The organism is Micromonospora sp. LHW51205 (assembly GCF_003315815.1).
GTDB lineage: Bacteria > Actinomycetota > Actinomycetes > Mycobacteriales > Micromonosporaceae > Micromonospora > Micromonospora chalcea.
Window position 1 is genome coordinate 1 of the sequence record NZ_QMEZ01000011.1, and the last position, 57,373, is coordinate 57,373.

The 57,373-nt window shown below is 73.3% G+C and carries 49 protein-coding genes (1 of these 49 cut by a window edge); 31 read left to right on the forward strand and 18 right to left on the reverse strand.

Annotated elements, in window-relative coordinates; genetic code table 11:
* The first annotated feature begins 140 nt into the window (after positions 1–140).
* From DQE82_RS28025 to DQE82_RS28035, 3 genes are all read left to right on the forward strand, one after another.
* Complete coding sequence (locus DQE82_RS28025; RefSeq protein WP_113974670.1) at positions 141–1,145, forward strand: ABC transporter permease; 1,005 nt, start codon at positions 141–143, stop codon at positions 1,143–1,145.
* A gap of 13 nt (positions 1,146–1,158) precedes the next feature.
* Positions 1,159–2,145, forward strand: coding sequence for an ABC transporter permease (locus DQE82_RS28030; RefSeq protein WP_043328426.1), 987 nt, complete (start codon positions 1,159–1,161; stop codon positions 2,143–2,145).
* A gap of 107 nt (positions 2,146–2,252) precedes the next feature.
* The gene (locus tag DQE82_RS28035) at positions 2,253–3,998 is read left to right on the forward strand and encodes an ABC transporter substrate-binding protein (protein ID WP_113974671.1); all 1,746 of its coding nucleotides are present in this window, start codon (positions 2,253–2,255) and stop codon (positions 3,996–3,998) included.
* An 84-nt stretch (positions 3,999–4,082) separates the two neighbouring features.
* On the opposite strand, the gene DQE82_RS28040 is transcribed toward DQE82_RS28035, so the two are convergent.
* On the reverse strand, positions 4,083–6,227 hold the full coding sequence (locus DQE82_RS28040) for a prolyl oligopeptidase family serine peptidase (protein ID WP_043328429.1): 2,145 nt from the start codon (positions 6,225–6,227) through the stop codon (positions 4,083–4,085).
* Positions 6,228–6,312: 85 nt separating this feature from the next.
* Here DQE82_RS28040 and mshB point away from each other — a divergent pair, with 85 nt between their 5' ends.
* From mshB to DQE82_RS28055, 3 genes are all read left to right on the forward strand, one after another.
* Positions 6,313–7,236 carry an N-acetyl-1-D-myo-inositol-2-amino-2-deoxy-alpha-D-glucopyranoside deacetylase gene (gene mshB, locus DQE82_RS28045; protein ID WP_176722736.1) on the forward strand — a complete coding sequence of 308 codons (924 nt, stop codon included), beginning with the start codon at positions 6,313–6,315 and terminating at the stop codon, positions 7,234–7,236.
* The gene (locus DQE82_RS28050; protein ID WP_043328433.1) at positions 7,233–7,727 is read left to right on the forward strand and encodes a hypothetical protein; all 495 of its coding nucleotides are present in this window, start codon (positions 7,233–7,235) and stop codon (positions 7,725–7,727) included. The genes mshB and DQE82_RS28050 overlap by 4 nt, the downstream gene beginning before the upstream one ends.
* Before the next feature lie 85 nt (positions 7,728–7,812).
* Positions 7,813–8,277 carry a hypothetical protein gene (locus tag DQE82_RS28055; protein WP_104115157.1) on the forward strand — a complete coding sequence of 155 codons (465 nt, stop codon included), beginning with the start codon at positions 7,813–7,815 and terminating at the stop codon, positions 8,275–8,277.
* A 12-nt stretch (positions 8,278–8,289) separates the two neighbouring features.
* Here DQE82_RS28055 and DQE82_RS28060 read toward each other — a convergent pair whose 3' ends face one another.
* Positions 8,290–9,324, reverse strand: coding sequence for a GNAT family N-acetyltransferase (locus tag DQE82_RS28060; protein WP_064447914.1), 1,035 nt, complete (start codon positions 9,322–9,324; stop codon positions 8,290–8,292).
* 78 nt (positions 9,325–9,402) lie between these two features.
* Here DQE82_RS28060 and fdxA point away from each other — a divergent pair, with 78 nt between their 5' ends.
* The 5 genes from fdxA to DQE82_RS28085 are packed head-to-tail and all read left to right on the forward strand — an operon-like array spanning position 9,403 to position 13,150.
* Positions 9,403–9,729: a ferredoxin gene (gene fdxA / locus DQE82_RS28065; RefSeq protein WP_007464872.1), complete on the forward strand. Its 327-nt coding sequence runs from the start codon at positions 9,403–9,405 to the stop codon at positions 9,727–9,729.
* Entirely contained in the window at positions 9,726–10,835 is a 1,110-nt protein-coding gene (gene dapC / locus DQE82_RS28070) for a succinyldiaminopimelate transaminase (protein WP_113974725.1), read from the forward strand. The genes fdxA and dapC overlap by 4 nt, the downstream gene beginning before the upstream one ends.
* 1 nt (position 10,836) lies before the next feature.
* A complete protein-coding gene (locus DQE82_RS28075; RefSeq protein WP_064447913.1) occupies positions 10,837–11,853 on the forward strand; it encodes a prephenate dehydrogenase/arogenate dehydrogenase family protein in 1,017 nt (338 codons plus the stop codon).
* 5 nt (positions 11,854–11,858) lie between these two features.
* Positions 11,859–12,503: an SIMPL domain-containing protein gene (locus tag DQE82_RS28080; protein WP_043328438.1), complete on the forward strand. Its 645-nt coding sequence runs from the start codon at positions 11,859–11,861 to the stop codon at positions 12,501–12,503.
* Positions 12,503–13,150 carry a nucleoside/nucleotide kinase family protein gene (locus DQE82_RS28085; RefSeq protein ID WP_043328439.1) on the forward strand — a complete coding sequence of 216 codons (648 nt, stop codon included), beginning with the start codon at positions 12,503–12,505 and terminating at the stop codon, positions 13,148–13,150. The genes DQE82_RS28080 and DQE82_RS28085 overlap by 1 nt, the downstream gene beginning before the upstream one ends.
* A 42-nt stretch (positions 13,151–13,192) precedes the next feature.
* On the opposite strand, the gene DQE82_RS28090 is transcribed toward DQE82_RS28085, so the two are convergent.
* The gene (locus DQE82_RS28090; RefSeq protein ID WP_113974672.1) at positions 13,193–15,778 is read right to left on the reverse strand and encodes a hypothetical protein; all 2,586 of its coding nucleotides are present in this window, start codon (positions 15,776–15,778) and stop codon (positions 13,193–13,195) included.
* A gap of 83 nt (positions 15,779–15,861) precedes the next feature.
* Positions 15,862–16,428, reverse strand: coding sequence for a sugar O-acetyltransferase (locus tag DQE82_RS28095; protein ID WP_113974673.1), 567 nt, complete (start codon positions 16,426–16,428; stop codon positions 15,862–15,864).
* A 140-nt stretch (positions 16,429–16,568) separates the two neighbouring features.
* Here DQE82_RS28095 and DQE82_RS28100 point away from each other — a divergent pair, with 140 nt between their 5' ends.
* The gene (locus tag DQE82_RS28100; RefSeq protein WP_113974674.1) at positions 16,569–19,907 is read left to right on the forward strand and encodes a S8 family serine peptidase; all 3,339 of its coding nucleotides are present in this window, start codon (positions 16,569–16,571) and stop codon (positions 19,905–19,907) included.
* A 51-nt stretch (positions 19,908–19,958) separates the two neighbouring features.
* On the opposite strand, the gene dapD is transcribed toward DQE82_RS28100, so the two are convergent.
* On the reverse strand, positions 19,959–20,918 hold the full coding sequence (gene dapD, locus DQE82_RS28105) for a 2,3,4,5-tetrahydropyridine-2,6-dicarboxylate N-succinyltransferase (protein WP_043330947.1): 960 nt from the start codon (positions 20,916–20,918) through the stop codon (positions 19,959–19,961).
* Positions 20,919–21,023: 105 nt separating this feature from the next.
* Between dapD and dapE the strand changes: the two genes are divergently transcribed.
* Positions 21,024–22,097: a succinyl-diaminopimelate desuccinylase gene (gene dapE, locus DQE82_RS28110; protein ID WP_104115152.1), complete on the forward strand. Its 1,074-nt coding sequence runs from the start codon at positions 21,024–21,026 to the stop codon at positions 22,095–22,097.
* Positions 22,098–22,143: 46 nt separating this feature from the next.
* Here dapE and DQE82_RS30925 read toward each other — a convergent pair whose 3' ends face one another.
* Positions 22,144–22,305: a hypothetical protein gene (locus DQE82_RS30925; RefSeq protein ID WP_166457212.1), complete on the reverse strand. Its 162-nt coding sequence runs from the start codon at positions 22,303–22,305 to the stop codon at positions 22,144–22,146.
* Between the two features lie 154 nt (positions 22,306–22,459).
* Between DQE82_RS30925 and DQE82_RS28115 the strand changes: the two genes are divergently transcribed.
* The 7 genes from DQE82_RS28115 to DQE82_RS28145 all read left to right on the forward strand — a co-directional run bounded on the left by DQE82_RS28115 (position 22,460) and on the right by DQE82_RS28145 (position 33,295).
* Positions 22,460–23,341, forward strand: a complete 882-nt coding sequence (locus DQE82_RS28115) for a TIGR00730 family Rossman fold protein (protein WP_113974675.1) — start codon at positions 22,460–22,462, stop codon at positions 23,339–23,341.
* 2 nt (positions 23,342–23,343) lie between these two features.
* Positions 23,344–23,889 carry a TIGR00730 family Rossman fold protein gene (locus DQE82_RS28120; protein WP_043328444.1) on the forward strand — a complete coding sequence of 182 codons (546 nt, stop codon included), beginning with the start codon at positions 23,344–23,346 and terminating at the stop codon, positions 23,887–23,889.
* Positions 23,890–24,130: 241 nt separating this feature from the next.
* On the forward strand, positions 24,131–27,706 hold the full coding sequence (locus DQE82_RS28125) for an ATP-dependent DNA helicase (protein ID WP_113974726.1): 3,576 nt from the start codon (positions 24,131–24,133) through the stop codon (positions 27,704–27,706).
* The gene (locus tag DQE82_RS28130; RefSeq protein WP_113974676.1) at positions 27,703–31,107 is read left to right on the forward strand and encodes an ATP-dependent helicase; all 3,405 of its coding nucleotides are present in this window, start codon (positions 27,703–27,705) and stop codon (positions 31,105–31,107) included. The genes DQE82_RS28125 and DQE82_RS28130 overlap by 4 nt, the downstream gene beginning before the upstream one ends.
* 204 nt (positions 31,108–31,311) lie before the next feature.
* A complete protein-coding gene (locus tag DQE82_RS28135) occupies positions 31,312–31,515 on the forward strand; it encodes a cold-shock protein (protein WP_013288421.1) in 204 nt (67 codons plus the stop codon).
* 178 nt (positions 31,516–31,693) lie between these two features.
* The gene (locus tag DQE82_RS28140; RefSeq protein ID WP_113974677.1) at positions 31,694–32,947 is read left to right on the forward strand and encodes a DEAD/DEAH box helicase; all 1,254 of its coding nucleotides are present in this window, start codon (positions 31,694–31,696) and stop codon (positions 32,945–32,947) included.
* 162 nt (positions 32,948–33,109) lie between these two features.
* Positions 33,110–33,295, forward strand: a complete 186-nt coding sequence (locus tag DQE82_RS28145) for a hypothetical protein (RefSeq protein WP_043328445.1) — start codon at positions 33,110–33,112, stop codon at positions 33,293–33,295.
* Between the two features lie 150 nt (positions 33,296–33,445).
* On the opposite strand, the gene DQE82_RS28150 is transcribed toward DQE82_RS28145, so the two are convergent.
* Genes DQE82_RS28150 through DQE82_RS28165 form a run of 4 tightly spaced genes read right to left on the reverse strand, consistent with a single transcriptional unit; the run spans position 33,446 to position 36,605 of the window.
* Entirely contained in the window at positions 33,446–33,889 is a 444-nt protein-coding gene (locus tag DQE82_RS28150; protein WP_069087336.1) for an Rrf2 family transcriptional regulator, read from the reverse strand.
* Between the two features lie 4 nt (positions 33,890–33,893).
* Positions 33,894–34,778 (reverse strand): ABC transporter permease, encoded by an 885-nt coding sequence (locus tag DQE82_RS28155; protein ID WP_030503657.1) that lies wholly within the window; start codon positions 34,776–34,778, stop codon positions 33,894–33,896.
* Positions 34,768–35,547: an ABC transporter ATP-binding protein gene (locus DQE82_RS28160; protein ID WP_030503658.1), complete on the reverse strand. Its 780-nt coding sequence runs from the start codon at positions 35,545–35,547 to the stop codon at positions 34,768–34,770. Before DQE82_RS28160 ends, DQE82_RS28155 begins: the two co-directional genes overlap by 11 nt.
* Positions 35,544–36,605 (reverse strand): ABC transporter substrate-binding protein, encoded by a 1,062-nt coding sequence (locus DQE82_RS28165; protein ID WP_064447905.1) that lies wholly within the window; start codon positions 36,603–36,605, stop codon positions 35,544–35,546. Before DQE82_RS28165 ends, DQE82_RS28160 begins: the two co-directional genes overlap by 4 nt.
* A 148-nt stretch (positions 36,606–36,753) precedes the next feature.
* Between DQE82_RS28165 and DQE82_RS28170 the strand changes: the two genes are divergently transcribed.
* From DQE82_RS28170 to nudC, 3 genes are read left to right on the forward strand one after another with little or no spacing between them, the layout of a single operon-like run.
* The gene (locus DQE82_RS28170; RefSeq protein ID WP_064447904.1) at positions 36,754–38,064 is read left to right on the forward strand and encodes a pitrilysin family protein; all 1,311 of its coding nucleotides are present in this window, start codon (positions 36,754–36,756) and stop codon (positions 38,062–38,064) included.
* The gene (locus DQE82_RS28175; RefSeq protein ID WP_043328450.1) at positions 38,061–39,404 is read left to right on the forward strand and encodes a pitrilysin family protein; all 1,344 of its coding nucleotides are present in this window, start codon (positions 38,061–38,063) and stop codon (positions 39,402–39,404) included. The genes DQE82_RS28170 and DQE82_RS28175 overlap by 4 nt, the downstream gene beginning before the upstream one ends.
* Positions 39,401–40,348 (forward strand): NAD(+) diphosphatase, encoded by a 948-nt coding sequence (gene nudC, locus DQE82_RS28180; RefSeq protein ID WP_064447903.1) that lies wholly within the window; start codon positions 39,401–39,403, stop codon positions 40,346–40,348. Before DQE82_RS28175 ends, nudC begins: the two co-directional genes overlap by 4 nt.
* A 195-nt stretch (positions 40,349–40,543) precedes the next feature.
* On the opposite strand, the gene DQE82_RS28185 is transcribed toward nudC, so the two are convergent.
* The 3 genes from DQE82_RS28185 to DQE82_RS28195 all read right to left on the reverse strand — a co-directional run bounded on the left by DQE82_RS28185 (position 40,544) and on the right by DQE82_RS28195 (position 42,302).
* Positions 40,544–40,813: a hypothetical protein gene (locus DQE82_RS28185; RefSeq protein WP_064447902.1), complete on the reverse strand. Its 270-nt coding sequence runs from the start codon at positions 40,811–40,813 to the stop codon at positions 40,544–40,546.
* A gap of 197 nt (positions 40,814–41,010) precedes the next feature.
* Positions 41,011–41,250 carry a DUF397 domain-containing protein gene (locus DQE82_RS28190; RefSeq protein ID WP_069087338.1) on the reverse strand — a complete coding sequence of 80 codons (240 nt, stop codon included), beginning with the start codon at positions 41,248–41,250 and terminating at the stop codon, positions 41,011–41,013.
* Between the two features lie 71 nt (positions 41,251–41,321).
* Entirely contained in the window at positions 41,322–42,302 is a 981-nt protein-coding gene (locus DQE82_RS28195; protein WP_030503665.1) for a helix-turn-helix transcriptional regulator, read from the reverse strand.
* A gap of 205 nt (positions 42,303–42,507) precedes the next feature.
* On the opposite strand from DQE82_RS28195, the gene DQE82_RS28200 reads away from it, so the two are divergent.
* A complete protein-coding gene (locus tag DQE82_RS28200; RefSeq protein ID WP_113974678.1) occupies positions 42,508–43,761 on the forward strand; it encodes an MFS transporter in 1,254 nt (417 codons plus the stop codon).
* A gap of 57 nt (positions 43,762–43,818) precedes the next feature.
* Here DQE82_RS28200 and DQE82_RS28205 read toward each other — a convergent pair whose 3' ends face one another.
* On the reverse strand, positions 43,819–44,061 hold the full coding sequence (locus tag DQE82_RS28205; RefSeq protein WP_043328458.1) for a mycoredoxin: 243 nt from the start codon (positions 44,059–44,061) through the stop codon (positions 43,819–43,821).
* 91 nt (positions 44,062–44,152) lie between these two features.
* Here DQE82_RS28205 and DQE82_RS28210 point away from each other — a divergent pair, with 91 nt between their 5' ends.
* From DQE82_RS28210 to DQE82_RS28220, 3 genes are all read left to right on the forward strand, one after another.
* Positions 44,153–46,276 (forward strand): ATP-dependent DNA helicase UvrD2, encoded by a 2,124-nt coding sequence (locus DQE82_RS28210; RefSeq protein ID WP_043328460.1) that lies wholly within the window; start codon positions 44,153–44,155, stop codon positions 46,274–46,276.
* A 129-nt stretch (positions 46,277–46,405) separates the two neighbouring features.
* Positions 46,406–46,660: a hypothetical protein gene (locus DQE82_RS28215; protein ID WP_113974679.1), complete on the forward strand. Its 255-nt coding sequence runs from the start codon at positions 46,406–46,408 to the stop codon at positions 46,658–46,660.
* Positions 46,661–46,791: 131 nt separating this feature from the next.
* Complete coding sequence (locus DQE82_RS28220) at positions 46,792–47,157, forward strand: WhiB family transcriptional regulator (RefSeq protein WP_030503670.1); 366 nt, start codon at positions 46,792–46,794, stop codon at positions 47,155–47,157.
* 317 nt (positions 47,158–47,474) lie between these two features.
* On the opposite strand, the gene DQE82_RS28225 is transcribed toward DQE82_RS28220, so the two are convergent.
* From DQE82_RS28225 to DQE82_RS31265, 3 genes are all read right to left on the reverse strand, one after another.
* Positions 47,475–48,821 carry an AarF/ABC1/UbiB kinase family protein gene (locus tag DQE82_RS28225; protein WP_113974680.1) on the reverse strand — a complete coding sequence of 449 codons (1,347 nt, stop codon included), beginning with the start codon at positions 48,819–48,821 and terminating at the stop codon, positions 47,475–47,477.
* Positions 48,822–48,831: 10 nt separating this feature from the next.
* Positions 48,832–49,833, reverse strand: coding sequence for a hypothetical protein (locus DQE82_RS28230; protein WP_147265176.1), 1,002 nt, complete (start codon positions 49,831–49,833; stop codon positions 48,832–48,834).
* A gap of 169 nt (positions 49,834–50,002) precedes the next feature.
* Positions 50,003–50,170: a DUF5679 domain-containing protein gene (locus tag DQE82_RS31265; RefSeq protein ID WP_007464795.1), complete on the reverse strand. Its 168-nt coding sequence runs from the start codon at positions 50,168–50,170 to the stop codon at positions 50,003–50,005.
* Positions 50,171–50,641: 471 nt separating this feature from the next.
* On the opposite strand from DQE82_RS31265, the gene DQE82_RS28235 reads away from it, so the two are divergent.
* Positions 50,642–51,163: a M48 family metallopeptidase gene (locus DQE82_RS28235; protein ID WP_043328464.1), complete on the forward strand. Its 522-nt coding sequence runs from the start codon at positions 50,642–50,644 to the stop codon at positions 51,161–51,163.
* A 115-nt stretch (positions 51,164–51,278) separates the two neighbouring features.
* Positions 51,279–51,899, forward strand: a complete 621-nt coding sequence (locus DQE82_RS28240) for a hypothetical protein (protein ID WP_113974682.1) — start codon at positions 51,279–51,281, stop codon at positions 51,897–51,899.
* Between the two features lie 187 nt (positions 51,900–52,086).
* Here the strand turns inward: DQE82_RS28240 and DQE82_RS28245 are convergent, their stop codons facing one another.
* Complete coding sequence (locus tag DQE82_RS28245; RefSeq protein WP_082931089.1) at positions 52,087–53,358, reverse strand: zinc-dependent metalloprotease; 1,272 nt, start codon at positions 53,356–53,358, stop codon at positions 52,087–52,089.
* Between the two features lie 115 nt (positions 53,359–53,473).
* Here DQE82_RS28245 and DQE82_RS28250 point away from each other — a divergent pair, with 115 nt between their 5' ends.
* Entirely contained in the window at positions 53,474–54,487 is a 1,014-nt protein-coding gene (locus DQE82_RS28250) for a PDZ domain-containing protein (protein WP_176722737.1), read from the forward strand.
* A gap of 127 nt (positions 54,488–54,614) precedes the next feature.
* Positions 54,615–57,373, forward strand: partial view of a UPF0182 family protein gene (locus DQE82_RS28255; RefSeq protein WP_233514814.1) — the 5' portion only. Its footprint extends 244 nt past the window's final position; 2,759 of the gene's 3,003 nt are visible here — the first part of the coding sequence; it begins with the start codon at positions 54,615–54,617; its stop codon lies off the right edge, out of view.

Genomic DNA, 57,373 nt, shown 5'->3' on the forward strand with positions numbered 1-57,373 from the left:
TGCTGGAAAGCCACCGACCACTGCGCCACCGAAGAACCGGCGCTGACCACCCGGGACGACGGCGGGCAGCTCACCGCCTGCCACTACCCGGAGAGCGGACCGGTCGGCGTGCCGACCGGCGAACCCGTGGAGGTGTCGAAATGAGCCTGTCGCCGGTCGAGGGCGCGGCGCTCGCCGAGATCGAGTCCTCCGATCAGGAGCCGGACGAGAAGAAGCGGCCGGTCGGCCGCTCACCGGGCCAGCTCGTCTGGGCCCGGCTGCGGCGCGACCGTACCGCAATGGTCAGCGGTGTCGTGCTGGCCCTGTTCATCCTGGCGGCGGTGGCCGCGCCGCTGATCCAGCGGCTGTACGGCGTGTCGCCGAACCAGCAGTTCGGTGACCTGCTGGACGCCACCGGCATGCCGCTGGGCTACGTGGGCGGCGTCAGCGGTGACCACTGGTTCGGGCTGGAACCGGGCCTGGGCCGGGACATCTTCATCCGGATGATCTACGGCATCCGGACGTCGCTGCTGATCGCGCTCGGCGCCGCGCTGGTCACCACGACCATCGGCGTGGTGCTCGGGATCGTCGCCGGCTTCCTGGGCGGCGTGGTCGACTCGGTGATCAGCTGGATCACCGACGTCGCGCTGGCGTTGCCGTTCCTCATCTTCGCGCTGGCCGTGGTGCCGACGTTCTCGCTGCGCTTCTACGGCCCCCGGGACGCGGTGCCGACGTGGTTCGCGGTGACCACGCTGATCGTGGTCTTCGCCGCGTTCGGCTGGACCGGCACGGCCCGGCTCGTCCGGGGCCAGGTGGTGTCGCTGCGCGAACGGGAGTTCGTGGAGGCGGCGCGGGCCAGCGGCGCCGGGCTCGGGCACATGCTGTTCCGGCAGTTGCTGCCGAACATCTGGGCCCCGATCCTGGTGGCGTTCTCGCTCGCCGTGCCGTCGTACGTCACGGGCGAAGCGGCGCTGTCCTTCCTCGGCGTCGGGCTGCCCGAGTCGGTGCCGAGCTTCGGCCGGATGATCTACCGCAGCATCGACTACCTGCAGACCGACCCGGCGTACGTCTTCTTCCCCGGCATCACCATCTTCGCGCTCGTGCTGGCGTTCAACCTCTTCGGCGACGCGCTGCGCGACGCGCTCGACCCGAAGTCGTCACGGTAGGGGGTTTGACGACATGGTGCGGTTTCTGCTGAAGCGGCTGCTGCTCGCGGTCTCGGTGCTGCTCGCGGTGAGCATCGTCAGTTTCCTCATGTTCTTCGCGCTGCCCCGCGACCCGGTGACCGGCATGTGCCCGAAGAACTGCAACGCCGAGCGGCTGGAGCGGGTACGCACGGAGCTGGGGCTCAACGACCCGAAGCCGACGCAGTACGTCAACTACATGAAGGGCATCTTCGTCGGCCGTGACCTGGGCAGCGCGCAGGGCGGCAAGTGCGAGGCGCCCTGCCTCGGCTACTCGTACGTCAACAGCGAGGCGGTGACCGACACGTTCGCCCGGGTGCTGCCGGTGACGCTGAACATCGTGCTCCCGGCGGCGGTGCTCTGGCTGGCGCTCGGCGTGGGGCTCGGGATGATCTCCGCGCTGCGGCGGGGGTCGCTGCTCGACCGCATCTCGATCGGGTTGACGCTGACGTTCGCCTCGCTGCAGCTCTACTTCGTCGGCGCCGTGCTGCTGCTGGTCTTCGTGTACTCGCTGAAGATCCTGCCGACACCCCGCTACGTGCCGTTCCTGGAGAACCCGATCGAATGGGCGCGCGGCCTGGTGCTGGCGTGGGTGACGCTCGCGCTGCTCTTCTCCGCGATCTACGCGCGGCTGTCCCGGGCGCAGATGCTGGAGACGCTCTCCGAGGACTTCGTGCGGACCGCGCGGGCCAAGGGCGTGGCGAAACGCAATGTGTACGGACGGCACGCGCTGCGCGCCGCGATCACGCCGATCGTGACGATCGCCGGGCTCGACGTGGGCGCGGCACTGGGCGGCACCGTCATCACCGAGACGACGTTCGGCATCCAGGGGCTGGGGCGTACGGCGGTGGAGGCGGTACGCCAGGGTGACCTGCCGACCATCATGGCCACCGTCCTGGTGTCGGCGCTGTTCGTGGTGGTGGCGAACATCGTGGTCGACCTGCTGTACGCGTTCATCGATCCACGGGTGCGTCTCGGCTGATCCGGGCGTCGCCGGTGGTCGATCGTTGCGCCCCCGTTATCTGCTCGAAATTTACCGCGAGTGAAAGCTAAGCGAAGCTTTCCTTCATCGGACCCGAGGAGTTGAGTATGCGAGCAAGACTCGCCACCGCCGTGGGCGGTGCGATGGCACTGGTGGTCGCCCTCAGTGCGTGCAGCAAGAACACCGGCGACAACGGCGACACCGCGGACACGAACAAGCCCCGCAGCGGCGCCATCGCGACCGACCCGAAGGACTCGCTCGGCCCGGCGGCCGACGTGCCCGGCGCGGCCAAGGGCGGAACCTTCTACATCCTGCGCGAGAGCAAGATCTCCCACCTGGACCCGCAGCGGGTCTACTCGTTCGCCGGCCTGATGGGCAGCCAGCTCTACGCCCGGTTCCTCACCACCTTCAAGGACGACGGCAAGGGCAACGTCACGCTGGTCGGCGACCTCGCCGAGACGCCCGGCAAGAACGTGAACAACGACTGCAAGGTCTGGGAGTTCACGATCAAGGAGGGCGTCAAGTTCGAGGACGGCCGCCCGATCACCTCCAAGGAGATCGCGTACGGCATCGCCCGCTCGTTCGACCCCGACCTGACCGGCGGCCCCACCTACCTGCAGGAGTGGCTGGCCGACAGCCCGCAGTACGACACCAAGTGGGACTTCAAGAAGAACAAGACCTCGCTGCCGCCCGGCCTGACCACGCCGGACCCGCGCACGCTGCGCTTCGAGTTCAACAAGCCCCGCTGCGACCTGCCGTTCGCGGTGTCGCTGCCGGCCACCGCGCCGCTGCCGCCGGACAAGGACACCGGCGTCAACCTGGACAACATGCCGTTCTCGTCCGGGCCGTACCGGTTCACCAAGATCCAGCCCGGCGTGGAGATGGTGCTGGAGCGCAACACGAACTGGGATCCGGCCACCGACCCGGTGCGGCACGCGTACCCGGACAAGTTCGTCTGGTCGCTCGGCTCGGACAACACCACCCAGACCAACCGCGTCCTCGCCGGCACCGGCAACGACGCGGCGGCGGTCGCCACCGGTGGCGTGCCGCCCGAGCTGATCGCGAAGGTGACCGGCGACCCGGCGCTCAAGGCGCGGATGATCGTCGCGGCGACGCCCAACGCCTACCGGCTGAGCATCAACACCACCCGGGTCACCGACCTGTCCGTGCGGCAGGCGATCAACTACGCGATCGACCGCAGCAGCATCACCAAGAACCTCGGCGGCCCGTACGGCGCGGTGCCGCTGACCACGCTGCTGCCCCCGACCACGCTCGGGTACAAGAAGTTCGACGCGTACCCGGCCGGTGAGAGCGGCGACCCGGCGAAGGCGAAGGAGACGCTGGGCGGCAAGTCGGTGAACCTGGTGCTCGGCACCTCGGACGACACCGCCTCGCAGGAGACCGCCACCCAGGTCAAGAACGCGCTGGAGAAGGCCGGCTTCACGGTCACCGTCAAGCCGATCCCCGAGGACGGCTACCTCGACTTCGTGAAGAAGAAGAGCAACCCGTGGGACCTGTGGGTCGACTCGTGGGCGGCCGACTGGCCCAGCGGCGCCTCGATCCTGCCGGTGCTCTTCGACGGCCGCAGCCTCAAGGCCGAGGGCAACAGCAACACGTCCCAGCTCAACAACGAGGCGATCAACGCCGAGTTCGACCGGGTGCTGGCCCTCGACCCGGCCAAGCAGGCCGAGGAGTGGAGCAAGCTGGACGAGAAGCTGATGAAGGAGTCCGCGCCGGCGGTGCCGCTCTACAACGAGGTGGTCTCCGTGGCGCACGGCGAGAAGGCCGGCGGCATCTTCATCGGCAGCATCTTCGGCTGGCCCAGCTTCGTCAACGCGTACGTCAAGCAGTAGCTCTGCAAGGAAGGGCCCCTTCTTAACGCGCGGCGTTAATAGGGGGCCCTTCCTCTACCGCAGGCGTTAACAGGGGGCCCTTCCTTACAAGTAGCGGCGGAGGAAGTCCAGCTCCAGCCGGAGCAGGCGCTCGGACACCCCGCCCGCGGCCAGGTGGCTCGCCCCGGTCAGCGGCAGCACCGCGTGCGGGCGGCCCGTCGCCAGCAGCGCCGCGGACAGCCGCAGCGTGTGCGCGGCCAGCACGTTGTCGTCGGCCAGGCCGTGCACCAGCAGCATCGGCCGGGCCTGCGCCGGGTCGCCGAGCGGCTCGGCGGCCAGCTCGACCAGCGAGTGGTGGGCGTAGACGTCCATGCCGTCGTCGGGCATGCCGAGGTAGCGCTCGCTGTACGCGGTGTCGTACAGCGCCCAGTCGGTGACCGGCGCGCCGACGATCGCGCACTTGAACAACTCCGGGTGGCGCAGCACCGCGAGCCCGGCCAGCCAGCCGCCGAACGACCAGCCGCGCACCGCCACCCGTTCCAGGTCCAGGTCGGGGTGCTTGTCGGCGAGCGCGGTGAGCGCGTCCACCTGGTCGGTGAGGATCACGTCGGCGACCCGGCGGTGGATCGCCTTCTCGAACGAAGGCGCGATGCCGGGGGTGCCCCGGTTGTCGATGGTGACCACCGCGAAGCCCTGCTCGGCCCACCACTGCCGCTCCAGCCAGACGCTGCGGGCCGCCACCACCTCCTGGTGGCCGGGGCCGCCGTAGATGTCCAGCAGCACCGGCAGCCGGGTGCCCTTGACGTGCTCGGCCGGGTAGAGCACCGCGCTTGGTAGCCGCCGGTCGGTGACCCGGACCATCGTCGGCCGCGGCGCGTACGAGCAGGTGGCGGCCAGCGAGCGCAGCTCACCCACCTCGCGGTCGCCGTGCCAGACCCGCCAGCGCACGCCGGGGTGCTCCAGCGACGCGATGCCCACCGCCAGCGTGGAGCCGCCGATCGAGGCGGTGTGCCAGCCGGGGTCGCTGCCCATCCGGCGGGCGTCCATGCCGCCGCCGATGGTGGTCCGCACCCGGTAGAGGTGGCGCTGGCTCGGCTCACCCTCACTCGCCTCGACCAGCAGGTCCGCGGTCGTGCCCGGGCCGTTCGGCAGCCGCCCGACCACCCGCCGCACGTACAGCGAGGGCGGGGTGAGCAGCGTGCCGTCGGCGAACAGGCAGCGTGCGTCGTACCCGTCGTGGGCCAGCTCGCCGCCGACCAGCACCCGCCCGTCGGGCAGGTGGGCGGGGGTGCCGGGGATCGGTTCCACCCAGCGCGGGTCGGCCAGCTCGGCGTGCACCTGCGTCTCCCCGGTGCGCGGGTCCACCGCCAGCACCAGGCCGTGCTGCTGCGAGCGGCGCAGCACGGTGATCAGCGGCCCGCCGTCGGACCAGTCCGCCGAGCTCAGGTAGGGGTAGGTCTCCCGGTCCCAGTGCACGTCGACCCAGCCGCCGTCGAGGTCGAGCAGGTGCAGGCTGACCTCCGCGTTCGGGCCACCCGCGACGGGGTACGCCAGCGACGTCGGCGGGCTCGCCGGGTCGGCCGGGTCGTGCAGGTACCAGCGTTCCAGCCGGGACTCGTCGACCCGGGCGGCCAGCACGCTGCGCCCGTCCGGCGCCCACCAGTAGCCGCGGTAGCGGTCGAACTCCTCGGCGGCGATGTGCTCGGCCAGCCCCCAGGTCACGCCGCTGTCCTCACCGGCGAGCAGGTTGTCGGTACCGTCCGGCTCCACCACCCGCAGCTGGCCCCGGCGTACGCCCTCGGCGGCGTCGGTGACGTAGGCCAGCCGCTCGCCGGTCGGGTCGGGCCGGGGGTCGATCACCGGCCCGCCGGTGGCCACCTCGACCACGTCGCCGTGCACCAGGTCGGCCCGGAACAGCCGCCCGGCCAGCGCGAACGCGGCCACCCGGCCGGCCGCGTCCAGGGCGTACGAGCCGATGCCGCCGGAGCTGAGCCGCAGCCGCTCGCGCAGCGCCCGCTCACCCGGGGACAGGCGGGCCGGATCGGCGTCCGCGCCCAGCAGCACCGCCGGGTCGGCGACCAGGCGTTCCTCGCCGCTGTCGATGTCGAGCAGCCAGAGCGCGTCGGCCGGGTCCTCCGGTCCCGCGGAGCGCAGGAAGACGACCCGGGCGCCGTCGCCGGAGACGGTGACGGCGCGCGGCGCCCCGTGGCTGAACCGACGGGTACGGGCGGCCAGCTCGGGAAAGTCCACGCCTGCAGCGTAGGCGCGCGCCGGAGGTGATGTGGCCGACCTGAGCGGACGCATCACCGTCGAGCGGGCAGGACCGCCGGTTAGAGTGACGGGCGTGACGACGCTGCCCGACCGACGCCTTCTGCTGGTCCACGCGCATCCCGACGACGAGTCGATCGGCACCGGCGCGACGATGGCGCACTACGCCGCCACCGGCGCCCACGTCACGCTCGTCACCTGCACGCTGGGCGAGGAGGGCGAGATCCACGTCCCGGCGCTGGCCCAGCTCTGCGCGGCCGAGGCGGACCAGCTCGGCGGCTACCGGATCGGCGAGCTGGCCGACGCCTGCGCCGCGCTCGGCGTCACCGACCACCGGTTCCTCGGCGGCGCGGGCCGCTACCGCGACTCGGGCATGATGGGCATGGCCACCAACGAGCACCCGCGGGCGTTCTGGCAGGCCGACCTGGACGTCGCCGCCGGGCACCTGCTGGAGGTCATCCGCGAGGTCCGTCCCCAGGTGCTCGTCACGTACGACCCGAACGGCTTCTACGGCCACCCGGACCACATCCAGGCGCACCGGGTGGCGATGCGCGGCGTGGAGCTGGCCGCGGCCGAGGGGATCGCCCCGGCGAAGGTCTACTGGACGGCCATGCCGCGCAGCGTGCTCGACGCCGGGCTGGAGACGTTCACCGAGTCCTCGGACAACCCGTTCGCCGGCATCGAGAGCGCCGACGAGCTGCCGTTCGGCACGCCGGACGCGGAGATCGCCGCCCGGATCGACGGCACCGAGCAGCACGCCGCCAAGGAGGCGGCGATGCGGGCCCACGCCACCCAGATCCCGGCCAACTCGTGGCTCTACTCGATCGCCGGCAACTTCGGCGGCGAGTTCATGGGCGTCGAGTACTTCACGCTCGCGGTGGGCGAGAAGGGGCCCGGCCATGGCCCGTACGGCTGGGAGGACGACCTCTTCGCCGGGATCGCCCCGGACGCCGCGGATCGGTCCCCGGTCGCGGCGGCCGGTGTCCGGTGACGCTGCCGGCCGTACCCGTGTCGACAGTTGCCGAGCCGCCACCGGAGGCCGCGCCGCCGAGCCGGGCGGAGCGGACGCTCGACCGCGCGCTGCGGGTGACCGGCGGCGTGCTGACGGTCTGGGGCGGCGTGCTGCTCGCGCTGCTCGAACTGATCTTCTCGACCTGGGCCTGGGAGCTGGTGCAGGGCCGTTCCGGCGCGGCGCAGGCGCTGGTCGGGGTGGGCGCGGTGGTCGTCGGCGTGCCGGTGGTGGTGGCGGCGACGGTGCTGCTGGGCTCGTTCGGGCACCGGTCGACGGGGGGCCGCTGGGCGGTCGTGCTGGCCGCGCTGCCGTGGTTCGTGGTGATCGTGGCGGGCGGTGTCCGGACCGTCGAGGGTGATCTCGCGCTGGTCGGCGACAACGTGCTCGGGCTGGCGCTGATCGTGGCCGGCGCGGTCACGTTCGCGGTGGTCGGTTTCCGGCACCTGGTGACGCCGCCCCCTGTCCGGTGAGGTGCTGACGCCACACAGGCGACGGTGGTAGACATTCCTGCCAGAGGCCCGCCGAGGGAGCGGGCGGTACGGCGGGAGGCGTGCGATGGGTCAGCGGTGGCGTGCGGTCGGAGTGCTGGCGGCCGCGTTGTTCGCGGTGAACGTGGTGGCCCGGCTGGTCACCAGATTCGCGTTCCCGGACGACGACGCCGCGTCCGACCGGGTGTCGCTGGTGATGTTCCTGGTGATCGGGCTGATCCTGGCGGGCGTCGCGTTCCGGTGGGGGGCCGACCGTCCGCTCGGCCGCCTGGCCGGTGACCTGGCCGCCGCGGTGGGGGTGGCGCTGGCGCTCACCGTGTTCGTCGGTCCGCTGGTGGTCGGAGAGAACCCGTTCGGCGGTGGCGCCGGTCTCTTCTTCGCCCAGATCTGGCTCTATCTCGCCGCCACCGCCGCCGGTGTGCTGGTCGGCTACCTGATCCTCACCGCGCTCGGCCGGGACTACCGGTCCCGGCAGCTCAAGCGGTACGCCGAGATGAAGCGGTCCCGGCCGCGCCGGGTCGTCCGGCGCTGACCCTCCGGCCGTTCAGGCGGCCGGGGCGACCCGGGTCAGGTAGGTGTGGTGGGTGGTGAACCCGAGCCGGCGGTAGAGCTCGACCGCGCCGGTGTTGCTCTGCTCCACCTGGAGGAACGCCCGCGTGGCGCCCTCGGCCGCGCCCCAGCGGGCCAGGGCGCGGACGACCGCGACGGCGAATCCGCGCCGACGCGCCTCGGGCAGCACTTCGAGCAGGCTGACGCCGAGCCAGCGGCCTTCGCCGGTCACCGTGCCCCGGCCGACCGCGAGCAGCCGGCCGTCGATCCGCAGCTCCGCGAAGCGGACCCGGTCGACGGCCGTGAGCACGTGCCGCGCGGCGTCCGGCAGGCCTCCCTTGCGACCGGCGGCGATCGCCAGCCAGTCGTCGGCGGGCGCGCCGGCCAGCGTCACCGGCGGCGTGCCGTCCGGACCGGCGAGCGGCGGCGGGCCGTCCGGGCCGGCGGTCGGCGTGTCGGCATCCGGCGGCGTGTCGGCGAGCCCGGCGTCCGGCGGCGCGGCCAGGGCGCGCAGCGGCACGGTCTGCACCAGCACCGGGGGCCGGGCCGTCCAGCCGCGCGCGTCCAGTTCGGCGCCGACCGGGGCGGCCAGCGGCAGCGGGGTGTTCACCAGGGCGGTGCCGCCCCGCTCGGCGTACCAGCGCTGCACCGCGTCCAGCGCGGCGGGCAGGGGCCGGTCCGGGTCGCCGACCGGCAGCGCGCTGTTGGCCCGGCCGGTCCAGCCGTCGGCCCAGCGCAGCCGCCAGTCGCCGAGCCGTCCGCGTACCGGTGCGGGCCACGCCTCGTCGGCGGCCAGCTCCAGCGCGACCACGGCGGCGGCGGTGGGGCGGCGGGCCGGCGGCACCCGCTTGGCCCGGTGCACCTCGGCGACCGGTACGCGCAGCGGGCCGGCGTCGGTGGCGAGGGTGATGTGGGTCTCGCTCAGCTCGACGAGTTCGCCGAGCGCGTCGGAGAACAGCGTGCGGCCCTCACGAATCCCCACAATCCGGCGGACCACGATCCGGTGTCCCACGTCCTGCTGTCGGAGCACGATCGACCCCCTCCCCGGCGAGATACTAGGCTCTTACCGTTGCGGGTGATCGCGACGAGTCTGCGGAGGAGAAGACCGGTGACCTACATCATCGCCGAGCCGTGCGTGGATGTGCTCGACAAGGCATGCATCGAGGAGTGCCCGGTCGACTGCATCTACGAGGGCAACCGGATGCTCTACATCCACCCCGACGAGTGCGTCGACTGTGGTGCCTGCGAGCCGGTCTGCCCGGTAGAAGCGATCTTCTACGAGGACGACGTCCCGGAGCAGTGGAAGGACTACACCGGGGCCAACTACGAGTTCTTCGAGGACCTGGGCTCGCCCGGTGGCGCCTCGAAGATCGGCAAGGTGGAGAAGGACGCCACCTTCGTCGCCGCGCAGCCGCCGCGCGGCGAGGGCCACTGAACCGGCGCTCGCCGGTCTCGGCACGGCTGCCCGACTTCACCTGGGACACCCTGGACGCCGCGGCCGCCACGGCCGCGGCGCATCCGGACGGTCTCATCAATCTGTCGATGGGCACGCCGGTCGACCCGGTGCCACAGCTGATCCGGCAGGCGCTGGCCGACGCGTCGAACGCGCCGGGCTACCCGCTGACCGCCGGCACCGCAGCGCTGCGGGACGCGATCGCGGCGTGGGTCGCCCGGGCCTGCGGCGCGGGCGTCGACGGGCTGGGCGTGCTGCCCACGATCGGTTCCAAGGAGCTGGTGGCGTGGCTGCCCACGCTGCTCGGGCTCGGCCCCGGTGACGTGGTGGTGGTGCCGTCGGTGGCCTACCCGACGTACGAGGACGGGGCGCGGCTGGTCGGCGCGACCACCGTACGCACCGACTCGCTGACCGCGCTCGGCCCGGATCCCCGGGTCCGGCTGGTCTGGGTCAACTCGCCGGGCAACCCGACCGGCCGGGTGCTGCCCGCCGCCCACCTGCGCAAGGTGGTCGAGTGGGCGCGCGAGCGCGGGGCCGTGGTGGCCAGCGACGAGTGCTACCTGCCGCTGGGCTGGGACGCCGAGCCCGTCTCGGTGCTCTCGCCCGAGGTGTGCGGCGGCTCGTACGACGGCGTGCTGGCGGTGCACTCGCTGTCCAAGCGCTCGAACCTGGCCGGGTACCGGGCCGGTTTCGTCGCCGGTGACCCGGCGCTGGTGGCCGAGCTGCTCAAGATCCGCAAGCACGCGGGTCTGATCGTGCCCGCGCCGGTGCAGGCCGCGATGGTGGCCGCGCTCGGCGACCAGGAGCACGCCGACGCCCAGCGGGAGCGCTACCGCGTCCGGCGGGAGAAGCTGCGTGCGGCGTTCACCGGGGCCGGCTTCACGGTCGAGCACTCGGAGGCCGGCCTCTACCTCTGGCTGACCCGCGACGAGGACTGCTGGGACACGGTGGACTGGCTGGCCCGCCGGGGCATCCTGGTCGCGGCCGGGATCTTCTACGGCCCGGCCGGCGCCCGGCACGTCCGGGTGGCGCTCACCGAGTCCGACGAGCGTGTCGACGCGGTGGCCGGGCGGCTCACCGGGTCCTGACATGGCGGGCGAGCTGGCACGGGCGGCGGTGGTCGGCACCGGGCTGATCGGCGGTTCGCTGCTGCTCCGGTTGCGCGACGCCGGGCTCGACGTGACCGGCTGGGACCCGGACCCGGAGACCCGCGGGCGGGTACGCGAGCGGGGCGTCGTGGTGGCCGACACGGTCGAGGACGCGGTGGCCGGCCGGGACGTGGTGTTCCTCTGCGGCCCCCTGCCGACGTTGCCGGCGACGTTGGCCCGGGTCGCCGCCGTCACCGACGACAGGTGCGTGCTCACCGACGTCGGCAGCGTCAAGGCCGAGGTGAGCACCGTCGCCACCGTGCAGGGGCTCGGGCACCGGTTCGTGCCGGGCCACCCGATGGCCGGGGCCGACCGGGCCGGACCGGACGCGGCCGAGCCGGGCCTGCTCGACGGCGCCGCCTGGGTGCTCTGCCCGGGGCCGACCGGGCTGGACGCCTTCCGGCGGCTGGCCTCGCTGCTCGTGGACGTCTTCCACGCCCGGGTGGTGCCGATGTCCGCCCCGGAGCACGACGGAGCGGCGGCGCTCGCCTCGCACGTGCCGCACGTGCTCGCCGGGGCGCTGGCCGGCACCGTGCACCGGTCGGCGCTGCGGGACGCGGTTCTGACGCTCGCGGCTGGGAGCTTCTCCGACGGCACCCGGGTCGCCGGCGGGCCGCCCGAACGGACCGCGAACATGCTGCTCGGGAACCGCGACCGCGTCCTCGCCGAGCTGGACGCGCTCGGCGTCTTCCTGGGCGAGCTGACCGAGGCGCTGCGCGCCGGCGACGCCGACGCGCTGGCCGAGCGCCTCGCCGAGGGGCGGCAGACCCGGTCCACGCTGCGGGCGCGCGAGTTCACCGCGCACCGGCGGGAGTTCCCGTGCGCCGCCGACCACGTCGGCGAGCTGGCGTACCTGCGGGAGTTGGGCGCCGCGGGCGGTCACCTGACCGGGGTACGCGAGGCGGGCGGCGCGGTCACCTACACGGGGCACCTGCCGGCCACGCCGCCGTTAGGCTGAGCGGCATGGCGGACGCACCGGTCGTGGCGGTACGCGGTGAGGCGTACCGGGAGGTGGCGCCCGAGCTGGCGCGGTTCACGGTGACGGCGACGGCCCGGGACCGGGATCGCGAGACCACGCTGACCCGGCTGGCCGAACGGGCCGCCGCGGTGCGGGCGCTGCTCGACGCGGCCGAGCCGGCGGTGGAGCGGCGGGAGACCGGCCAGGTGCACGTCTGGCCGGTGACGAGGCGTTCCGGCGACCGCGTCGTGGCATACCAGGGCAGCGTGAGCACCACTGTCACGACGAGCGACTTCACCGCGCTGGGCGAGCTGATGCTCCGCCTGGCCGACCAGGAGCAGGTCGAGGTGGCCGGCCCGGTGTGGTCGCTGCGGCCGGACAGCCCGGCCTACCGGGAGGCGCGGCAGGCGGCGATCGCGGACGCGCTGGTCCGGGCCCGGGAGTACGCCGAGGCGCTCGGCGCCCGGGTGACGGCGCTGCGGGAGCTGTCCGACACCGGGCTGAGCGCGTCCCCGCCGATGATGGTCAAGGCGGCGTACGCGCGCTCCGGCGAGCAGCCGGAGCTGGAGTTGGAGCTGGACCCGGCGCCGCAGCCGGTGCAGGCGGCGGTCGAGGCGCGGTTCACCATCAGCGAGCCGGTGCTGGACTGATGCCGGCGGCGGAGGTGCTCGGGCTCGACGACCTGGTCGCCCGGGCGCGCGCGCTGGCCGAGGCCGGCCCGCGTCAGCTGCTCGGCATCGCCGGGGCACCCGGTGCGGGCAAGTCCACCCTGGCGGAAGGGATCGTGGCCGCGCTCGGCCCGGTCGCCCGGCTGGTCCCGATGGACGGCTTCCACCTGGCCGGGACGGCGTTGGAGCGGCTCGGCCGGTCGGGGCGCAAGGGCGCGCCGGACACGTTCGACGTCAACGGGTTCGCCTCGATGCTGCGCCGGTTGCGCCGGCTGGAGCCGACGTCGGTGTGGGCGCCGGAGTTCCGCCGTGACCTGGAGGAGCCGGTCGCCGGGGCGATCGAGGTCCCGCCCGAGGTGCGCCTGGTGGTCACCGAGGGCAACTACCTCCTGCTGCGGGACGACCCGTGGGAGGAGGTGCGGACGCTCCTGCACGAGGCATGGTTCCTCGACCTGGACGCGGAGGTGCGGGTGCGCCGCCTCACCGCGCGGCACGAGGCGTACGGGAAGTCGCCGGAGCAGGCCCGGGCCTGGGCGCTGGGCAGCGACGAGGAGAACGCCCGGCTGGTCGCGGGCACGGCCGTGCACGCCGACCTGGTGGTCCGCCTGGCCGACCCGCCGCCGGCGTGACGCCGGGCGCTGCCGCAGACCCGCCGCCGCACCGGCGCACGGTCAGCCGGCCCGTTGCCGGGGCGACGGCACGGTGCGGCGCAGCAACCGGGCCACCACGGCGCGCTCGCGGGTGAACTCCGCCGCCTCCGGGTAGCCGCTGTGGCTGCGGATGGGCGGGTCGGCCACCTCGCCGCCGGTCGGGTGCAGCGCCTCCGGGTCCGCCACCGGCACGTCCCGCTGCCCGGCGCTGACCTGCCAGCCGAGCGGATCCGTGTCCCGCCAGAAGTTCGTCCAGGCCACGTGGCCGCCGGGCCAGGTGAGCGCGCCGGCCAGCGTACGCAGCCGCTCCGGGCCGAAGTAGGACGGGAAGACCCGCCCGTAGAGCCGGGTGAGCTGGCAGCCGTAGGAGAAGAACCAGGTACGCAGCCGCCACCGGCGGGGCAGTTGCAGAAGCACTGCGGCGCAGATGACGGTGCCCTGGCTGTGCCCGGAGAGGATGACGCCGTCCATCCGGTCGCTGTGGTGCGGCGGTAGCGCCAGCAGGCCCGCGACCCGGGTCTGGAGTTCCGGTACGGCGCGCTCGGCGTAGCTGGGCGGGGCGAGCGGGTGCGCGGCCCGGGGCCAGAACGTGCACACGTCCCAGATCACGCCGACCGAGCGGCGTACCGAGTCGGTGCGGTAGACCAGCAGCCCGAGCGCCGCCATCACCACCGGCAGCCAGCCGAGGATGGCGTCTCCCCGTTCGGCGGTCCAGTGGATGGCGGTCTGCCAGCCGGAGGGGGACAGCGGGCTCGGCCGTTCGCCGGAGAGCGCGGCGGCGCAGCAGAGCGTGACCAGGACCGCGCAGAACGCGGCGTAGCAGCCCATCAGCCGGACCGCGTGCTCGCCGACCAGCCGGTGCAGCGCCCGGTACGTGCTGACGTCGCGGCAGCGTCGCCGGTCGTGCGCGGACAGGCCGGGGGCGGCGGTGAGCCGGGCGTACTCCACCCGGCGCAGGCGGTGCAGCAGGACCGCGACCCGGACCAGCAGCCCGATCAGCGCGAGCAGGCCGACCGCGCAGGCCAGCCCGGCCCAGAAGACGGCGAGCGGAGGTATCACCCGGCTCGGGCCGCTCGGCTCGGCCGACGCGTCCAGCCGGTCGCTGACCCAGTAGAGCAGTCCGGCGCAGTAGGCCGCCGCCATCATCCAGCCGAAACCGGCGATGACCGCCGGGGCGCAGCCCCGCCAGGCCAGATCGGTGTACGCGCCGAGCGGCTGGGTCGGCACCGCCGGGCGCAGGCGGGGCAGGAGCAGTCCGATGCCGGCCAGCACACCGGCCGGGCCGACGAGCATCCAGGTGCGCAGCGCGTCCGGCGCGTCGGGCAGGCCGGGCAGCCCGCGTTCGATCCAGGTCGCGCCCAGCGGCAGCAGCAGCGCCCCGGCGGCCGGACCGGCCAGTGCCCGCCGGCCGGAGCGGTTCGCCGCGGCGATGGCCACCAGCAGCAGCACCTGGTAGGCGACGAGCCAGGCGATGGCGGTGTCGTACCCGGGCAGTGACCGGTCGGCATGGCAGCCGGCGATCTCCGGCTGCGCCGCGCACCCGAGCGGCGGCCGGTACGCCGACAGCGGCTGGCCGGCCGGGCCCTCGGGCAGCAGCAGCAGGACGAACGTGCCGACCAGACCGAGCGCGGTGAGCGCCGCGACGGCGATGCTCCACCGGCCGAGCGGGGTGGCGCCCTGGCGCCGGCTCAACCAGGGCCGGGCCACCGCGATCACGGCGATCGCCACCACGGCGGCGAGCAGCGCGACGGTCGGCCAGGCGACAGTGGCCCGCAGGCCGCGCGGCGGATCCATGATGAGAACCGCGGTGACGGGTACGGCGGCGGCGGTGACCGCGCCCGTGCACAGGTGCAGCACGGCGGCGCGGCGCAGTTGCCCTTCCCCGTTCCAGAACGTCGGATCCTGGAGCGGGTTCTGCGGCGGCTCGCGCGGCTCCGGTGGTTCGACCGGCTCACCGTCTTCCCGGACGGGCGCATGGTGGTGCGGGTCGGCGGGCATCTGCGCCTCGTACTGGTAGGTGCGGAAGGCGACGAGTCCGATCGCGGCCAGCACGAGCAGCGGCAGCAGCAGTCCGAGCGCGAGCGCCCGGGTGCCCTGCCGCCACCAGGAGTCGCCGAGGAACTGCCACGGCCCGGGGAGCCGGCCGAGGCAGTCCGCCTCCACGCACTGCCAGCCGATCAGGTCCACGCCGACGCCGGTCACGGTCATGACGAGCGTGCAGGTCAGGCTCAGGCAGAACAGGCGGATGAGCCAGGCGGTGATGCCGGACCGGCTGGCCCAGCGCTCCTGGTCCGGGTCGGGCGGGATGCCCGCGCGGGCGTGCAGCGCGACGTTCGCCAGGGCGAAAGGGAGCAGCAGCGTCCACAGCGCCCGTTCCACGTCCCGCCGGGTCCGCGCGCCGGAGGTCAACTGCCCCCAGCTGTACGCCTCGACGGTGATCGGGTCGTCCCGGCCGGCTGTGGTGGACCGGTAGAAGCCGGTCACCTGACCGCCGGCGACGAGTGCTGGTTGCCCACCGTCACCGTTCGCGCCTGCTTTCAGGCCGAGCAGCTGATCCGGCGGGGTGTTCGACACCCCGTGCACCCGTAGTTCGAGGACCCGCTCCATAGTGCCTCCCGGTGAACGCCCTACTACTCAGAGTGCACGCCGGGGCTGGAGTCCGCATCCGCTGGAGCGGTTGTTCCCGCAGCTCAGGATGGCTGAGTCAGGCTTCTGATCGGACGAGCGGGGTTACCCACCGCCACCACATTGGCCGGCAGGTCGCGGGTCACGACAGCGCCGGCGCCGACCACCGTGTTCTCGCCGATGGTCACCCCGGCCAGGACGATCACTCCGCCGCCGAGCCAGACGTTGTCACCGATGGTGATCGGCTGTGCGGATTCCCACTTGGCCCGGCGCGCCTCCGGTTCGACCGGGTGGGTGGCGGTGAGCAACTGCACGTTCGGTCCGATCTGGACGTCCGCGCCGATGGTGATGCGGGCGACGTCGAGAAGGACCGCGTTGAAGTTGACGAACGTGCGCGGGCCGATGTGCGTCTGGTGTCCGTAGTCGCAGTGCAGTGGCGGCCGGACCCAGGCGTCCTCGCCGAGTGAGCCGAGCAGTTCGCGCAGCGCGGCGAGGCGGCCCGCCGGATCGTCGGCGGAGCTGCGGTTGAAGCGTTCGCCGAGCCGGGCCGCGCGCTCCAGGTCCGCGATGATCGCGGGATCGTCGGCGATGTACTGCTCGCCGGCCAGCATCCGGTCCTTCATGGAGGTCATCGCTCGATCGTCCCGGCCGGTTCGGGAGCGTGGTGGCGGTTCCGTCGGATCGGCGACTTCCCGATGCATACGCGGTATGCAATGCTGATACCCGCATCGATGTGTCCCTCATCGATGAAACGTTCGACGAAGGAGGAAGGTTGCTCCGGAATCGCAGAAAACTGGGCGCGCTGGGCATGGCCCTGGCGCTGGCGCTCGGTCTGCCGGTGCCCGCGCGGGCTGCCGCGCCCACCGGCCCGACCGCGCCCACCGGCCCGTCCGAACAGGCCGGCAACCGCACGGCCACCGTCACCCTGATCACCGGGGACCGGGTCACCGTCACCGGCGGCCACGCCGCGGTACGCCCCGGCGCCGGGCGTACCGGCATCGAGTTCCTGGTCCGCCGCGAGCGCGACCGCCTCACCGTGCTGCCGCAGGACGCGCTCCCGCTGGTCCGCGCCGGCAAACTCGACCGGCGGCTGTTCGACGTCACCGGGCTGATCGAGGCCGGCTACGACGACGCGCGGCGCGACACCGTACCGCTGCTCGTGACGTACCGGCCGGGGGTGGCCCGGCGCGCGGCGGCTCCGCTCGCCGGCGCCCGGGTGACCCGCGACCTGCCGGCGATCACCGGCGCGGCGGTCGTCGCGTCCAAGAGCGACACCGGCGCGCTCTGGAACGCGGTCAGCGCCGACAGTTCCGGTGCCCGGCTCGACGCGGCGGGGGGCGTCGAGCGGATCTGGCTCGACGGCCGGCGGCGGGTGACGCTCGACCACAGCGTGCCGCAGATCGGCGCGCCGACCGCCTGGGCCGCCGGATACACCGGCAAGGGCGTCCGGGTCGCGGTGCTCGACACCGGCGTCGACCTCACCCACCCGGACCTGGCGGGCAAGGTCGCCGAGTCGCGCAACTTCACCGAGGAGACCAACCCGGACGACATCGTCGGGCACGGAACCCACGTGGCCTCGACCATCGCCGGCAGCGGGGCCGCCTCCGGCGGGAAGTACCGGGGCGTCGCGCCGGACGCCACGCTGCTGTCCGGGAAGGTCTGCGAGGTCTACGGCTGCACCGAGTCGGCCATCCTGGCCGGCATGCAGTGGGCCGCCGCCGAACAGCACGCCACTGTGGTCAACATGAGTCTCGGCGGCGGCGACACGCCGGAGGTGGACCCGCTGGAGGAGGCGGTGGGGACGCTCACCGAGCAGCACGGGACGCTCTTCGTGATCGCCGCCGGCAACGACGGCGCCGACGGCTCGGTCGGGTCGCCGGCCAGCGCCGACGCCGCGCTGGCGGTCGGCGCCGTGGACCGCGACGACGCGCTCGCCGACTTCTCCAGCCGTGGCCCCCGGGTCGGCGACGGAGCGATCAAGCCGGACATCACCGCGCCCGGCGTGGAGATCGTGGCCGCCCGGGCCGCACACGGCGAGATCGGCGACCCGGTGGGCGACAAGTACGCCGCACTGTCCGGCACGTCGATGGCCACGCCGCACGTGGCCGGCGCGGTCGCGCTCCTCGCCCAGCAGCACCCCGGCTGGACGCCCGCCAGCTACAAAGCGACGTTGATGGCCTCGGCGAAGCCGCACCCGGAGCAGACCGCGTACCAGCAGGGCGCGGGCCGGGTCGACCTCGCCCGCGCGATCACCCAGCAGGTGACCAGCGACCCGCCGTCCGTCTCGTTCGGCGTGGCGACCTGGCCGCACACCGACGACCAGCCGATCAGCCGGACCGTCACCTACCGCAACGGCGGGACCGCCCCGGTCACGCTGGACCTGAGCACCGAGTTCACCGGGCCGGGCGGACGGTCCGCACCGGCCGGCATGCTCACCCTCAGCGCCTCCCGGCTCACCGTCCCGGCGGGCGGCAGCGCCCAGGTGACGGTGGTCGTGGACACCCGGCTCGGCGGCGCCGACGGCTACTGGACCGGCCGCCTGGTCGCCCGCGCCGGCGACGCGGTGGCGGTGACCCCGCTCGCGGTCGACCGCGAGGTGGAGAGCTACGACCTGACGGTGACGCACCGCAACCGCTCCGGCGCTCTGACCGGTGACTACTTCACCAGCCTGCTCGGGCTCGACGACGCCAGCTACCGCGACGTGTACGACGCCGACGGCGAGGCCCGGCTGCGGGTGCCAAAGGGCCGGTACGGCGTGCAGAGCCTGATCTTCGCAGCCGGCGACGAGGGCTGGTCGGAGGTCTCCTTCCTCGCCCAGCCGGAGCTGGTGGTGACCGGCAACCAGCGGCTCGTGCTGGACGCGCGGGCGGCGAAGCCGGTCCGTACCACGGTGCCGCAGCGCGGCGCGGCACCGCTGCTGATCGACCTCACCGCGGCCTGGAAGCTCGACGACTTCCAAGCCAGCTTCGGGCTCTGGGCCGACAAGTTCGACGGTCTCTACTCGGCCCAGGTCGGCCGCAACGTCTCCGCCGACCTCTTCGTCGGCGCGGTCGCCAGCCAGTGGACCGAAGCGAAGGCGCCCGAGCGCAGCCCGTACTTCTACGGCCTGAACGAGCAGTTCCCGGGCCGGTTCCCGACCGGTTTCGTCAGGCACTACCGGCCCGCCGACTTCGCCACCGTCACGAGCCGGTTCGCCGTCGGCTACACCGGGATGGACAACGAACGGGTCGTGTTCCCGGAGTCCGACTACGACATCGGCGGCTCGGCGATCGTCCTGCCGGTCCAGGTGCCCGGCAAGCGGATCGAGCACCTCTCCACCGCCAAGACCCGCTGGAGCGCCGAGCTGGACTTCGGTGAGCGGGGCGAGGACGGCTGGCTGGAGGCGCGGGCGGTGCTGCAGTCCGTGCCCACCCGCTACCGGGCCGGGCGCACCTACACCGAGGAATGGAACAAGGGCCCCTTCGGCCCGTCGTTCCCGCAGCCGCGCTGGCCGGAGGAGAGCATCACCCGCATCGGCGACAGCATCGTGGTCGCGCTGCCGGTGCACAGCGACGCGGCCGGGCACCCGGGCGGTTCGCTGAACGACACCGAGCACACGCGGCTGTTCCGCAACGGCAAGCTGGTCGGCGAGTCGCCCTACCCGGGGTACGGCGAGTTCACGGTGCCGCCGGGCGCGGCGAACTACCGGCTGGAGACCGTGGCGAAGCGCGGCTTCACCGACCTGAGCACCGAGGTCTCGGCGAGCTGGACGTTCCGCTCCAAGCGGGTTCCGGGTGACGTGCCGGCCCGGCTGCCGGCCATGGCGGTCCGGTTCACCCCGCCGCTGGCGGTGGACAGCTCGGCACCGGCGGGCCGGACGTTCACCGTGCCGGTGGCGGTGCAGCGCCAGCCCGGCGCGCCGTCCGGCCGGGTCGTCGCGCTCACCGTCGACGTCTCCTACGACGGCGGGAAGACCTGGCGCAAGGCGACAGTGAAGAAGCAGGGCGGGGCGTGGACGGCCACCGTCCGGCACCCGGCCGGCCCGGGGTACGCGTCGCTGCGGGCCACCGCCCGTGACGACGCCGGCAACACCGTGACCCAGCGGATCATCCAGGCGTACCGCCTGCGGTGAGCCGGCCGTCCGGGTCCGCGCGGTGGGCGCGGACCCGGACGGGGGTACGGCTCAGTCGTTGGCGTGCAGCGCGGCGTTCAGTTTGATGCCCTGGCCGGTGCGGGGCTTCGCCTCCAGCGCGCCGGTCACCGAGTTGCGCCAGAACAGCAGCCCGTCGACGCCGGACAGCTCGCGGGCCTTGACCGTCCGGCCGTCCGGAAGGGTGATCTTCGAGGCGGCGGTGATGTAGCAGCCGGCCTCCACCACGCAGTCGTCGCCGAGCGTGATGCCGACACCGGCGTTCGCGCCGATCAGGCTGCGCTCACCGATGCGCACCCTCTCCGTGCCGCCGCCGGAGAGCGTGCCCATGATCGAGGCGCCGCCGCCGACGTCGGAGCCGTCGCCGACCACCACGCCCTGCACGATGCGGCCCTCGACCATCGAGGTGCCCAGCGTGCCCGCGTTGAAGTTGACGAAGCCCTCGTGCATCACGGTGGTGCCGGAGGACAGGTACGCGCCCAGCCGGACCCGGTCCGCGTCGGCGATCCGCACCCCGGACGGCACCACGTAGTCGGTCATCCGGGGGAACTTGTCGACCCCGTACACGGCCAGGTGGCGGCCCGCCGCCCGCTCGATGACACGCAGTTCGTCCACCCGCTCCGGCGGGCACGGCCCGGCCGACGTCCAGGCCACGTTCGCCAGCTTGCCGAAGATGCCGTCGAGGTTCAGCTCGTTCGGCCGCACCAGGCGGTGGGAGAGCAGGTGCAACCGAAGGTACGCGTCGGCCGCGTCCTTGATCGGGTCGTCCAGCGAACCGATCACCGTGGTCACCTCGACCGTGCGTAGACCGGGCAGCGCACGCGCGCCGATCGCGCCCGGCGGCAGGTCGAGCACGTCGGCCTGGTCCTCGCCGGGCACCAGCGGCAGCTCGCCCAGACCCAGCTTGCCGGTCGGGTACCAGGTGTCGAGCACCTGGTCCTCGGCGGTGACGGTGGCCAGGCCGATGCCCCAGGCAGATGGTGCGGACGTCACGATGTCACCCTTCTCCTCCGGCAACGGCGTCCGCCGCTGCTCGCGGCCGCGGGCCTCGCCGAACGTGTTCCCTGGCCCGCCGAGGTTGACGGTACCGTGCGAGACATGCAGAACCCGTTGACCCCCGAGGTCCTGGCCGATCCGGTGGCGCTGACCCGCGCCCTGGTCGACATCGAGTCGGTCTCCCTCAACGAGAAGGCGATCGCCGACTGCGTCGAGGAGGTGCTGCGCCGTGTGCCGCACCTGACCACGTACCGGCACCAGAACACCGTCATGGCCCGTACCGACCTGGGCCGGGCCCAGCGCGTGGTGCTCGCCGGCCACCTGGACACCGTCCCGCTCAACGGCAACTTCCCCTCGACCATGCGCGGCGACCTGATGTACGGCTGCGGCACCTCCGACATGAAGTCCGGCGTGGCGTTCGCCCTGCACCTGGCGGTCACGCTGCCCGACCCGCGCTACGACGTCACGTACTTCTTCTACGAGGCCGAGGAGATCGAGTCGAAGTACAACGGCCTCACCCTGGTCGCGCAGACCCACCCGGAGTGGCTGGAGGCCGACTTCGCGGTGCTGCTGGAGCCGACGTACGGCATCGTCGAGGCGGGCTGCCAGGGCACCATGCGGGCGGTGATCACCACGCACGGGGAGCGGGCCCACGCGGCGCGTTCCTGGCACGGGGTGAACGCCATCCACGGCGCGAGCGAGGTGCTGCGGCGGCTGACCACGTACGAGGCGCGCCGGGTGACGATCGAGGGCTGCGACTACCGCGAGGGCCTCAACGCGGTACGGATCACCGGCGGGGTGGCCGGCAACGTCATCCCCGACCGGTGCGAGATCGAGATCAACTACCGGTACGCCCCGGACCGCGACCCGGCGGGCGCCGAGGCGCACCTGCGCGAGGTCTTCGCCGGCTTCGACCTGGCGGTCACCGACGCGGCGGCCGGCGCGCCACCCGGGCTGGACAACCCGGCGGCGCAGGAGTTCCTGACGGCGGTGGGCGCCGCCCCGATCGGCAAGCTGGGCTGGACGGACGTGGCGCGGTTCGCGGCCATGGGCATCCCGGCGCTGAACTTCGGGCCCGGCGACCCGAACCTGGCGCACCACAAGGACGAGCACGTCGAACTGACCAAGATCCGGGACGGCGCGGCCACCCTGCACCGCTGGCTGGCCCCGGCCTGACGCGCCGCGATCCGGGGCCCGCACCCGCCTGGCGGGCCCCGGATCGTCAGACGCTGGTCGTCAGGGGCGCGTCCGCCTCGCCGGTCTCGCCGGTGAGGTCGGTGCGGTGGGTCTCCATCATCCGGGCGCGGCGGCGCTCGGCCACCACGTCGCGGATCCGCCGCTGCATCTGACGGCGAATCCGGATCATCTCGCTGTTACTGATCAACGCTGGCTCCTCCCCCGAAGGCGCGTCGCCCGGGGTATACCGGGTATGTGAATAGTAAGACGTACGAGCCAGCGATTTAGTTGCCCGTATCCCAGATTTTCTTCGGCTCCCGGGCCAGCGCGTCCCGCCGGATCCGCTCCATTACGGTGACCACATGGGCGAGAGCAGCGGGAAGTCGGCTGGGCAGGGGCAGCGGGGGGAGACGCGTCGGGCGGAACGGCACCGCGGTGCGGTGACGCTGCGCAACCGGGCGATTCCGACGAGTACCGCTGATCAGCGACTGCTCGACTCCCGGGGACGCAGCGACTGGAAGACCAAGGACGCCTGGCGGGCCCTGCGGATCCTGTCCGAGTTCGTCGAGGGCTTCGACACCCTCGCCGACCTGCCCCCGGCGGTGAGCGTCTTCGGCTCCGCCCGCAGCAAGCCGGACAGCCCGGAGTGCCGGATGGCCGAGGAAGTGGGCGCGGCACTGGCCCGGGCCGGCTACGCGGTGATCACCGGGGGCGGCCCCGGCGTGATGGAGGCCGCCAACCGTGGCGCCGGCGAAGCCGGCGGCCTCTCCGTCGGGCTCGGCATCGAGCTGCCGTTCGAGCAGGGCCTCAACGACTGGGTCGACCTGGCCATCGACTTCCGCTACTTCTTCGCCCGCAAGACCATGTTCGTCAAGTACGCCCAGGCGTTCGTGGTGCTGCCCGGCGGCTTCGGCACCCTGGACGAGCTGTTCGAGGCGCTCACCCTGGTGCAGACCGGCAAGGTGACCCGGTTCCCGGTGGTGCTGATGGGCACCGACTACTGGCGCGGACTGCTCGACTGGCTGCGTACGACGATGGCCGCCGAGGGCAAGATCGGCCCGGCCGACCTCGACCTGATCCGGCTCACCGACGACGTCAACGAAGCGGTCCGGCACATCGTGGAGGCCGAGGCGGTGCTCTCCGCCGAGCAGGAGGCGGTACGCGAGGAGGCGGTCGCCCGGGTCGCCGCCGACCAGCGCGCCGCCGCCGAGGCCGCCCCCGAGGGCCCGGCCGGACGGAGCTGAACGTGGCGAACGTCTGTGTCTTCTGCGCGTCCTCCCGTACCCTCGACGACCGCTGGCTCGCGCTGGCCACCGAGACCGGCGAGGAACTCGCCCGGCGCGGTCACACGCTGGTCAGCGGCGGCGGCTGCGTCGGCATGATGGGCGCCGTGGTGGAGGGCGCGCGGGCGGCCGGCGGCCGCACCATCGGCGTCATCCCGCAGTCCCTGGTCGACCTGGAGGTCGCCGACCTGGACTCCGACGAGCTGCTGGTGACCGACAGCCTGGCCGACCGCAAGACGCTGATGGACGAGAAGTCCGACGCGTTCGTGGCGCTGCCCGGCGGCCTGGGCACGTTGGACGAGCTGTTCGAGGTGTGGACCACAGCCACCCTGGCCCTGCACGCCAAGCCGATGGTGATCGTGGACGTGGACGGCTTCTACCGGCCGCTGCTCGACTGGATCCGCGGGCTCGGCGAGCAGCGCTTCCTCAAGCCGGCCGCGCTGGACCTGCTGATGGTCGCCGACAGCGTGCCCGCCGCGCTCGACCTGATCGACGCCCGCCTCACCTGACGCGCGCCCGGCCACCCGTGCTTGTTCACCACCGTCTCGGCGTGCTTGATCGACACCACTTCGGGGAGGTGGTGGTGTCCGGGCGCGCGTGATGCGGCCACTTCGCCGAGGTGGCGTGAACGCATGGAGCCGGGCGTGGGGCGGAGCCGGCAATGGTGCGCGCCGCGGGCAAGGTGAGCTGGTGACGGGCGGGACGACTGTCGGTTTCCGGGTGTCGTACCGGCGTGGTGGGATGTCGGTGATGCAGGCGTACCGGTTGGTGCGCCGGCCCGGCGGCGCGGGGGCGGGGGTCACCCACGACGCCGGGGCGGGGCAGGGGGTGGGTCGGTCCGGTGGGCCGGCCGAGGCGGAGCCGCGATCCGGGGGGTCGGCGGGCGATGCCGCGCACCCACAGACCGCCACGCCGCACGACAGCGCTTCGCCGCAGACCGGGACCGGGGTGTCGTCACCGTCGGCCGCTTCGGCGGGGACCGGGGCCGGGGCGGGCACGAACGTCTCGCGCCGGGTCGATCCGGTGCAGGCCGAGGTGGTCGCGCACACCGACGGGCCGATGCTCGTCGTGGGTGGTCCCGGCACCGGCAAGACGTCCACGCTCGTCGAGGCGGTCGCCGCCCGGGTGGCCGAGGGCGTCGACCCGGAGCGGATCCTGGTGCTCACCTTCGGCCGGCGGGGCGCCACCGAGCTGCGCCACCGGATCGAGGCGCGTATCGCCGGGGACGGACACCGCGTGGTCCGCGAGCCGCTGGTGCGCACGTTCCCGGCGTACGCCTTCGGGCTGCTGCGTCGTGCCGCTGCCGAACGCGGCGAGCCCTCGCCCCGGCTGCTCACCGGCCCGGAGCAGGATCTGATCATCCGCGAGCTGCTCGACGTGGTGGGGGAGGAGCCCGGCGACGACCCGGTCGGCTGGCCGGAGGATCTGCGCCCCGCGCTGCGTACCCGGGCGTTCGCCCAGCAGCTGCGCGACCTGCTGATGCGGGCCGCGGAGCGCGGCGTCGGGCCGGTGGAGCTGGCCCGGCTGGGCGAGAAGCTGGGCCGCGCCGACTGGCCGGCCGCCGCGCGTTTCCTGCGCGAGTACGTCGCCGTGCTCGCCCTGCGCGACGTGAGCAACAGGGGCTCGGTCGCGTACGACCCGGCGGAGCTGGTGCGGGCCGCCACCGGCATGCTGCTCGACGATCCCGAGCTGCTCGCCGCCGAGCGCCGCCGCCTGGCCCACGTGTACGTCGACGAGCTGGCCGACACCGACCCGGCGCAGCTCGACCTGCTCGCCGTGGTGGCCGGAGGCGGGCGGTCCCTGGTGGCGTTCGCCGACCCGGACTCGTCCACGTACGCCTTCCGGGGCGCCGACCCGGCCGGCGTCGCCACGTTCCCGCACCGCTTCCGCACCGCCTCCGGCGCGCCGGCGGCCCAGGTCACGCTCACCACCTCCTACCGGGCCGGGCCGGAACTGCTCGCGGCCACCGCCCGGCTGGCCCGGCGGCTGCGCGGCCCGGCGGCGCACCGGCGGCTGCGCCCGCTGCCCGATGCGCCGGCCGGAACGGTGGAGGTACGGACGTTCCGCTCCGCCACCAGCGAGTCGGCCTGGCTGGCGCACGCGTTGCGCGAGGCGCACCTGCTCGACGGCGTGCCGTGGTCCCGGATGGCGGTGCTGGTCCGCTCCACCGGCCGGCAACTGCCGTCGCTGCGGCGCGCGCTGCACACGGCCGGGGTGCCGACCGTCGTGCACGGCGAGGACCTTCCGCTGCACCTCCAGCCGGCGGTCGCCCCGCTGCTGCTCCTGCTGCGCTGTGCGCTCGAACCGGACCGGCTGGACGAGGAGGCCGCTGTCGCGCTGCTGCACTCGCCGCTGGGCGGGGCCGACCCGCTGGCCGAGCGGCGGCTGCGTCAAGGGCTGCGGGCGCTGGCGCTGGCCGGCGGCGACCGCCGTCCCTCCGGCGACCTGCTGGTGGAGGCGCTGCGCGACCCGGCCGAGCTGTCCACCATCGAGCGCCGCTGGGCGGCCCCCGCGCAGGCCGTGGCGCACCTGCTGGAGACCGCCCGGCAGGCCGCCGCCACCCCGGGCGCGACGGTCGAGGACGTGCTCTGGGCGGTGTGGCGGGAGAGCGGGCTGGCCGAACGCTGGGCCGGGGCGATCACCAGGGGGCGGGCGGCCACCGGCGAGCACGAGACCGCCCAGCGGTGGCGGGCCGAGGCCGCCGACCGGGACCTGGACGCCGTACTCGTGCTGTTCGACGCGGCGGCCCGGTTCACCGACCGGCTGCCCGGCGCGCGTACCGAGGTGTTCCTCGACCACGTTCTCGGGCAGGAACTGCCCGCCGACACGCTCGCCGCCGCCGCCGACCGGGGCGACGCGGTACGCCTGCTCACCGCGCACGCCGCGAAGGGCCTGGAATGGGATCTGGTCGCGGTGGCCGGGGTGCAGGAGGGCGTCTGGCCGGACCTGCGCCTGCGCGGCAGCCTGCTCGGCTCGGAGCGCCTGGTCGACGTGCTGGCCGGTCGCGCCGACGGGGCCGGCCTGCGGGCCAGCCTGGTCGGGCAGACGTCGGCGTTGCTGGACGAGGAGCGGCGGCTGTTCCACGTGGCGATCAGCCGGGCGCGGCGGCGGCTGTTGGTCACCGCTGTCGCGTCCGCCGCCGTCGGCGGGGACGACCACGAGGAGCAGCCGAGCCGCTTCCTGCACGAAATCGCAGCCGCCGACCCACCCGCCACCGGCGCAGGCGGCACCGCCCCGACCGGCCAGGTCACGCGCGGGCAAACCGCGGACGGGCCGGTGCCGCACGGGGACGAGCATCCGCAGGACGGGCCGCCCGCCGTACTCCCGGTCACGCTGCCGCCACGCGGTCTCACCCTGTCCGCGCTGGTGGCCGAGCTGCGTACCGCTGTCACCGACCCGGCGGCGCCGATCACCCGGCGGCACGCGGCGGCGGGTGAGCTGGCGCGGCTGGCCGCCGCCGGGGTGCCCGGCGCGCACCCGGACGACTGGTGGGGGCTGCGCGGCCTCTCCGACGACCGGCCGCTGGTCGACGAGGGCGAGCCGGTGCGGGTCACCCCGTCGGCGATGGAGAGCGCGTTGCGGTGCAGCCTGCGCTGGCTGCTGGAACGGCACGGCGGCAGCGGGCCGGCGAGCGCCGCGCAGGGCGTCGGCAACCTGGTGCACGCCGCCGCGATGCTCGCCGAGGACGCCAGCGTCGACCGGGAGGCGTTGCTGGAGTACGTGGCCGCGCGGTTCGACGCGATCGAGCTGGCCGCCCGGTGGATGGCCGGTCCGGAGCGGCAGCGCGCCGAGGCGATGGTGGACAAGCTGCTGCGCTGGCTGGCCGGCAACCCGCGCCGGCTGCTGGCGATCGAGCACGAGTTCGCGGTCCGCCTCGACGATCCGTCCCGCCCGATCGAGCTGACCGGCCGGGTCGACCGGCTGGAGGTCGACGCCGAGGGGCGGCTCGTGGTGATCGACCTGAAGACCGGCAAGTCGACGGCGGTCACCGAGCGGGAGGTGGCCGAGCATCCGCAGCTCGGCGCGTACCAGGCGGCGGTGGAGGCGGGCGGGTTCGCCGAGTTCGGCGAGGAACCGGGCGGGGCCGCGCTGGTGCAGCTCGGCACCGGAGCGCGGGACGCCAAGGAGCAGACCCAGGCCGCGGCCGGGGAGGGGCCGGAGGCCGGGTGGGCCACCGCGCTGGTGCGCCGTACCGCCGACACGATGGCCGCCTCGACGTTCGCCGCGGTGGCCAACTCCAAGTGCCGGGTCTGCCCGGTACGCACCAGCTGCCCGGTCTCCGGCCAGGGCCGCCAGGTGGTCGAGCCGCCCCCGGAGAACTCATGAGCGTTCAGCCGGCGCTGTTCGGCGCCTCCGCCACGCCCACGCCGCGCGCGGCCGACGCCGGGCCCCGCTACACGCCCGTCGAGCTGGCCCGGCTGCTGCGGCTGCCCGCGCCCACCCGGGAACAGGCCGCGATCATCGCCGCGCCGGTGGAACCGCTGCTGGTGGTCGCGGGCGCCGGCTCCGGCAAGACCGAGACGATGGCCGCGCGGGTGGTGTGGCTGGTCGCCAACTCCTACGTACGCCCCGAGCACATCCTCGGCCTCACCTTCACCCGCAAGGCGGCCGGCGAGCTGGCCCACCGGGTCCGCACGCGGCTCGACCAGCTCATCCGGCGGCTCGGCCGGCAGGGGCGGGACCCGCACGACGACCCGCTGGCGGGCGAGCCGACCGTGTCCACGTACCACTCGTACGCCGGGCGGATCGTCACCGAGCACGGGCTGCGCGCCGGGTACGAGCCGACCACCCGGCTGCTCACCGAGGCGTCCCGCTGGCAGCTCGTCGACATGCTGGTGCGCAACTACGACGGGGACATGTCCGAGGTGGACCGGATGCCGTCCACCATCACCGACGCGGTCCTGGCGCTCGCCGGTGAGCTGGACGAGCACCTGGTCGACCCGGACGAGCTGGCCGGCTGGACCGGCCGGTTCTTCGCCGAGGTGCAGTCGCGTCCCGGCCGGGTCTACGCCGACGTGCGCAAGGCGCTCCAGCTCCAGCGGACCCGGCTGAAGCTGCTGCCGCTGGTGCGCGCGTACGCCCGGCGCAAGGACGACTTCGAGGCGATGGACTTCGCCGACCAGCTCGCCCGCGCGGCCCGGGTGGCCCGCGACCACCCCGGCGTCGGCGTGATCGAGCGGGACCGGTTCCGGGTGGTGCTGCTGGACGAGTACCAGGACACCAGCCACGCCCAGGTGGTGCTGCTCAACGCGCTGTTCGGCGGCGGCCACCCGGTCACCGCCGTGGGTGACCCGTGCCAGTCCATCTACGGCTGGCGCGGGGCCAGCGCCGGCACGCTCGACCGGTTCCCGGCCGAGTTCGCCCGTACCGACGGCAGCCCCGCCGACGTGCTCAGCCTGACCACGAGCTGGCGCAACCGTCCGGAGATCCTCGGCGTGGCGAACGCGCTGTCGGTGCCGCTGCGGGCGGCCGGCGCACGGGTGCCGGAGCTGCACGCCGCGCTGAGCGTCCGCGATCCGATCCCGCACCGCACGCCGGGCGGGCAGGCCGCCGGCACCGTGCACTGCGCGCTGCTGGAGACGTACGCCGACGAGGCCGACTGGATCGCGGACAGCGTGCTGGCGGCCTGGCGGGGTGCGGCCGGGATGCCCGGCGCGCTGCCCGAGCACATCCCGGCCGACCGCCGCCCGACCACCGCGGTGCTGGTGCGGCTGCGCAGCCAGATCCCGGCGATCGAGGCGGCGTTGCGCGCTCGTGGACTGCCTGTCGACGTGGTCGGGCTGGGCGGGCTGCTGGACACCCCGGAGGTACGGGACGTGGTGTGCACGCTGCGCGTGCTCGCCGACCCGACCGACGGGGCGGCGTTGCTGCGACTGCTCACCGGCGCGCGCTGGCGGATCGGCCCGCGTGACCTGGTCGCCCTGCACCGCCGCGCTCGCGCGATCGCCCGCAGCCGCCGGGAGCTGACCGGCGACGAGGGCCCGGAGATCACCGTGGACGTGCTGGACGAGGCGACGCTCGTGGAGGCGCTGGCGGACCTGGGGCCGGCGCAGGCGTACTCGGCCGAGGGCTACGCGCGGCTGCGCTCGTACGGGATGGAACTGGCGCTGCTGCGCTACCGCCTGGACCAGTCGCTGCCGGAACTGATCGCGGACATCGAGCGGACCATCGGCCTCGACGTCGAGGTGGCGGTCCGGGCCGGCCGGGACGGCGCGGGCGACGCCGGGCTGGCCCGCGCGCACCTGGACGCGCTCGGCGACGTGGCGGCCCGGTTCAGCGGCGAGACGCCCGGCGCGACGCTCGCCGGTTTCCTCGCCTACCTGGCCGCCGCCGAGGACGAGGAGCGCGGGCTGGCGCCCGGCGAGGTCGAGGTGGTGGCCGGCGCGGTGCAGGTGCTGACCTCGCACGCCGCGAAGGGCCTGGAGTGGGACGTGGTGGCGGTGGCCGGGATGACCCGGGGCGTCTGGCCGGGGCCGGTGCGCAACTCCGACCACTGGCTGGGCGGGCTCGGCGTGCTGCCGTTCCCGCTGCGCGGCGACGCGGACGGACTGCCCGAGCTGGCCCTGCCGGAGGCGGAGGACCAGCGCGGGGTGGCCCGGGCGCTGACCGAGTTCACCGACGACTGGCGGGCGCACGACGAGCGGGAGGAGCGCCGGCTGGCGTACGTGGCGGTGACCCGCCCCCGCCGCCTGCTGCTCTGCTCCGGCTACTGGTGGGGGGAGGGGACCAAACGGTTCCGCGGCCCGTCGGTGTTCCTGCGGGAGGTGCACGACGCCTGCCTGGCCGACCCGGACGGCCATGTGGTCGACGCCTGGACGCCCGAGCCGGCCGGGGACGCGGTGAACCCGACCACCGAGACGGTGCTGCGGGCCGAGTGGCCGGCCGACCCGCTGGGCGCCCGCCGGCCGGCGCTCACCGAGGCGGCGGCGCTGGTCCGCCGGTACCTCGCCGACCCGGAGGTGGCCCGGCGCGAGGCGGCGCTGCTCGCCACCACGGGCGCGGCGGAGGACGCCGAGGTGGCGCGCTGGCGGCGCGAGGCCGAGCTGCTGCTCGCCGAGCGGGCGGAGCTGGCCCGGCAGGCTGAGGCGGCCGAGGTCGAACTGCCGGGCCAGATGTCGGTGACGCAGCTCGTGGCGTTGCGCCGCGACCCGGAGGCGCTGGCCCGTACGCTGCGCCGCCCGATGCCCACCGAACCGACGCCGTACGCCCGGCGCGGCACCGCGTTCCACGCCTGGCTGGAGCAGCGCTTCGGCGCGGACCGGCTGCTCGACGTGGACGAGCTGCCCGGCGCGGCGGACGAGGACGCGGCCCCGGACGAGGCCCTGGTCGAGTTGCAGGAGCGCTTCCTGGCCAGCGAGTGGGCCGACCGGGTGCCGGTGGAGGTGGAGGTGCCGTTCGCCACTGTCGTCGCCGGGGTGGTGATCCGGGGCCGGATGGACGCCGTGTTTGCCCGCCCGGGCGGGCGCTACGACGTGGTCGACTGGAAGACCGGGCGGCAGCCCACCGGCCGGGAGGCCGACGCGGCGGCGGTGCAGTTGGCGGTCTACCGGCTGGCCTGGGCGGAACTGGCCGGGGTGCCGGTGGAGCGGGTCGGCGCGGCGTTCCACTACGTCCGGGACTCGGTGACCGTCCGCCCGGCCGACCTGCTCGACGCGGACGGGCTGGCCGATCTGGTGGCCGCCGTGCCGGAAATCCCGGGGGATCTACCGCAGCGCACGAGTCCGTGATACGTTGTCCGGGTTGCAGTTTTGGTTTCCAGAGACTCTGTGTGCGCCTGGCGGATTGTGGCCCCAGGCGCTCTTTGTTGTGTCCGGAGTTCTCCGGGCGGGGCGACCAGCAGCGACAGGCACGCCGCGTATTCCACGCGCGGGGTGCTCCTCTCCGGCCCGCAACACGTGCGGGCCGACCGTTCCGTCAAGGAGACGAAACACATGGCAATTGGCACCGTCAAGTGGTTCAACGCTGACAAGGGCTTCGGCTTCATCACCCCGGACGACGGCGGCGCCGACGTCTTCGCCCACTTCTCGGCGATCCAGACCTCCGGCTACCGGAGCCTGGACGAGAACCAGCGGGTCGAGTTCGAGGTGACCCAGGGCCAGAAGGGCCCGCAGGCGGAGAACATCCGTCCGCTCTGATCTTCGGATCAACCGGCACCACCACCGCGCCCTCTCGGGCGCGGTGCACGGGCCGGCCCGCCTCTGCCGGGCCGGCCCGTCCCTTTCGGTTCGTGCTTGTGACCACCGGTGACGCCGGTGACGCGCCGCAGCCCGGCGCCCTTCCTCGACACGTGCCGCCTCGAGGAAGGCTTTCCGCATGACCACGACCCTGCCCACGTTCGCCGCCACCGGCCTGGCGCCGGCGCTCGTCTCCGAGCTGACCGCGCAGGGCATCTCCGCGCCGTTCCCGATCCAGGCGGCCACGCTGCCGGACTCGCTGGCCGGCCGCGACGTGCTCGGCCGGGGCCGCACCGGCTCCGGCAAGACGCTCGCGTTCGGGCTGCCGCTGCTGCACCGTACGGCCGGCCGCCGGGCCCGTCCGGGCCGTCCGCTCGCGCTGGTGCTCGTACCCACCCGGGAACTGGCCGCGCAGGTCACCGCCGCGCTCACCCCGTACGCTGCCACGCTCGGGCTGCGCTGCGCCACAGTGGTCGGCGGGCTCTCCCTGACCCGGCAGGCGGCCGCGCTGCGCGCCGGCGCCGAGGTGCTGGTGGCCACGCCGGGCCGGCTGCACGACCTGATCGATCGCGGGGACGCCCGGCTGGACCAGGTGTCCATCACGGTGCTGGACGAGGCCGACCAGATGGCCGACATGGGCTTCCTGCCGCAGGTGACGAAGCTGCTGGAGCAGGTCGCGCCGGGCGGGCAGCGGATGCTCTTCTCGGCCACCCTGGACCGGGGCGTGGACCGGCTGGTCCGCCGATTCCTGGCCGACCCGGTGACGCATTCCGTCGACCCGGGCACCGCCACCGTCACCGCGATGACCCACCACGTGCTGCACCTCGAGGCGGACGACAAGCAGGCCGCGCTGGCCCACATCGCCGCCCGCGAGGGCCGCACCATCGTCTTCATCGCCACCAAGCACCGCGCCGACCGGGTGGCCCGGCAGTTGCTCGCCAAGGGCGTACGCGCCGCGGCGCTGCACGGCGGCAAGTCGCAGCCGCAGCGCACCCGCATCCTGGAGCAGTTCCGCACCGGGCAGGTCACCGCGCTGGTGGCCACCGACGTGGCGGCCCGGGGCATCCACGTCGACGGGCTGGACCTGGTGGTCAACGCCGACCCGCCCGCGGAGGCCAAGGACTACCTGCACCGGGGTGGCCGGACCGCGCGGGCCGGCGAGTCGGGCACCGTGGTCACGCTGGTGCTGCCGGAGCAGCGCCGCGACGTCGCCCGGCTGATGAGCACCGCGGGCATCAACCCCAAGACCACCCGGGTACGCCCCGGCGACAGCGAGCTGAGCCGGCTCACCGGCGCCCGGGAGCCGTCCGGTGTGCCGGTGACCATCGCCGCGCCCGCTGCCGCGCACCCCGCCCCGGCGACCCGTCCTCGCCGGCGTCCGCGCCGCCGCTGACCGCGCCTGACCGGCTCGGCTTCGAGCGGGCCGGCCGACCGTCCCTGAGTCGGGAATCAGTCGACGTTCGGTCGGCTGTCCGACTGTCCGGCCTCGCCGTGGCGGCGATGCTGTCGGGCGGGGACCGGTCGGGGGGTCGGCCGGACGCGGAGGGAGCGGTTCATGGCGGGGGAAGCCGGATCGGGCGGTGCACGGGAAGTGCTGCTGGTGCTCGCGGTGGCGGGGGCCGGCCTGGCGCTCGCCGCGGTGGCCGCGTTCGGGCCCTGGCGGCCCTCCGACGGCGGCTCGCCGGATCGCGGCGCCGCCCGCAGCTTCACGCCCGGAATGAGCGCCCCGCACGCTCAGTAGCCGCGCCGGGCGGATGATGCCCGGAAAGCGATATGACTCTCAGGTATAAATATGCCCGAGAGTCATATCGGCCAGGAGTCATGCCCTCTGTGGCCGACAACCGGCCGGGTCCGCGACCCCGCGCGCCGTCGCCCTGTGACCGGACGCGCGTCAGGGTGCCGTCGCCCGGTCGCTCAGCAGGTCGGCGAGCGTGGTCCGGTCCACGACCAGGGCGATCGCGCCGTCCACCGCCAGCCACACGTCCCGCAGGCCGGTGGCCACGCCGTGGTAGCCGGCCCGGTCGGCGGGGATGCCCCGGACGCTGGTGATCGCGCCACCCACCGCGCGGAGCACGTCGCCCACGCTGATCTCGTCCGGCGGGCGGGTCAGCGCGTACCCGCCCTCGGTGCCGCGATGGCTGTGCAGCAGCCCGGCCCGCCGCAGGTCGAGCAGGATCCCCTGGAGGAAGCTGAGCGGGATGTCCTGGCTCTCGGCCAGGCTCGCCGCCTTGACCAGCTCGCCGCCGCCGGACACCGCGTCGCCGGGGGTACCGGCGGCGTCGGCGACGGCGAGCATGGCCCGGAGCGCGTAGTCGGCGCGCGCGGAGATGTACACGACGTCAGTTGCCGGCCTGGTCCAGCACGCCCCAGCGGCGGCGGATGGCCTTGTCGGCGGCCCCGAACGCGGTGTCCACGAGCAGGCCCACCACCAGGATGACGATCATGATGGCCATCAGGCGTGGCGCCTCGCTCAGCTCGCGTGCGTAGGTGAGCTGCGCGCCGATCGAGGTGCGGGTGGCGATGACCACCAGCAGCTCACCGGCCATCAGGCTGCGCCAGGCGAACGCCCAGCCCTGCTTGAGCCCGGCCACGATGGCCGGTAGCGCGGCCGGCGCGATCACGTACCGGTAGAGGTTGAGCCCCCGGGCGCCGAGGTTGCGGCCGGCGCGGACCAGCAGCGGCGGCACGTAGTCCACGCCGTGGATGACGCCGTTGGCGACCGACGGCGCGGCGCCGAGCACCACCACGAAGAAGATCGCCTGCTCGCTGAGCTGGAACAGCAGGATGGCCAGCGGGAACCAGGCGATCGACGGCATGGTCTGCAACGCGGTGATCATCGAGCCGAGCGCGGCCCGGAGCACCTTGACCCGGGCCACGCCGAGGCCGAGCAGCAGGCCGACCGCGACCGCGGCGGCGAACCCGACCGCCGCCCGCCGGGCCGTGGTGGCGAGGCCCTCCCAGAGCGCCGAGCTGAGCAGGTACTCCCCGAGGTCGCCGAAGACCACGGCCGGGCCGGGCAGCGCCCACGGCTCCTTCCACCCGGACCAGACCACCGCCTGCCAGATCGCCACCGCGAGCGCGAGCGCGGCGAGCTTGGGCCAGGTGGCCGACCACAGGCGGCGTACCCGGGACGGGCCCTTCTCCCGGCCGGCGATCTCCAGCGCGTCGAGCCCGGAGATCTCCGCGTCGGCCCGCGCCGACGCGGACAGGGTGTCACTGGCCATGCCGGCCCACCTCCTTGCGCAGCCGGTCGGTGACCTCGGCGGCGATGGCCGAGACCTCCGGCGAGTCGATCCGCCGGGGGCGCGGCACGGCGACCTCGGTGGAGTAGATGATCCGGCCGGGCCGGCTGGAGAGCAGCACGATGCGGTCGGCGAGCCGGGCCGCCTCGCGGACGTTGTGCGTGACGAACAGGACGGTGAGCTTGCGCTCGGTCCAGATCCGCTCCAGCTCGTCGTGCAGGATGTCGCGGGTCATCGCGTCCAGCGCGCCGAACGGCTCGTCCATCAGCAGCACCGGCGTCTCCAGCGCGAGCGTGCGGGCCAGCGCGACGCGCTGCCGCATGCCGCCGGAGAGCTGGTGCGGGCGCTTGCGGCCGAACTCCGACAGGTGGACCGTGCGCAGCAGCTCGGCCACCCGCTCCTTGCGCTGGTCGCGGGGGAGACCGCGCAGCTTCAGCGGCACCTCGACGTTGCCCTCGACGGTGAGCCAGGGGAAGAGCGCCGGCTCCTGGAACATGAGCCCCGGGTTGACGCCCTCGCCCAGCTCGATGGTGCCGCCGCTGGCCCGGTCCAGGCCGGCGACCAGGTTGAGCAGCGTGCTCTTGCCGCAGCCGGACGCGCCGACCATGCAGACGAACTCGCCGGGCGCGATGTCCAGCGACAGTCCGTCCAGCGCCAGGACGGCCTGGTCGCCCTGGCCGTACACCTTTGTGACGCCGCGCAGCGCGACCGAGCCGGTCGCGCTGCGCGGGGTCGTGGTCGTCGACGTCACGGCTGGCTGACCTCGGCCTTGCCCTGCGCCTTGAGGACCTCGTTGAGGTACTTGAGGTCGTACAGGCCGTTCAGGTCGACCGGCTGGGTCAGCCCGACCGCGACGGCGTGGTCCAGGCCGGTCTTCAGCGAGGCCGGGATCGGGTCGTTTGTGAACTCCAGCGTCGGCCAGGCCTGCTTGATCAGCTTGAGGTCCAGCGGCTTGCCGGTGATCTTGCCGATGTGGTCGGAGATGGCCTGCTGCGCCTCGTCCGGCTTGGTGTTGACGAACTCGTTCGCCGCGACCTGGCCCTCGACCAGCTTCTTCACCACGTCCGGGTGTGCCTTGAGGAACTTGGTGCTGACCAGCAGGTTGGTGATGACGAACTTCTTGTCCGGCCAGAGGTCACGCTCGTCGACGAGCACCTTGCCGCCGGCGTTGACCAGCCGGGAGACGAACGGCTCGGGCACCCATGCGCCGTCGATGGCGCCGCTGCCGAACGTCTCGATCGTCTGCGCGTTCTCCTGCGGCACGATCTTGACGTCGCCGCCGCCCTCCTTGGTGGTCTCCAGGCCCTTCTCCTTGAGCCAGAAGCGCAGCGCCACGTCCTGGGTGTTGCCGAGCTGCGGAGTGGCGATCTTCTTGCCGCGCAGCTGCTCCACCGAGGTGATGCCGGGCTTGACCACGAGCGCGACGCCGCCGGACGCCGCGCCGGAGATGACCCGGACCGCCTCGCCCTTGGACTTGGAGAAGGCGTTCACCGTCGGGTTCGGGCCGATGTACGTGGCGTCGAGCGCGCCGGAGAAGACGGCCTCGATGGCGGCCGGGCCGGCGTTGAAGGTCTTGGTGTCCAGCTCGACGTCGCTGCCGAGTTTCTCCTTGAAGATCCCCTTCTCCACGCCGACCACGGCCGGGGCGTGCGTGATGTTGGGGAAGTAGCCCAGGCGCAGCGTGACCGGGCCGGACCCGCCGGCGGCGTCGCTGTCCTCGCCGCAGGCGGCGGTGGTGCCGAGCGTGGCCGCGCCGACCGCGGCCAGGGTCGCCAGGGTGACCAGGCGGCGCAGGGGAAGCCCTCTCATCGAATGTCCAATCCGCAGTATTCCTATTTAGTTGGTAGGAAGAGTGGGGCAAGTGGCCGTCGGCGTCAAGACCCGTCCCGCAACAGTCCACCGTTCGGCCAGGGCACACCGGCGATAGAGCCGGTACGGAAGCGCTAATGTCGATCTCGTGTCCACGCGGAGAGCGAAGATCCCAGCGACGAAGTACCCGGCCGAACGGTTCACCCTCGACAACGGCCTGCGTGTGGTGCTCACGCCGGACCGCAGCGCCCCGGTCATCGGGGTGGCTGTGGTCTACGACGTCGGCATCCGCTCCGAGCCGGAGGGACGCACCGGCTTCGCCCACCTCTTCGAGCACCTGATGTTCCAGGGGTCGGAGAACCTGGAGAAGCTGGCCCACTTCCGGCACGTCCAGGGCGCCGGCGGGACGTTCAACGGCTCCACCCACCTGGACTACACCGACTACTTCGAGACGCTGCCCGCCAACGCCCTGGAACGCGCGCTGTTCCTGGAGGCCGACCGGATGCGCGGCCCCCGGCTGACCGAGGAGAACCTGCGCAACCAGGTCGACGTGGTCAAGGAGGAGATCCGGGTCAACGTGCTGAACCGGCCGTACGGCGGGTTCCCCTGGCTGACGCTGCCCCCGGTGATGTTCGACACCTTCCCCAACGCGCACGACGGCTACGGCTCCTTCGACGACCTGGAGTCGGCGACGGTGGCCGACGCCGCCGACTTCTTCCGCCGCTACTACGCCAGCGGCAACGCCGTACTGGCGGTCAGCGGCGACATCGACGTGGCCGAGGCGACCACGCTCATCGAACGGCACTTCGGCGACGTCCCGGCCCGTCCCGCCCCGCAGCGGCCCGACTTCGCCGAGCCCGACCTGACCACCGAGCGGCGCAGCACGTACACCGACGCGCTGGCGCCGCTGCCGGCGGTGGCCGGCGCGTGGCGCGTGCCCGACCCGGTCGACGACTTCGCCGGCTACCTGCCCTACGTGGTGCTGGCCGAGGTGCTCACCGACGGCGACGCGTCCCGGCTGGTCGAGCGGCTGGTGCAGCGCGACCGGTCGGTCACCAGCCTCGGCGGGTACGTCGGTTTCATGGGCGACCCGTTCGACGTGCGCGACCCCACCGCGCTGCTGCTCCAGGCGCACCTGCCGCCCGGCGGCGACGTGGACAAGGTGCTGCGCACCATCGACGAGGAACTGGACCGGCTGGCGACCGACGGGCTGACCGACGGAGAGCTGGCGCGCACCCAGGCCCGGATGGCCACCCACCTGCTGCGCGACACCGACGCGGTGCTCGGCCGGGCGCTGCGGATGGCCGTGCTGGAACAGCAGCGCGGCGAGCCGGGCCTGCTCAACGAGCTGCCCCGGCTGGTCGGCGCGGTGACCGAGGACCAGGTCCGCGCCGCCGCCGCCACCCTGCGGCCCGAGCGCCGCGCGTCCGTCGAGGTCGTCGCCGGAGGAGCCCGATGAGCACGAGTACGACCACCGCCACCGCCGTCCGGCCGCTTCCGGCGCTGCGCCCGAACCGTCGCCTCAAGGTGCCCAAGCAGGCCGAGCGCACGCTGCGCAACGGCCTCACCGTGATCGCGGTACGCCGCTCCGCCGTACCGCTGGTCGAGCTGCGACTGTGGATGCCGTTCGGGCGCACGCACCTGGCCCGCGGCGCGATGCTGGCGCAGACCATGCTCGCCGGCACGCAGGCGCACAGCGCCACCGAGATCGCCGCCGAGCTGCAGAAGGTCGGCGGCGGACTGACCGCCGGGCTCGACCCGGACCGGTTGATGCTCTCCGGCGCGGGCCTGGTCACCGGCCTGGACCGGATGCTGGAACTGCTCGCCGAGGTGCTCACCGGCGCCAACTACCCGGCCGACTGGGTGGAGACCGAACGGGACCGGCTGGTCGACCGCATCCAGGTCGCCCAGAGCCAGCCCTCGCACCTGGCCCGAACCGCCCTGCTCAAGCGGGTGTACGGCCGCCACCCGTACGCCGTGCAGACGCCCGACCCGGACCAGGTCCGGGCGGTCCGCCCGGCCGCGTTGCGCCGGCTGCACGCCGAGCGGGTGCACCCGGCCGGGGCGGTGCTCGTGCTCGTCGGCGACGTGGCGCCGGAGCGGGCGCTGGACGCGGCCGAGCAGGCGCTCGCCGGCTGGCGCGGCGACGGCCACGTCGCCGAACTGCCGCCCGCGCCGCCGCTGGAACCCGGGCCGCTGCTGCTCGTCGACCGGCCCGGCTCGGTGCAGTCCTCGGTACGCCTCGCGCTGCCCGCGGTGCCCCGTACCCACCCGGACCACGCCGCGCTGCAACTGGCGAACCTCATCTTCGGTGGCTACTTCTCCTCCCGCTGGGTGGAGAACATCCGCGAGGACAAGGGCTACACGTACGGGCCGCACTCGCTCGTCGAGCACTCGGTGGCCGGTTCGGTGCTCATCGCCGGCGCCGAGGTGGCCACCGAGGTGACAGCGGCGGCGCTGGTGGAGACGAACTACGAGCTGGGCCGACTCGCCACGGTGCCGCCGAAGGCCGACGAGCTGGAGCAGGCCCGCCAGTACGCGCTCGGCACGCTCCAGCTCGGCATGTCGACCCAGGCCGGGCTCGCGTCGCTGACCAGCGCGTACGCCGGCAACGGGCTGCGGCTGGACTTCCTCGCCGAGCACGCAGCCCGGCTCGCCGCCGCGACTGTGGACGACGTGGCCGAGGTGGCCGCCCGCTACCTGGCGCCGGCCCGCGCGGTCACCGTCGTGCTCGGCGACGCCGAACGGGTGGCCGACTCGCTCGCCGCGCTGACACCGGTGCGTACGGAATCCGCGTGAGCGGCGAGCCCGCGCCGCCGCTGGCCCGGTCCACGCTCGACCGGGCCGCCCACCGGCGTACCGACCCGGCCTGGCTGGCCGAGGCGTGGGAGCGGGCGCGGGTGCTGGTGCTCGACTCCGCCGCCGAGGGGCGTGCCCTGGTCCGGGGCGTGGCGAGCCCACCCGAACTGGTCCTGGTCGGCCCCGGCGACCTGCCCGAGGTGCCCCGGTCGGTGCCGATGTTCCTCGGCGTCGAGCCGGACGGCGTGCCGGTCTTCGCGGTCGACGGGCCGCTGCCGGCGCTGCCGGAGACCCGCCCGGCGCACCTGCGCGAGGTCGGCCACCTGATGACCGACCGGGACGCGGGCCTGTTCACCACCGCGCTGGCGCTGCTCAACTGGCACCTGCGGCACGGCTACTCGTCCACGACCGGGAAGGCGACGCAGGCCGACGAGGCCGGCTGGTCACGGATCGACCCGGGCGGCGACCGGGTCTGGCCGCGTACCGACCCGGCCATGATCGTGCTGGTGCACGACGGCATGGACGGCGCGGACGGCCGCTGCCTGCTCGGCAACAACGCGGCCTGGCCGCGCACCCCGGGACAGCGCCGCTACTCATGCCTGGCCGGATACGTCGAGCCCGGCGAGTCGGCCGAGGCCGCCGTGCTCCGCGAGGTCCGCGAGGAGGTAGGCGTCCCGGTCGAGGAGATCGCGTACGTGGGCAGCCAGTCCTGGCCGTTCCCCGGCTCGCTGATGCTCGGCTTCCTGGCCCGCGCCGACGCCGACGCGCCGATCCGGGTCGACCTGGCCGAGATCGCGCACGCGCGCTGGTTCACCCGCCGGGAGATCGGGGCCGCGCTGGCCGGCGAGCCGGTGCCGGTGGGCGGGGGAGACCGGCTGATCCTGCCGCCGCCGTCGTCGATCGCGCTGTTCCTGGTGCACCGCTGGCTCGACGGCCACTGCTGACCCGCCCTGGTTCCGCCCGCCCGCCCGTCGGGTTGGGGCGTTTCGGCTGGCGGGCACAGGGCCGGGCGGGCACGGTCCCGGCCCGGACCGTCGTTGCCGCGACGGTCGCGGGCCGGGAACACGGGCCGTCGTGGCCGGGTGAGGCGATGATCGGCGGGGGAAGCCGGTCCGGCCACGACGGACGTCAGCGTCCGGTCATCCACCGTGCCAGCGGTACGGCTGCCCCGGTGCGGGCTCCTCGATGGGCAGCACCTTGACCCGGTGCCGGCCGGCGCGTACCGCCCCGACGGCGGACAGCGCTCGGGCGAGCAGGAGCGCGGCGTCCCGGTCCTCGGCGTGGACGACCTGGCGGCGGGGTTCCGGCGTGCTCGTCTCGTCCCGCAGGCGGCCCCCACCGGCCCAGGCGGCGGCGATGTCGGCGTCGGCGGCGGTACGGATCTCGGTGCGGACGATCAGGAACCGCATGGTGTCCCCCGGAGAGTGGACGGTTACCCGCTGGAACTTCCACGTCACTCCCGCGTCATGTTACGCCGATGTGTCCTCCCGACAAGTGGAACGCGCCACCTCGACCGATCGGGGGATGCCAGGTCAGCACCGTTGTCGGGGCCGGACACGCGAGGGGGCCGCCGGCGTGACGCCGACGGCCCCGAACGTTCGCCGGATCAGTCCAGATCGAACTGACCGTTCTTCGCTCCGGCGAGGAAGCCGAGCCAGCCGGCCCGGTCGAACAGCAGGACCGGCCCGCTCGGGTCCTTGCTGTCCCGCAGCGCCATGGTCGCCGGCCCGGTGCCGAGCGGCGCGACCTCCACGCAGTTGGAGGTCTGGCTGCGGGTGCTCTTGCGCCAGGCGGCGCCCACGAGCTGTCCCGAGAGGGCGGTCGTGCTGGTACGGATCTTGTTCATGGTGCTTGCTCCTGGTGAGGTGCTCCGATGGGACCGAGCGACGCCGGAGCGCGGACGGTGTCCCTACCGGATCACCGCTCCGTGGTGAGGCGCCCCGAGTCCCGGCGGCGCTGGGTCGGCGCCGTTGCCGGCCCGTACACCGCCGTGGACTCGACTGCCGTGCCGGTCAGCCGTCCTGTCGCCTCGATCAACCAGGAGAGGGTGTCCGATGCGGAGAGTGCCGACGAGCATAGCCACTCGAACACCACTTTATAGCGATTTAGGGTGTTCACCTCGGTCGACATGACGTCGGTGAACCCACCTTCGATGGCCAATGTCTCCGGATCGAGCGGATCGGCGAACCGGTAGACCGAGAACGCGGTCGGCGGAAGGTACCAGTCGCCGACCCGGGTGTCCCGCAACAGCAGCAGCAACGTCACGTTCGGGAGCAGGGCCATCTCGCACAGGTGGACGAGCTGGTCGTGCAGCACCTCCGGCGGGCCGGCCCGCCGGCCGAGGGCGGCCTCCTCCAGCACGGCCGTGTACCGGGGCACGTCGGGGGAGCGGGTCAGCAGCGACTGGCGGGCCTGCCGCGCGCGTACCTCGGTCTCCGGGTCCTCGTGCTCCTGGTCGCCGGCCTGGGCGGCGACCTGCGCGGCCGACATGATCCGGTGCCGGGCGTACCCGGGCGTCTGCAGCAGCCCCGGGACCAGCACCGGGTTGTACTCGGAGATCTCCGCGCAGCCGGCCTCCAGCTCGGCGAAGGCGCGCTGCTGCTGGGTCATCACCGGGAAGTTGCGCAGCCAGCCGCGCATGTCGCCGGCCTCGTGGGTGATGCCGGTCAGTTCCGCGCGCTGCTCCTCGTCGGCGCCGTAGAGCGTCAACAGCACGTCCACGTCGTCCGGGTCGGGCCGGCTGCGGCCGTTCTCCAGGCGGGACAACTTGGATGCGGAGGCCCAGCCGATCCGCTCGATGACCTGGTCACCGGTCAGACCGGCCTGTTCGCGGAGCCGGCGCAGCTCGATGCCGAGTCGACGGCGGCGCAGAATCGGGCCTGGTACGGCAGGAGGCACGGCGTCCTCTTTCCCGTCGACCGTCGCAGGACGCGACGGTAACTGTATGAAATTCGCCCCCCACGGTCAGTATGGACGTCGCGACCGGCGTCGGAGGTTCCGGCACGGGCGTGTCACGAGACAAAAAGAGGACTGTGGAGGGTGTCTTCACCAGCGCCCACCCCCGACGCGCCCCTGGTGGCGCACCCCTGCCGGAGGCAACCCGATGCGCACCGTCCTGCGCCGCCCCGACTTCCGTTTCCTCTTCGCCGCAGTGGTGGCGAGCATGGCGGCGGAGTCGGTGCTGCTGCTCGCCCTGGCCGTCTGGGTCAAGGATCTGACCGGGTCGGACAGCATGGCGGGGGCGACCATCTTCGCGGTCATCGCACCGATGGCCCTCGCCCCGCTCGTCGGCTGGGTGGTCGACCGCTACCGCCGGAAACCCTTCTTCATCGCCGCCAACCTGGTCGCCGCGGCGCTGCTCAGTCCGCTGCTCACGGTCCGGGACCGCTCCGACGTCTGGGTGATCTACGTGGTCGCGGCGTTCTACGGACTGTCGTACATCACCCTCGCCGCCGTGCTCAACGGACTGATCCGGCATCTGGTTCCGGCCGAGTCGCTGGCCGACGCGAACGGACTGCTGCAGACGGTCCGGCAGGGCCTGCGGCTGATCGGGCCGCTCGCCGGGGCGGGCGTCTACGCCGCCGTCGGCGGCTGGCTGCTCGCCGTCCTGGCCATGACCGGATTCCTGGTGGCCGCGGCGGTGGTCGGCCGGCTGCGGGCGCAGGAGCGGGAACCGTCCCGGTCCGGCCGCCGCGGGCCGTCCGAGCTGAGCGCCGGGCTGCGCCACCTGACCGGCGAGCCGGCGCTGCGCCGGGCGCTGCTCGGGTACGGGCTCGGCTCGCTGGTGATGGGCTTCACCGAGTCGCTGATCTTCGCGTACGTCGACCTGGGTCTGCGCCGCGAGGCCGCGTTCGTCGGCGTGCTGGTCATGGTGCAGGGCGTCGGCGGCCTGGTCGGCGGCCTGTTCTCGGCCGCCGTGGTCCGCCGGTACGGCGAAGTCGGGGCGCTGGCCGCCGGGGTGACGTTCTTCGGACCGGCCGCGCTGGCGCTCGCGTACCCCCGGTTGTGGCTCGGGGTGGTGGCGCTGCTGCTGGCCGGCCTGTCGCTACCGCTGACCATGGTGGGGTTGAACACGCTGATCCAGCGGCGGACCCCGCCGCGGCTGCTCGGCCGGGTCACCGCGGCGTCGGAGGCCCTGGTCAGCGGTCCGCAGGCGCTCTCCATCGGCACCGGCGCGCTGCTCGTCGGCGTGTTCGACTACCGGCTGCTGTTCGCAGTGGTCGGGGCGGTCACCACGGCGGCCGGCCTCTACCTGTGGCGGGGCCGCGGGCTGAGCGCGCCGGTCGCCGGGCCGGTGCGGATCCCGGGGCCCCGGAAGCCGGCCGACGACGGCGCGCTCAGTCGGGGCGGCTCCTGAACGACGGCGAGCGGCCGTACCCGGGTCGGGTACGGCCGCTCGCAGTGTCGCGGGAGATCAGCCGGGCAGCGCGGCCAGGTGCTGCTTGACCTGGTTGATCGAGGGGTTGGTCAGGGCGCTGCCGTCGGCGAAGCGCAGCGTCGGGACGGTCTGGTTGCCGCCGTTGACGCTCATCACGAAGTCCGCGGCCGCGGGGTCCTGCTCGATGTCGACCACCTCGTACGCGATGCCCTCCCGGTCGAGCTGCGACTTCAGCCGGTGGCAGTAGCCGCACCACGGGGTGGAATACATCGTCAGCATGGTCTGGTCCTCCAAGGGGTGGCTCGCGCCCGGTCCGATCAGGCCAGGCTAACCGCTGCAACGTCACACGATGCTGGGATGATTCCCTGCTGTGGGCGTTCACTCAGGTGCGGAACGGGTGCTGGCCGGGCTGGATCCGGAGCAGCGGTCCGCGGTGACCGCCCCGGCCGGGCCGGTCTGCATCCTGGCCGGCGCCGGCACCGGCAAGACGCGGGCGGTGACGTCGCGGATCGCGTACCGGGCGCTGACCGGCGACATCGCCGGCCGGCACGTGCTGGCGGTCACGTTCACCGCCCGCGCCGCGGCCGAGATGCGCAGCCGCCTCACCGTGCTCGGCGTGCAGGGGGTGCAGGCGCGCACGTTCCACGCGGCGGCGCTGCGGCAGGTCCGCTACTTCGCGCCCCGGCTGCTGGCCGGGCGGGCCATGCCGGAGCTGCTGGACAGCAAGGTGCGGGTGGTCACGCTCGCCGCCGCCAAGGTCGGGCTGCGCGCCGACCGGGCCGCCGCGCGCGACCTCGCCGCCGAGATCGAATGGGCCAAGTCGTCGCTGGTCGAGCCCGGGGAATACGTGGTCGCCGCGGCCAAGGCGCTGCGCGAGACGCCGTACGAGCCGGCCCGGGTGGCCGACGTGTTCGACGCGTACGAGCGGCTCAAGCGCGGCAACGGGGTGATCGACTTCGAGGACATGCTGCGCGCCGCGGTCTGGGGCATCGAGGAGCACCCGGACGTCGCCGAGCAGGTGCGCAACCAGTACCGGCACTTCGTGGTCGACGAGTACCAGGACGTCAACCCGCTCCAGCAGCGGCTGCTGGAGGCGTGGCTGGGTGGCCGGGACGACCTGACAGTGGTCGGCGACGCCAGCCAGACGATCTACTCGTTCACCGGCGCGACCTCGTCGTACCTGGTCGACTTCCCCCGGCTGCACCGGGGCGCGACAGTGGTCCGGCTGGTCCGCGACTACCGCTCCACCCCGCAGGTGGTCGGGCTGGCCAACGCGGTGATCTCCCAGGCGCGGGGCACCGAGGCGCGGCTGCGGCTGGAGCTGCACGGCCAGCGCCGGCCCGGTCCGGAGCCGGAACTGCGGATCTTCACCGACGAGCCGGCCGAGGCGAACGCGGTCGCCGCCCGCTGCCGGGCGCTGGTCGCGGGCGGCACCCCGGCGCGGGAGATCGCTGTGCTGTTCCGCACCAACGCGCAGTCCGAGGCGTACGAGAAGGCGCTTTCCGAGGCCGGCGTGCCGTACGTGCTCCAGGGCGCGGAGCGGTTCTTCGAACGGCCCGAGGTGCGCCAGGCGATGATCGCGCTGCGCGCCGCCACCCGGTCGGCGTCCGTCGACACGCCGCTGCCGGCCGCCGTGGTCGAAGGGCTCTCGGCGGTCGGCTGGGCGCCCGACGCGCCCCCGCCCGGCGGCGCCGCGCGCGAGCGGTGGGAGGCGCTCGCCGCGCTGGTCCAGCTCGCCGAGGAGTACGCCGCCGACGCCGAGGCGGAGCCGGGGCTGACCGGGTTCACCGAGGAACTGGCCCGGCGGGCCGCCCAGCAGCACGTGCCCACCGTCGAGGGGGTCACGCTCGCGTCGCTGCACTCGGCGAAGGGGCTGGAGTGGGACGCGGTGTTCCTGGTCGGGCTGGCCGAGGGCACGCTGCCCACCACGTACGCGAAGACCATGGAGCAGGTCGAGGAGGAACGGCGGCTGCTCTACGTCGGGATCACCCGGGCCCGGGAGTGGCTCTGGCTGTCGTACGCCACGGCGCGCTCGCCGGGTGGGCGGGCCCGGCGGCCGTCGCGGTTCCTGCCGCAGCTCGACCGCTCCGGCGGCGGCGAGCGGGCCGGCGGCGGCGGACCGGCGCGGCGGGCCGAGCGGCGCCGGCCGCAGGTGGTCTCGTGCCGGATCTGCGGCGCGACGCTGCTCGCCGGCGCGGACCGCAAACTGGGCCGCTGCCCGACCTGCCCGTCGGACATCGACGAGGAGCTGTACGAACGGCTGCGCGATTGGCGGCAGCGGGTCGCGGGAGCGCAGAAGGTGCCGGCGTACGTGGTCTTCACCGACGCCACGCTCACCGCGCTGGCCGAACGGAAGCCCGGTCGCACCGAGGAACTGGTGGCGATCGCCGGGATCGGGCCCCGAAAAGTCGGGCTTTACGGTGATACGGTCCTCGCCCTGGTGGCGGGCGCCACGGTGGACGAGGTCTGCTCACAGAAAACTTCTGAAAACTAGCCGTAAATCGTTTGCCCTCGCCCGAGGGCGAGGAATAGCCTCATGACACACCTCGCGAGCGGCGCTGTTCTGGCTGCTCAACGGGGATGAGTCCACGGTCGGCACGAGGAGAGTAGGGAGGTGGCACCAGTGAAGATCTTCAACTATGAGCGTCTCGCGGCGATGCCGTCTGCCGTCGCTCCGCTGTCGGCTGTCCGGGTGGCCCTCGCCGCTCGACCGTCGGCTCCGCAGGTGCACCAGGTCCAGGTTCAGGCCGAGCTGAACCTGACCGTTGCGCCGATCGCCGGAGTCGAGGGGACCAGTGGCTTCGCGGGCAAGGGCATCGATGGCGCCAAGAAGCGCACGGATGTCCGCGGCGTTCCACCTCGAGGTATACCGGTCTGATCCATCAGACGCCGGCTCACCTCGAGGCCGCGGAACCCGCATACCGGGATCCGCGGCCTCAGTTTTTTGTCCCGCCGAAGTACGTCGGAATGCGATCCACGAGATCGAAGTGAGAGAGAGGTGACCGGAGGATGAGTCTGGCGTTGGCCCCCCTCGACGTGAGCGTCGACGTGGAGGCGAACCTGCCCTGCCGGAAGTTCGACCCCGACCTGTGGTTCTCCGACTCGCCCGCCGAGCTCGAGCTGGCCAAGTCGCTCTGCGGGGACTGCCCGCTGCGCGTCGAGTGCCTGGCCGGGGCGGTCGAGCGAGCCGAGCCCTGGGGCGTCTGGGGCGGCGAGATCTTCGAGCGTGGCGCGGTCGTCCCGCGCAAGCGGCCCCGTGGCCGTCCGCGCAAGGAGGACCTCGCCCGCGACGCGCAGCTCCGGGTCGAGGCGGAGGCGCGACTGGCGGCCAGCGGGCTGTCCGAGTCGCGTAGCGCCGTCCGGCTGGCAGCCTGACACACCTACGTTCCAAGACCGACCGATGCCGGTGTCCCTCCACCGGCCGACCTGAGAGAGAAATTCTGATGCTGAACCTGCCGAACGGATTCGAGATGCAACTACTCCACGAAGCGTTGTCCAGGGCCCGAATGCGCCGGCCTCAGGCCGGTCGCACCACCACGAGCACTGAGGCAACCCGTTCCGCCCGTACCGTCGCCATGCGGAGTCGCAGCCAGTCGGCACGCGACCTGGGCGTCCTGTAGAACGATCGCGTGAGGAAGGGGCGGTGACCTGCTGGTCACCGCCCCTTCGCCTGTTCCGTGCCCAGCCGGTGCTCAGGGCACCGGCGCGAAGCCGGGCAGCCAGCGTTCCAGGATCGACCGGTAGGACGCCTTCGCCTCCAGCTGGCAGAGCACGCCGATCGAACCCAGCGTGACCCGGTGGATCATCAGATACGACGGGGGCAGGTTGAGCTGGCGGCTGAGCTGGTACGCGGGGGAGCGGGGACTGGCCAGCCGGGTCGCCTCGGCGCGCAGCCAGGCCCGGGTGAAGCGGAACTCGTCGGCCGCGATCGGCTCCAGCATCGGACGCAGGAAGTCGAGCATCGCCGGGGCGTCGATCGACTCGGTGCGGCTGACGAAGCCCTCGGCGCGCAGCCCCTCCACCACGGCGTCGGCGTCGCCGTTCAGCGCGAGCGCCGCGATCCGGCCGATCGGCTCCGGCGTGCCCTGCGGCATCCGGGCCACCGCGCCGAAGTCGATCACGCCGAGCCGCCCGTCCGGCAGCAGCCGGAAGTTGCCCGGGTGCGGGTCGGCGTGCAGCAACCCGGCCCGCTCCGGCGCGGACAGGTGCAGCTCGGCCATCAGCCGGCCGGCCTCGTCGCGCTGCTCCTCGGTGCCCTCCCGGATGATCTGGGACAGCGGGATGCCCTCCACCCACTCGGTGATCAGCACCCGGGGCGCGGCGTCGAGCACCTCCGGGATGAAGATGTCCGGGTCGTCGGCGTACGCGGCGGCGAACGCCCGCTGCGACTCCGCCTCCAGCTCGTAGTCCAGCTCCTCGGTGATGCGCTCGCGCAGCTCGGCCAGGAGCGGCTTCACGTCCAGCCCCGGCTGGATCGCCCGGAACATGCCGCCGAGCCGGGAGAGCTGCTTGAGATCGGCGAGCAGGGCGTCACCTGCGCCCGGGTACTGGATCTTCACGGCCACGTCCCGGTGCTGCGGGCCGCCGTTCGGGCCGTACCCGGGGTCGCGCCAGAGGGCGCGGTGCACCTGGCCGATGCTGGCCGCCGCGGCCGGGGTGTCGTTGAACTCGACGAACCGGTCGCGCCAGTCCGGGCCGAGCTGCTCGGCGAGCACCTTGTGCACTGTCGCCGCCGGCAGCGGCGGGGCGGCCTCCTGGAGCTTGGTGAGCGCCTGCCGGTAGGGTGCGGCCACCTCCTCGGGCAGCGCCGCCTCGAACACCGACAGGGCCTGGCCGAACTTCATCGCCCCGCCCTTGAGCTGCCCGAGCACGCTGAACAGCTGCTCGGCGGTGCGCTGCTGGATCTCGGCGGAGATGACGTCGGACGCGAGCCCGGTCACCCGCTTGCCCATGCCGAGGACGGTTCGACCGGCGAATCCGAGCGGCAGGGCGGCGAGTTTGGCGGTGCGGGACACGGCCCGGCGCGGGATGTCGGTCACCCGGCCATTGTTACCGACTTGGGGCCCTCGCTGCTGCCGTGCGGCCGGGAGCGGCCGGGGCCGACCGGATCGGGCGACGCCGGCAGCAGCCACAGGAGGGGTGCGGCGGCCACCGTCGGTGACGCACCCGGCCCGGGGCTGCGACCTCCACCGCGCCGCCGAGCTGGGCGGCGAGCGCCGGCCAGTCCGGGTCCCGGTCGCCGCGGTGCAGGTCGAGGCAGCGCAGGCACGGACCGACGGGTGGGCGGACCAGCGGGCCGATCACGGGTACGCCGCCGCGCAGGTCGAGCAGCAGGTGGGGCTGGCGTCGGCGGGCGTACCCGGTGGCCAGCAGCTCGGCCGGCCGGTCCACGCCGAGCTGCACCACCAGGTCCGGCCGGGCCGCCCGGATCGGGGTCGTGGCAGTGCCCGGCGCGCACCGCTCCAGCGCCGCGCGTACCGCCGGGCCCAGCGGCCGGCCCAGCTCCGCGGCGGTCAGGCCGGTCCCGACCAGGTCGCCGACGCCGACCGGGCCGGCCAGATCGGGTACGACGTGCCCGACGCCGGCCTGGGCCAGCGCGACGGCGACCGCCGCGCCGAGTCGTCCCGTGCCGGTGACCAGCACCCGGGCGGACCGGCGGCGGCGCAGCAGCCGGGCCGGTGTGCCGGGCAGGTCGGGGCAGGTAAGCGCCAGCGCGGCGGCCTCAGCTGCCAACCGGGTCCGGACCGCGCCGGCGAGGTCACGGGGGAACAGGGCCTGCGCGGGCACCACCAGGCCGGCGTTGCGGAGCGTGTCGAGCAGCGCGCGTGCCTCGTCGGGCGGCACCCGGGCGGCGCCGGCCTCGGCCAGCACGGCGCGTTCGCTGCGGGTGCCGTCGAGCAGGTCGAGCAGGCGGGCCGTGCCCGGCGAGGACATCTCCAGCAGCACCGCCCGGCCGGGCAGCTCACCGAGTTGGAGCGTGTGGCGGTCGCGCCAGAGCCGGGTCAGGCCGGGCAGCAGGATCGGACGGACGAGCGGTGTCGGATCGGTCACGGCACCGATAGTGACCGTCTCCAAGCGCTCCGTCGTTCGTTGTCCACAGGTGCGGCGAGCCGTGGCCAGCCTTGTCCACAGGATCTCGCCGGTTTTCCACAACTGGCGGGTAACTGTGTCGGTTACCCGACGGGGAGGGCGGCCGAAGGCCGCCCTCCCCGTGGAGCGGTCAGACCTTGGCCTTGCCCAGGATGCGGTTCACTGTTGTGCCGCACACCGGGCACTTGCCCTTGGCCATGTTCATGCCGGTCTTCGAGACCTCCACGTGCCCCTCGAAGTCCCGCTTCTCCTTGCACTTGACGCAGTAACCGTTGTAGGTCTGGGCCTGGTCGGCCACGGTAGCCTCCTCGTCTCGTCCGCCGGAGGTTGTCCCGGCGGTCTCCCTGCGGCCGAACGTGACGTCGGCGCCGGGGGGTTCTCCGCGATCAGTCACCTGACCGTGGTTGGCGGACCCTACCCAGGTCTGGGCGGTTCCATGTCAGCTGTACGCCGACTCTGTGAGCTAGTCGACGTCGAGAGTGTGCATGCCGAGTTACGTCGGATAAGTCAGTTTCGCGCGGACACGCCGGGTAAAAGCGCCCAGATCCCCTTCGTGTGCCCCTGACGCCGGTCACTCACCGTAGATCACTTAACGTTGCAGAGGGTCGGTTGGTGATGGTCATCTACCAGCGCAAAGAATTTTTTCTGGACTCCTGACAATCAACCGCCATTTTCCGGGCGCGTGTCGTCGTGTTGACTCTTGCGGAGTCCTGGTCAGTACGCATTAGCTTTCCATCGTGACAGTCAACCGAGGCTGCGCGGGCCGGTAATGGCCGTGACGCGGAAGCCCGTCGTCGAGGTACGGCGCAGTCAGCGCCGGCGGCGCACGGTGTCCGCGTACCGGGACGGGGAGCGCGTCGTCGTGCTGATCCCCGACCAGTTCTCCCGGGCCGAGGAGAGCGAGTGGGTCGACCGGATGCTGGCCCGGCTCGCCGCCCGCGAGGGCCGGCTCGCCCGCTCGGACGCCGAACTGCTCGCCCGCGCCCGCCGCCTGATCGACAGCTACCTTCCCGAGTACGGCTCGGCCGCCGTGCCCGCGAGCGTGCGCTGGGTGACCAACCAGAACGGCCGCTGGGGCTCCTGCACCCCCGCCGACCGCACCATCCGGATCTCGCACCGGATCCAGGACATGCCCGACTGGGTGATCGACTACGTCCTCCTGCACGAGCTGACGCACCTCATCGTGCCCAGTCACAACGCCGAGTTCTGGGCGCTGGTCGCCCGGTACCCGCGCTCGGAGCGGGCGCGCGGCTACCTGGAGGGCGTGGCCGCCACCGCCGCCATCCCCTGACCGCGCCCCCGCCCTCTGGCGCCCGCGCGGTCGATCATGAAGTTGACCTGGTGATCCGTCCGTTTCGTCACCGTCAACTTCATGATCGCGTGTGGGGTGGGGTTAAGGTCGGCGGGTGTCCCGACGTGTGGTGGTGGCGTTGCTCGGCCCGGTGACCTGGACGCCGCCCGGAATCGAGCCGGCGCGATGGCGTACCGCCCTCGCCGAGGACGTGGTGGACCTGCTGGCCACGCTGAACGAGGTGGAGACCGCCGTCGCGGTCGCCGCGCGGGACCGCTGGCTGGCCGACGCCGTGGTCTGGCCCGGCACCCCGGTGTACGAGGTGCCGGAGCCGACGCCGAACGCGGTGTTCGCGACGCTCGCCGCTGCCGGCCCGGAGGCGGTCTACGACCAGGTGGCAGTGGTGGCGGCGGACGCGCCGGACGTGCCGGGGCTGACGCTCGGCAAGCTGCTGCGGCCGCTGACCACCCGGCCGGTGGCGGTGGCCCCGGTCGAGGGAGGCGGAACCGGGCTGCTGGGAGTGGCTGCTCGACTGCCCGTACCGGCGTGGTTGCCGGCGCTGGACCTGGACACGACCGCGCCGGCCGAGGTGCGCCGGGCCGCGCCGAGCCCGGGGGACGTGGCGGTCACCGCCGGCTGGCGCCGGATGCGCGGTCCCGCCGACCTGGCCGCGCTCGACCCGGCCGTCGAGGGCTGGGAGGCCACCCGGGCCCTGCTGTCCGGCCGCCCCGTCTGACCCCTGTCCCTACTGCCTCGCCGCGCATCCGGCCACTCCGCGCATCCGGCCACTCCGCGCATCCGGCCACTCCGCCGATCTTGGAGTTGTGGTGCCTGACAAACGTCGCTACTCGGGCATCCTGGGCGCCACAACTCCAAGATCGACGGGCCGGGCCGGGCCGGGGCGGGCCCGGGGGTGTACTGCGTCAGCGCTTGTCGTCGTCCTCGCCGGGGGACTTCTCCTCCGGGGCGCCCGGCGCGGAGAAGTCGAAGTTCGCCAGCTCGTCGTCGAGATCGGTGCTGGTCGTGGCGAACGCCTCCGGCGCGGCGAAGTCGTCGTCGGAGGGCAGCAGGTCCGGGTGGCCCCAGATCGCGTCCCGGCCGGCGATGCCGCGGTGCTCGGTCAGCGCCGCCCACAGCACAGTGGCCTCGCGCAGCCGGCGGGGCCGCAGTTCGAGACCGACGAGCGCGGCGAACGTCTGCTCGGCCGGGCCACCCGCGGCGCGGCGGCGGCGGAACGCCTCGCCGAGGCGTACGACGTTGGGGAGGCGGTCACCGGCGGCGCTGTCGACGACGTGGCAGACCCAGCCCTCGACCAGGGCGAGTACGGTCTCCAGCCGGGCCAGCGACGCCTTCTGCGCGGGAGTGTCCTCGGGCGTGAAGATGCCCTCCAGCGCGATCGCCTGCATCGACTCCGGGTCGGTCGGGTCGACCCGGCCCATCGCCTCCTCGATCGCCTCCCGGTTGACCCGGATGCCCGCGGCGTAGTTCTCCACCGCGGTCAGCACGTGCCCGCGCAGCCACGGCACGTGCTGGAACAGCCGCTGGTGGGCGGCCTCGCGCAGGGCCACGTAGAGGCGTACCTCGTCCTCGGGCAGCTCCAGGCCCTCGCCGTACGCCTTGATGTTGGCGGGGACGAGCGCGGCGGTGCCGGCGGGGCCGAGCGGCAGGCCGATGTCGCCGGCGGAGAGCACCTCGGCGGCGAGCGAGCCGAGCGCCTGGCCGAGCTGGCCGCCGAAGAGGGCGCCGCCGAGCGTGGCGACCATCGACTGCATCGGGCCGAGCTGGGCGCGGGCCTCCGGCGGCACCAGGTCGCCCATCGCGCCGACCATCCGGCTGGCGACCGGGTCGCAGAGCTTGCGCCACACGTCGAGCGTCTTGAAGATCCACTCGTTGCGGTTCCAGGCGACCGAGGTGCGGATGCCGGAGGGCCACGAGGTCGCCGGCTCCAGCCAGAGGTCGGCGATGCGCAGCGCCTCCTCGACCGCGTTGCGTTCGAACGGCGACACCGCCGGGTCGCCGGCGGCGGCGAGCTGGCTGGCGGCTACCTGCCGGGCCAGGTCCCAGTTGACCGGCCCGCTGCCCGGCGCCGAGAGCAGGTGCTGCAACTGCGACATGAACTGCTGCATCGCCGCGGGATCGTTGGGGTCCGGTGGTTGACCACCCGGGAGCGCGAAACCGAACGGAATATCAGGCACGACGTCTACGGTACGCGGGCCCCGCCGCAGGTCGTGCCACTCGGCGTTGCGCTGAGGGCGAAGTCCTCGGGTCACCGCGCCGGGCGGCGGGGCGCGGATCGGTACGCTCTGGCGCATGAGACGTCGCGGCGTGACCGTCCTGCTCGGTGCCCTGCTCACCGCACTGCTCAGCGTCGGTGTGCTGAGCGTGCCGCTGCCGTACGTGGTGCTCGGCCCGGGTCCGACGGTGAACACGCTGGGCAGCGAGGACGGCAAGGAGGTCATCCAGGTGACCGGCCGCTCGACGTCGACGTCCGCCGGTCAGCTCCGGCTCACCACGGTCGGCGTGCAGCCGACGGTGCGGCTCCGTTCGGCGCTGGCCGGATGGTTCTCCTCGGACGAGGCGGTGGTGCCGCGCGAGCTGGTCTACCCGCCGGGGCAGTCGCAGGAGGAGGTCGAGAAGCGCAACGCGGAGGACTTCCAGAACTCGCAGACCAGCGCCGAGACGGCGGCCCTGCGTGAGCTGGGCTACCCGATCAAGGTGCTGGTCAAGGCGGTCACGGCGGGCGGGCCGTCGGCCGACGTGCTGCGCCCCGACGACGTGCTCACCTCGGTCGACGGGGTGCCGGTGACGAGCGCGGCCAAGCTGACCGAGCTGATCCGGTCGAAGCCGGCCGGCACCGCGCTGCGGATCGGCTACACCCGTGGTGACACCCCGGGCACGGCCACGGTGACCAGCCAGGAGCAGGACGGCCGGCCGCGGATCGGCGTGGAGATCGATCAGCAGCAGCCGCACCCGTTCACCCTCAAGATCGACCTGGGGGACATCGGCGGGCCGAGCGCCGGGCTGATGTTCTCGCTCGGCATCATCGACAAGCTGGAGCCGGCCGACCTGACCGGCGGCAAGATCATCGCCGGTACCGGCACCATCGACGACGAGGGCCGCGTCGGCCCGATCGGCGGTATCGCGCAGAAGCTCGTCGGCGCCAAGGAGGCCGGCGCGAACGCGTTCCTGGTGCCCGCCGACAACTGCGCCGAGGCCGTCCGCAACCCGCAGCCGGGCCTGCCGATGCTGAAGGTCGCCACGCTGGACGAGGCATTGAAGGCACTCGAGGCGCTGCGTACCGGGGGGCAGCCGACGCGCTGCTGAACCGGCCGGGACCACGACTGCTGTGCCGATCGTGACGTGACCTTGACCCGACGTGCTCAGGATGACCCCGTACTCTTGGTGCCTGGTCGGAGCCGATCACATCGAGCGTGCGGAGCCAACAGTGGTCATGCGTAGCAGTCCCTTGCCGAGGATGAGCCGACGCGGACGCGTCACCATCGGTGTCCTGATCGGGGTGTTCGTCTTGTTCACCCTGCTCGGCTGGGGCGTCAACGCATGGACGGACTGGCTCTGGTTCAACGAGGTCCGCTACACCCAGGTCTTCACCGGCGTGCTCGCCACCCGGCTGCTGCTGTTCCTGGTGGTCGGCGTCGGCATGGCGCTGATCGTGGCCGGCAACCTCTGGCTCGCCTACCGGCTGCGACCCCGGATGCGCCCGCACTCGGCCGAGCAGGCCACGCTGGAGCGCTACCGGATGCTCCTGAGCCCTCGCCTCGGCACCTGGATCGCGCTCGCCGCCGCCGTCGTCGGGCTGTTCGCCGGCCTGTCCGCGCAGAGCCGGTGGAGCCAGTGGCTGCTGTTCCGCAACGGCGGCGACTTCGGCGTGAAGGACCCCGAGTTCGGCATCGACGTCGGCTTCTACGTCTTCCAGCTCCCGTTCTGGCGCTACCTGCTCGGCGTCGGCTTCACCGCCGTCGTGCTGTCCCTGCTCGGCGCGCTCGCCGTGCACTACATCTTCGGCGGGGTGCGGCTGCAGGGCGTCGGCGACCGGATGACGAACGCCGCCCGCGCCCACCTCAGCTCGCTGGTCGCGTTCTTCGTGCTGCTCAAGGCCGTCGCGTACGTGCTGGACCGGCGGGCCATGCTGCTGGAGTACAACGACAGCGCCAAGCTCTACGGCGCCGGCTACGCCGACGTCAACGCGCTGCTGCCGGCGAAGGAGATCCTCGCCTGGATCTCCGTCCTGGTGGCGCTGGCGATCATCGTGTTCTCCAACGCGGTCATGCGGAACCTGGTCTGGCCGGGCATCTCGCTCGCCCTGCTCGGCGTCTCCGCGGTCGCGATCGGCGGCATCTACCCGTGGGCCGTGCAGACGTTCGAGGTCAAGCCGAGCGCCCGGGACAAGGAAGCGCCGTACATCGAACGCAGCATCAAGGCCACCCGCACCGCGTTCGGCCTCGAAGGCACGAAGACCACACCGTACGCGGCGAGCAACCTCGTTCCACCCGCCAGCCTGGCCACCGACACCTCGGTGGTGCAGAACATCCGGCTGCTCGACCCGCAGCTGGTCTCCGAGACGTACACCCAGCTCCAGCAGGTACGTGGCTTCTACGACTTCGGCTCGAAGCTGGACATCGACAGGTACTCGGTCAAGGACAAGACCTCCGACTACGTGGTCGGCGTCCGTGAGATCAACTACGGCGAGCTGACCGACCAGCAGAGCAACTGGATCAACCGCCACACCGTCTACACCCACGGGTACGGCCTGGTGGCCGCCCCGGCGAACCAGGTGGTCTGCGGCGGGCAGCCGTACTTCGTCTCCGGATTCCTGGGCGAGAAGGCGCAGGAGGCGTGTTCCTCGCCGGCCGAGGAGATCCCGGCCCAGCAGCCGCGGATCTACTACGGCGAGCGGATGGAGCCGGGGGACTACGCGATCGTCGGGCAGAACGGCGACCGCAACGTCGAGTTCGACCGGCCCACCTCCACCGGCGGCGAGCAGTACTACACCTACAGCGGCGAGGGTGGCGTCAAGATCGGTTCGTTCCCGCGCCGCCTGCTCTACTCGATCAAGGAGCAGGAGCCGAACTTCCTGCTCTCCGAGGCGGTCAACGAGAACTCGAAGCTGCTCTACGTGCGTAACCCGCGTGACCGGGTGGAGAAGGTCGCGCCGTTCCTCACGCTCGACGGCGACCCGTACCCGGCGGTCGTGAACGGCCGGGTCCTGTGGATCATCGACGGCTACACCACGGCGGCGACCTACCCGTACGCCGAGCGGGTCAACCTCCAGGCGGAGACCGCCGACGAGCTGACCGGCCGGGGCACGTTCCAGCTCGCCCGGGAGAACGTCAACTACATCCGCAACTCGGTGAAGGCGACAGTCGACGCGTACGACGGCACGGTCAAGCTCTACTCGTACGACGACACCGACCCGGTGCTCAAGGCGTGGAACAAGGCGTTCGGCGGTGACCTGGTGCTGCCCAAGGGCGACATCCCGGCCGAGCTGGCCGAGCACTTCCGCTACCCGGCGGACATGTTCAAGGTGCAGCGCAACCTGCTCACCAAGTTCCACGTCACCGACCCGGGCGACTTCTACTCCGGCCAGGACTTCTGGCAGGTGCCGAACGTGCCGGACGCGCCGGACAGCGGGCAGAAGCAGCCGCCGTACTACCTCTTCACCCAGTTCCCCGGGCAGGAGGGGCCACGCTTCCAGCTGACCTCCGCGGTCACCCCGAACGGGCGGCAGAACCTCGCCGCGCTGGTCTCCGGCTCGTACGTCGACGGCAAGCCCCAGCTGGAGGTGCTGGAGCTGCCGGACCAGACCCGGATCTCCGGGCCGACGCAGGTGCACCAGCAGATGACGAACAACGGCGACATCCGGCAGCAGCTCAACCTGCTCTCCTCCAACCAGGCCCAGGTACAGTACGGCAACCTGCTGTCGCTGCCGTTCGCCGACGGCATGCTCTACGTCGAGCCGGTCTACGTGAAGAGCAGCAACCAGGACGCGTACCCGCTGCTGCAGAAGGTGCTGCTCTCCTACGGTGACGGCGGCTCGTACGTGGTGCTCGCCAACAACCTCAACGACGGCATCAAGCAGCTCGTCGAACAGGGCAAGCGGGCGCCGAACAACAACCCGCCGCCGAGCACCGACGACAACGAGACGCCGACGCCGACGCCGACGCCGACGCCGACCGGGGGTGACAACAACAC

Excerpts from the sequence above, each read along its gene's own strand:
- DQE82_RS28055 (WP_104115157.1), top strand. The coding sequence starts at position 7,813 with ATGGGTCAGCGGTGGCGTGCGGTCGGAGTGCTGGCGGCCGCGTTGTTC.
- DQE82_RS28155 (WP_030503657.1), bottom strand. The coding sequence starts at position 34,778 with ATGGCCAGTGACACCCTGTCCGCGTCGGCGCGGGCCGACGCGGAGATC.
- DQE82_RS28140 (WP_113974677.1), top strand. The coding sequence starts at position 31,694 with ATGACCACGACCCTGCCCACGTTCGCCGCCACCGGCCTGGCGCCGGCG.
- DQE82_RS28095 (WP_113974673.1), bottom strand. The coding sequence starts at position 16,428 with ATGACCTCCATGAAGGACCGGATGCTGGCCGGCGAGCAGTACATCGCC.
- DQE82_RS28125 (WP_113974726.1), top strand. The coding sequence starts at position 24,131 with ATGCAGGCGTACCGGTTGGTGCGCCGGCCCGGCGGCGCGGGGGCGGGG.
- DQE82_RS28135 (WP_013288421.1), top strand. The coding sequence starts at position 31,312 with ATGGCAATTGGCACCGTCAAGTGGTTCAACGCTGACAAGGGCTTCGGC.
- DQE82_RS28075 (WP_064447913.1), top strand. The coding sequence starts at position 10,837 with ATGGCGGGCGAGCTGGCACGGGCGGCGGTGGTCGGCACCGGGCTGATC.
- DQE82_RS28205 (WP_043328458.1), bottom strand. The coding sequence starts at position 44,061 with ATGCTGACGATGTATTCCACCCCGTGGTGCGGCTACTGCCACCGGCTG.
- DQE82_RS28250 (WP_176722737.1), top strand. The coding sequence starts at position 53,474 with ATGAGACGTCGCGGCGTGACCGTCCTGCTCGGTGCCCTGCTCACCGCA.
- DQE82_RS28165 (WP_064447905.1), bottom strand. The coding sequence starts at position 36,605 with ATGAGAGGGCTTCCCCTGCGCCGCCTGGTCACCCTGGCGACCCTGGCC.
- DQE82_RS28185 (WP_064447902.1), bottom strand. The coding sequence starts at position 40,813 with ATGCGGTTCCTGATCGTCCGCACCGAGATCCGTACCGCCGCCGACGCC.
- DQE82_RS28145 (WP_043328445.1), top strand. The coding sequence starts at position 33,110 with ATGGCGGGGGAAGCCGGATCGGGCGGTGCACGGGAAGTGCTGCTGGTG.
- DQE82_RS28035 (WP_113974671.1), top strand. The coding sequence starts at position 2,253 with ATGCGAGCAAGACTCGCCACCGCCGTGGGCGGTGCGATGGCACTGGTG.
- DQE82_RS28090 (WP_113974672.1), bottom strand. The coding sequence starts at position 15,778 with ATGGAGCGGGTCCTCGAACTACGGGTGCACGGGGTGTCGAACACCCCG.
- DQE82_RS28030 (WP_043328426.1), top strand. The coding sequence starts at position 1,159 with ATGGTGCGGTTTCTGCTGAAGCGGCTGCTGCTCGCGGTCTCGGTGCTG.
- DQE82_RS28130 (WP_113974676.1), top strand. The coding sequence starts at position 27,703 with ATGAGCGTTCAGCCGGCGCTGTTCGGCGCCTCCGCCACGCCCACGCCG.
- DQE82_RS28200 (WP_113974678.1), top strand. The coding sequence starts at position 42,508 with ATGCGCACCGTCCTGCGCCGCCCCGACTTCCGTTTCCTCTTCGCCGCA.
- DQE82_RS28115 (WP_113974675.1), top strand. The coding sequence starts at position 22,460 with ATGGGCGAGAGCAGCGGGAAGTCGGCTGGGCAGGGGCAGCGGGGGGAG.
- DQE82_RS28235 (WP_043328464.1), top strand. The coding sequence starts at position 50,642 with ATGGCCGTGACGCGGAAGCCCGTCGTCGAGGTACGGCGCAGTCAGCGC.
- DQE82_RS28175 (WP_043328450.1), top strand. The coding sequence starts at position 38,061 with ATGAGCACGAGTACGACCACCGCCACCGCCGTCCGGCCGCTTCCGGCG.
- DQE82_RS28025 (WP_113974670.1), top strand. The coding sequence starts at position 141 with ATGAGCCTGTCGCCGGTCGAGGGCGCGGCGCTCGCCGAGATCGAGTCC.
- DQE82_RS28085 (WP_043328439.1), top strand. The coding sequence starts at position 12,503 with ATGCCGGCGGCGGAGGTGCTCGGGCTCGACGACCTGGTCGCCCGGGCG.
- DQE82_RS28220 (WP_030503670.1), top strand. The coding sequence starts at position 46,792 with ATGAGTCTGGCGTTGGCCCCCCTCGACGTGAGCGTCGACGTGGAGGCG.
- DQE82_RS28190 (WP_069087338.1), bottom strand. The coding sequence starts at position 41,250 with ATGAACAAGATCCGTACCAGCACGACCGCCCTCTCGGGACAGCTCGTG.
- DQE82_RS28080 (WP_043328438.1), top strand. The coding sequence starts at position 11,859 with ATGGCGGACGCACCGGTCGTGGCGGTACGCGGTGAGGCGTACCGGGAG.
- dapE (WP_104115152.1), top strand. The coding sequence starts at position 21,024 with ATGCAGAACCCGTTGACCCCCGAGGTCCTGGCCGATCCGGTGGCGCTG.